Origin of the sequence: Bradyrhizobium sp. JR4.3, assembly GCF_040547695.1 — a bacterium.
In the GTDB taxonomy this organism is placed as follows: domain Bacteria; phylum Pseudomonadota; class Alphaproteobacteria; order Rhizobiales; family Xanthobacteraceae; genus Bradyrhizobium; species Bradyrhizobium canariense.
Genome location: NZ_JBEPQF010000001.1, coordinates 495,958 through 549,923 on the forward strand (window position 1 = coordinate 495,958; position 53,966 = coordinate 549,923).

Here is a 53,966-nt window from a genome sequence, read left to right on the forward strand (position 1 = left end):
GGGCGGTCAGCTTGGAGGCACGCTCGACGGTGTCGGAGATGGCATCGACATAGCGGCGGCGGCGCTCCTCCGGCAGCTCGCGGCGGCGCAGGAAATCGGTGGCCGAGCGGATGATGGTGAGCAGATTGTTGAAGTCATGCGCGACGCCGCCGGTGAGCTGGCCGATCGCCTCCATCTTCTGCGATTGCCGCAACGCTTCCTCACCGCGGCGGCGCTCGGTGATGTCGACAGCCTCGGGCACCGCGCCGGTGATGTTGCCGTGGCGGTCGAGCACCGGGCGCATGCCGAACTCGAAATCGCGCTCGCCGATGGGAAGGCGCAGGCGCATCTCCAGCCGCACGGCTTCGCCCTTGAGCACGGTGTCGAAGGCCTCGCGCACCAGTGCGCTCATGCCCTCCGTCGTGCTGAACCAGGGCGTCTGCCACAACGGCTTTCCGATCACGTCCGCAGGGCTCGCTTTGATGGCGTCGAGCACGGTCGTATTGGCGTAAAGCAGCTCGCCCCTGAGATTGACGAGGCCCTGATATTGGTTGCTGGTTTCCAGGATCGCGCGCAGCCGCGCCTCGTTGGATTCGAGCTCGGCGGTGCGCTCGACGATGCGTTCTTCCAGGGTCTCGTTGAGCTGCCGGAGCTCGATCTCGGCTTGCTTGGCCACCGTGATGTCGTGGGCAACGCCGATGAAGCCGATATGCCTGCCGGTCGGGTCCCAGCGCGGCTGCGATTCCGAACGCAGCCAGCGCCACTCGCCGGCGGAGTTCTTGTAGCGGGCTTCCAGCACGAACGGTTTGAGCGATGCTTCACCCTGGACGGATTGCTGCAGCACATGCGGCAGGTCGTCCGGATGCAGCACCTTGCGCCAGTCGAAGGAGATGGCCTGGTCGTAGGGCAGGCCGACGAAATCGACATAGGCCTGGTTGGCGAAGGACCGTGTGCGGTCGAGCTTGGTGACCCAGATCGGCACCGGCGCGCTGTCGGCGATCAGCCGGAAGCGCTCCTCGCTCTCGCGCAGGGTCTCGCGCACCAGCATCTGGTCGGTGACGTCGATATGGGCGCCCACGAGGCGGAGGGCACGGCCGTCACGATCGCGCTCGATCTTGGCGACGACTCGGATCCAGCGGGTCTCGCCGTCGCTGGGACGGATGATGCGGTATTCGGCGGTGTAGTCCTCGCTCGTGCCGGACAGCGCATCGATGAAGTGCTTTACCGCAGCGTCGCGGTCGTCGGGATGAACGCGATTGATCCAATCCTCGTGCGACTCGCCGGCAGCTTCCGGCGGCAGGCCGTGAAGCATCAGATATTCCGGCGAACGGCGGTTCTTGAAGCCTTCGCGGAAGTCGACTTCGAGACCGCCGACCTTGCCGATGCGCTGGATGCGCGCAAGCTCGGCTTCGCGTTCCTGGAGGGCGCGATAGGCATTGTCGCGCTCGCGTGCGACATCTTCCAGGTGCTGGCGCAGCCTTTCGGCGGCGAGGGTCTCGGGCAAAGGATCGTTCAAGGCGTTGGCCGTTGTGATGCGGGAGCGCACGTGGCCGACCGATATTCACACAGACGACGCGTGATGGCCATTGCTCAAAAGGAATATGGAAAGAAAGGCGTCGCCGAATGCAGTATGGTGGGCATCAACGAACGCCAAGTCTGGCTATTTGTTCCGAACCTTGGAACGATGAGCCCTCCGCGCGCGTATCCGCGAGGCGCCACAACTTTCATTCCCAAAAGCTCCCTTTCCGAAGAGGCTAAATCTTGAAGCTTTTTGTCTGCCAGGCCTGCGGCAACGTCCTCTATTTCGAGAACCGCGCCTGCGAACGCTGCGGCCATCGGGTCGCCTTCCTGCCGGAGAAGGAGACGATGTCGGCGATCGAGCCCGACGGAGAGGCCTGGAAGACGCTGGCGACCACGGGCGAAAGTCGCATGCTGTGCAGCAATGCCGAGCACGATTCGTGCAACTGGCTGACGGATGCAGGTGATACCACCAGCTATTGCCGCGCCTGCCGCCATAACGGCGTCGTGCCGGACCTGTCGGATCAGGCGCAACTCGCCGGCTGGCGTGAGCTGGAGATGGCGAAGCACCGGCTGTTCTATTCCCTGATCCGCTGGAAGCTGCCGCTCCAGACCCGGCAGGACAATCCCGAACATGGCCTGATCTTCAATTTCCTCGCCGACGATCCGCAGAGCGGGCAGAAGGTCCTGACCGGCCACGACAACGGCCTGATCACGATCGCGCTGACCGAGGCCGACGACATCGAGCGCGAGCGGCGCAGGCTGGAGATGGGCGAGCCCTACCGGACGCTGCTCGGGCATTTCCGCCACGAGGTCGGGCACTATTTCTGGGACGTGCTGGTGCGCGACGGCGGCAAGCTGGACGAATGCCGCGCCGTCTTCGGCGACGATTCCGCCGATTACGGCCAGTCCTTGCAGCGCCACTATGCCGAAGGCGCCCCGCCGGACTGGCAGCAGAACTACGTCTCGGCCTACGCGACCACGCATCCGTGGGAAGATTTCGCCGAGACCTGGGCGCACTATCTTCACATCGTCGACACCCTGGAGATGGCTAGCGAGTTCGGCATGGAGGTGCGGCCCAAGGTGGATCGCGACGGGGAGTTGACGACGCGCATCCGCTTCAACCCTTACGAAGCGAGGGACGTCGAGGCGATCGTCAACGCATGGCTGCCCTTCACCTTCGCCATGAACAGCGTCAACCGCGCCATGGGCATGCGCGACCTCTATCCGTTCATCCTCTCGCCGGTCGTCGTCGACAAGCTCGGCTTCATTCACGGCCTGGTCCGGAACGTGGGCAAGGCCGGGAAGCCGTAGGCCGTCCGGGAGCCTGCAAAGCCCGTTTCGGTCTTGCTTCGGTCTTGCGCTGGTACGCCAGAGGGGCCGGATTTTGACCGTTGCCTCCGGCCTATTTTGATGTACCACGGGAGCCACACGGCCCATCCCATAGGCTCCAACGGCCAGGGAAGGGTCCCGCCCAAGGTCGAGACTCAAGAAAAGCATGTTCAAACGCATTCTGATCGCCAATCGCGGCGAAATCGCCTGCCGGGTCATCAAGACCGCTCGCCGCATGGGAGTTCAGACGGTCGCGGTCTATTCTGAGGCCGACCGCGACGCTCTCCATGTCGAGATGGCCGACGAGGCCGTGCTGATCGGGCCGCCAGCTGCGGCCGAGAGTTATCTGGTGATCGAGAAGATCGTGGAGGCCTGCCGCAAGACGGGCGCCGAGGCGGTGCATCCCGGTTACGGCTTCCTGTCCGAGCGCGAGGCGTTTCCGCGCGCGCTGGAGGCGGCCGGCATCGTCTTCATCGGCCCTAACCCGGGCGCGATCGCGGCGATGGGCGACAAGATCGAATCCAAGAGGGCTGCCGCGAAGGCAAAAGTCTCGACCGTGCCCGGCTATCTCGGCGTCATCGAGGACGCCACGCACGCGGTCAAGATCGCCGACGAGATCGGCTATCCCGTGATGATCAAGGCCTCCGCCGGCGGCGGCGGCAAGGGCATGCGCATCGCGCATTCGACCTCCGAGGTCGCCGAGGGCTTCAACCTCGCCAAGGCCGAGGCCAAGGCCTCGTTCGGCGACGACCGGGTCTTCATCGAGAAGTTCATTGTCGATCCCCGCCATATCGAGATCCAGCTGCTCGGCGACAAGCACGGCAACGTGATCTATCTCGGCGAGCGCGAATGCTCGATCCAGCGCCGCAACCAGAAGGTCATCGAGGAAGCGCCGTCGCCGCTGCTCGACGAAGCCACCCGCCGCAAGATGGGCGAGCAGGCGGTCGCACTCGCTAAGGCGGTGAATTACGACTCCGCCGGCACCGTCGAATTCGTCGCGGGGCAGGACAAGAGCTTCTACTTCCTCGAGATGAACACGCGCCTCCAGGTCGAGCATCCCGTTACCGAGCTCGTCACCGGCGTCGACCTCGTCGAACAGATGCTCCGCGTCGCCGCCGGCGAGAAGCTCGCGATCACGCAGAAGGACGTCACGCTGACGGGCTGGGCAGTGGAGTCGCGTCTCTACGCCGAGGACCCGTTCCGCAACTTCCTGCCCTCGATCGGTCGTCTGGTGAAATACCGTCCGCCGGCGGAAGCGAGCCAGGACGGCATCACCGTGCGCAACGACACCGGCGTGCAGGAGGGCGGCGAGATCTCGATCCATTACGATCCGATGATCGCCAAGCTCGTCACCCACGCGCCGTCGCGCGCGGCCGCGATCGAGGCGCAGGCCACCGCGCTGGACTCGTTCTACGTGGACGGTATCCGTCACAACATCCCGTTCCTGTCGGCGCTGATGCATCATCCGCGCTGGCGCGAAGGCCGGCTCTCCACCGGCTTCATCGCCGAGGAATTCCCCAAGGGCTTTGCCGTGCGCGTGCCGGAAGGCGAGGTCGCACGGCGGCTTGCCGCGGTCGGCGCCGCCATCGATCACGTGCTCGGCGAGCGCAAGCGGCAGATCTCGGGTCAGATGGGCGGCCGCATCGTGCAGCGCGAGCGTCGCCGTGCGGTCTGGCTCGACCGTCAGGAGATCCTGCTGGAGATCGCGCGCGAGGGCGAGGCGGTCGCGGTGCGTTTCCTCGATGCCGACGGCAAGGCCGGCAATGCGCATCTGTTGCAATCGCCGTGGAAGCCGGGCGATCCGGTCTGGCAGGGCACCATCGACGGGCATGTGGTCGCAGTGCAGGTGCGTCCGATCGCGAACGGCATCCGCCTCGCGCATCAGGGCGTCGAGGTGCCGGTCTATGTCTGGACCGAAGCGGAAGCAGCCTCGGCGCGGCTGATGCCGGTGACCACGGCTGCCGACACCGGCAAGAAGCTGCTTTGTCCAATGCCCGGTCTCGTGGTCTCGATCGCGGTGACGGAAGGGCAGGAGGTCAAGGCCGGCGAGACGCTCGCGGTGGTCGAAGCCATGAAGATGCAGAACGTTCTGCGCGCCGAGCAGGACGGCACCGTAAAGAAGATCCACGCCAGCGCCGGCGCGACGCTCGCGGTGGATGCGCTGATTTTGGAGTTTGCGTAGGGTTTGGGGGGACTCTTGCGAGGGGTCCACTGACTTCGTCATTGCGAGCGCAGCGAAGCAATCCAGACTGCCTCCGCTGAAAGATTCTGGATTGCTTCGCTGCGCTCGCAATGACGGTGTATGTTGCGGCTGCGTCGCAACAGTTGAGAGGGCACCATGACCTTTCGTTCCCGCCGCGAAAAACTGCGCTCGATCCTGTCGGGCGGGACTTGCGTCCATCCCGGCTCGGTCTACGACGCCATCTCGATCCGCATCGCCGAGGATCTCGGTTTCCCGCTCGGCATGTTCGGCGGCTCGGTGGCTTCGCTCGCGGTGCTCGGCGACCCCGACATCACGCTGATCACGCTCACCGAGCTTGCCGAGCAGATGCGGCGGATGTCGCGTGCGGCAGCACTTCCGGTGCTGGTCGATGCCGATCACGGCTATGGCAACGCGCTCAACGTGCGCCGCACGGTGCAGGAGCTGGAAACGGCGGGCGCCGCCGGCCTCACCATCGAGGACACGCTGCTGCCGGCTGGCTTCGGCGAAGCGAAGACGCAGCTGATCTCGCTGGAGGAGGGCGTCGGCAAGATGAAGGCGGCACTCGACGGCCGCGGCGATCCTTCGCTCGTCATCATGGGGCGCACCGGTGCGGCCTCGGTCACCTCGATCGAGGATGCGATCCGCCGCGCCAGGGCCTATGAGGCCACCGGCGTCGACGCGCTGTTCTTCACCGGCATCAAGTCGCGCGCCGAGCTCGAGGCCATCGCATCTGCGACGCGCCTGCCGATCGTGCTCGGCGGCGCGCCGGAGGAGTTGAACGTGCTCGAATACCTTGCTGGCCGGCGCGTGCGCATCGCGCTTCAGGGCCACGCGCCGATCGCGGCCGCAACGCAGGCCGTCTACGAGACGCAGAAGGCGCTGCGCGACGGCACTGCGCCGAAGAATCTCAAAGGCCTTCCGTCGTCGGACTTGACCAGCCGCGTCACGCGCGAGGCCGAGGTCAAGGCGCGCAGCGCCGATGTCCTCGGACTGAAACGATGAGCCGGGCGATCCTCCAGGTCATGATCCGCGGCCGCGTGCAGGGCGTCGGCTACCGGGCCTGGCTCGAATATCAGGCGACGACGTGCGGCCTCGAAGGCTGGGTCCGCAACCGCCGTGACGGCAGCGTCGAAGCGCTGTTCGCGGGGCCGCCGAAGCACGTCGCCGATATGGTGGCGCTGTGCCGCCACGGCCCGCCGTCCTCGCGCGTCGACAGTGTCACCAGCGAGACGGCCGATGTCGATGAGCTGAACTTGCGCCGGGCAGGGGAGGCGTTTTCGGTGTTGCCGACGGTGTAGCTGAAGAATTACCGCGGCAGCTTGGCGATCGCTTCGCTCAATTCGTGGATCTCGTAGGGCTTGCGCAGGATCGGGAAATCGCCGCGCACGCCGGCGGCGACTTCGCTGTAGCCGGTGGCGAGCAGGATCGGCAGGCCGGGGCGGATCTGGCGGAGGTGATGGGCGAGGCTGAGTCCGTCCATCTTGCCGGGCATGACGATATCCGAGAACACGAAGTCGACGCCGTTCTTCTCTATCTCGCTCAAAGCGGCTTCGGCGTCCGCGACCCGGCGCACCTGATAGCCGAGCTGCTCCAGAAGACCGATGCTGACGGCGGCGACGTCCGGATTGTCCTCGACCAGCAGCACCGTGCCGCTGCCTTGGAACGCCGGTTCTCCCGCCGCCTCGCGCGACGGTTCGTCTTCTCCGCGCGGCAGGAGAATGGTGAAGGTCGTGCCCTTGCCGAGCGCGCTCGCGACCCGCACCGTGCCGCCGGCCTGATGGGCGAAGCCGTGCACCTGCGAGAGACCGAGGCCGGTGCCCTTTCCGATCGGCTTGGTTGTGAAGAACGGCTCGAAGATCTTGTCGAGAACGTCGGAGGGAATGCCGAGGCCGGTATCGCTGACGTCGATCGCGATGAATTGGCCCACGAGGGGGTCCTCGTCGAGCACGAGATTGCGCGCTGCGATCGTCACCGTGCCTCCGTCGGGCATCGCGTCGCGGGCATTGATGACGAGGTTGAGCAGCGCGGTCTCGAGCTCGGAAACGTCGGTCCTGATCGGCCAGACGTCGCCGCGGACGTCGAAGGCCAGGCGCACGGAGCTGCCGACGCCGGCATCGAGCACCTCGCGGATCGCCGCGATGCGGTCGGCGAAATCGATCGCCTGCGGATTGACGCTCTGCCGCCGTGCGAAGGTGAGGAGCTGGTTGGTCAGCGCCGCGCCGCGCCTGGTGGCGGTCTCGATCGCCGAGATCGCGCGCTGCAGCTTGGCTTCGTCGTCGGCCCCTCGCTTCAGCATGTGCAGGCTGCCGCTGATGATCATCAGGAGGTTGTTGAAGTCGTGGGCGACCCCGCCGGTGAGCTGGCCGAGCGCATCGAATTTCTGGGATTCGGCGAGCTGCTTCTGCATCGCCTCGAGCTTGAGCTGGGTGTTGCGGCGCTCGGTGATGTCGCGCGTGATCTTGGCGAAGCCGACCAGCTCGCCGGCCTCGTAGATCGGATCGATCACGACGCTCGCCCAGAAGAAGGTGCCGTCCTTGCGGACGCGCCAGCCTTCCTCCTCATAGCGGCCCTTTTCCCGCGCGATGCCGAGCGCACGGGCGGGCTTGCCGTTGGCGCGGTCGGTCTCGGTGTAGAAACGGGAAAAGTGCTGGCCCAGGATCTCCCCGGGCGAATAGCCCTTGATGCGCTCGCCGCCGATGTTCCAGCTGGTGATCCTCCCGGTGGGATCCAGCATGTAGAGCGCGTAGTCCGCAACTCCTTCAACTAAGAGCCGGAAACTGCGTTCGCTTTCGAACAAGTCCCTCTGCTGACTAGACTTCTCGACCATTCCCGGACCCTGCCTCAACGGGGGCAAACGCAGCACGTGGCGGATTGTTCCCGGAGTTTGGAACATTTTTAGGCAACATTGCGAGCCCGTATGCAGGACGCAAGCTAGCAGACGCTCGCAGCGTTAAAGGCGAGCTTGTAAACCGGTCTGGCGTCAGACCGCCGCCACGCTCCGAAACGTCGCCGCCACCGCGCGCAATGCCGCGAGCTTGGCGGGATCGCTGACCTTCGAATGGAGCATCACCTTCGAGCTGCCGAGTTTTGGCAGCTTGTTGGCGAGGCCGACATCGACCAATCCGGGAGGTGCGATCCGCCGCGCCAGCGGTGCGATTGCAAGTCCGGCAAGTGCGGCCGCGACTACCGCCGTGACGCCGCCGCCGACAAAACGCTCGCGCCAGGCGAGGCCGGCCTTGTCGAGCGCGCGCACGGCGATGGCGCGGACCCCGCAGGGCGGGGCGAGCGTCGCGAGCGGCAAAGGCTGCCCCTTTGGCACGGTGAAGCGTCGTGACGCGAACCAGCCGAATTCGTCCTCGGCCAGCTTCTCTCCGCCGCGCCGGCTGCCTTCCTGGCGCACGATCACCGCGTCCAGTTGGCCCGCATCATAGGCCTCCTGCATCTCGCGCGAGAAGCCGATGGTGACGGCGAGCGTGAGGTTCGACGACATCGCATGCAGGCGTTCGAGCAGGGGTACCAGCTCCGGCCCCGCAGCATGGTCGGAGATGCCGAGCGAGAGCGACTGCGCGACTGAGGCCTCGCCCGACAGCGCGCGGTCATGCGCCGCGATCAGCGCCCGGGCGCGATCGAGGAACGTCGCGCCGTCTGCCGTGAGCCGGACCGCGCGCGGCGAGCGCTCGACGAGACGTTTTCTCAACAGCGTCTCCAGCCGCTGCAGCTTGAGGCTGACGGCCGCCTGAGTCGTGCCAAGCGCTTCGGCGGTCCGCGTAAAACTCTGGAGGTCGGCGACCAGCAGGAAGGCCTGGATGGTGGCGATGTCGAGCGTTGCTGTCATTATGAAATCTTATCACTGGTATCAACAGAGATAAGATACCAAAATGTCGATGGCGGGTCTAGCTTCTCCCCAACGCCGCGCAACACCTGCGCGACATCCGAGGAGAACAACCATGCCGCTGATCACCGTGTCCTACACCACCTCCCGCCAGTCGCCCTCGCTGAAGGCCGACATCGCGAGCGCCGTATCCGAGCTCACCGCAAAAATCCTGCACAAGGATCCTGAGGTCACCGCCATCATCGTGAAGTCGGTGGAGGCGGGCGACTGGTTCGCCGGCGGCAAGTCGCTCGCGGAGCAAAAGCTCGCGAGCTACTGGATCGACATCCACGTCAGCGAAGGCACCAACACCAAGGACGAGAAGGCCGCCTATCTCGCCGCGATGTTCCAGCGCATGGCCGGGATCCTGGGCCCGCTGCATCACGAGACCTATCTGCATGTCGACGAGGTCAAGGGCGACGCCTATGGCTTTGGCGGCCTGACCCAGGAGCGGCGCTACATCGCCGGCAAGCTCGAGGTCTCGCCGGAGAAGGCATGAGGAGCGAGGCCGCGGGTGAACAACCGCACCCGCGGCCTCAACCGGCTGCCAGGGATCGTCAGCTCGCTATGCGAAACTGAACTTCGTCCTTGTTCAGGAAACAGGTCTTGTCGAACAGCTTCAAATCGAGTGGGTTCGGCAGCCTGACATCGTCCAGGTCAGGGCAGGATTTGAGCGAGGGATCATAGGAACGGTCGATCTGCGAGATGAAGACGACGATCGATCCCTTGTCGCGCGCGAATGATTTCAACGCGCGCACCTGAACGGTGAGGTCGGGATTTTCCCGCCGCTGATCGAGCAGTTGCAGATAGTCGATCACCACGACCGTGCCGCGCGGTGCTGCGGCCATCTGCTTGACGACGTAGTCGGCACTGATGACGTCGGAGCAATCGACCTCGAAGAGTTTTTCGAATTGCGCTGGATCCGCGCCGATCGCCCGAAAACGATCCAGAACGTCTTTCTCGGTGTATTCGAGCGAGAAGAACGCGGCGCAGTGGCCCGACCGCATCGCCTCCACGGCAAGCCCGAGGCTCATCAGGGTCTTGCCCTGGCCGGGGCGCGCGCCGACCAGCACCAGGTCACCCGGTTGGAATTGCGGGAAAAGCCTGTTGGCCGGCGTCGCTGCGGCAGCTTTCGCCGCGAGCATGCTCCAGGCGGAAAATCCTTCCGTCGCGGCGATACGGTCGAGCGCATCGTGCAGCGGAATGCCTTCCCCGCGGGACAGGCGCTTCGCTCTTCGCTTCAGATGATAGATGGGTGCAGACAGTCTCATCGCTAAACCTCCCATTGCGAGCTGAAACGCAACCCCTCCTTATGCCTGGCGCTCGAACAGTCGGTCCGATGATCAATTCGCCCGGTATGAAATGTACTTTCCCGGCGGAGGGGGGAGGCGTGGGCGACACCGGAATCGAGCGTAGCTGATTCCGGGTTTGCGGAGAATGAGAGAGACCAGAAGTTAGGCCGCCGCTTCCGGCACAAGCGCCCGGGTCGGCCCGAACAGCTCCTCGAAGGCCTGCCGGAGCGCGACGTCGACATCGGCCATCGTCACGAGCCGGCCGAGATCGACCAGCGAGGTGACGCCGTAGCGGGGGTCGGCGACGCCGCAGGGCACGATGCCGGCGAAATGCGACAGCTCCGGCTCGACATTGATCGCGATGCCATGAAACGAGACCCAGCGCTTCAGCCGGACGCCGATGGCCGCGATCTTGTCCTCGTGGTCAGGTCCCTTGTCGGGCCGCTTCACCCACACGCCGACCCGGTCCTCGCGCCGCTCGCCACGGATGTTGAAGGCGGCGAGTGTCCGCAGAATCAGCTCCTCCAGGCTCGCGACATAGGCCCGCACGTCCGGCCGGCGGCGCTTCAGGTCGAGCATGACATAGGCCACGCGCTGGCCCGGCCCATGATAGGTGAGTTGGCCGCCGCGGCCGGTGGCAAAGGTCGGGAATCGGGCATCGAGCAGGTCGGTGGCCTTGCCCGAGGTGCCGGAGGTGTAGAGCGGGGGGTGCTCCAGCAGCCAGACCAGCTCCGGGGCTTCACCGGCCGCGATCGCCGTGACGCGCGCCTCCATGTCAGCCACGGCCTCCGGATAGGGCACGGGCGCGTCCGAAATCCGCCACTCCACGGGCTCGCCGGAGGAGGCGGAAAACGACGTCAAATCGAGCTCTTGACGCTGGTTTTGGCGGGGGTTTCGAGGTGAATTAACCATTGGCTAACCATAACCAGGTGATGATCGCAGGCGCAAATTCCAAGTCCCTAGTCCTAGTCCCAAGTTGCGGTGGTCCTGAAGTGCCTACTCTCGACAAAGTCACCGTGGATCTCATGGTCGTCCTCGGGACGACCACCATGCCGATCCATCAGGTATTGCGTCTTTCCCGCGGCGCCATCATCGAGCTGGACGCAACCGAGGCCGACGAGGTCAAGGTTTTGGCCAATAATCTGCCGGTCGCCTCCGGCGTCGTGCTGGTCGACCGCAACCGCATCGCGGTCGAGGTCAAGCAGATGCTGCCACGTATCCCGGGGACGCGGTAGCGGCGCGGGCACGCAGTAGCGGCCCGAGCAGGCGGAAAAGGCCGATCCCGGCGCAAGGAGCCGGAACTTTCCTGCAAAGCTTGTGGAATTCAGGGCCTTTGGAGGCTTGTACCCCTCTGACGGATTTGTTAGATCGGCGCCGTTGATCCGGTTGGCCTTCAAGCCTCAAGCCGGCATCCCCAAAAGCGCTCGTGGCGGAATTGGTAGACGCGCTGCCTTGAGGTGGCAGTGAGTAAAATCGTGGGGGTTCGAGTCCCTCCGAGCGCACCAAGCAAACAGACACGCGAAGGATCTTTTCGCGATCTTCAGTGCCCGCCCGGTTCGCGCTGCGAAGCCTGGAATGGGGTCTCCAGAAGTCTCCGATTTTTGATCTCCCGGCCGAGGGTTCGCTCCGTCGGCGCGGTCCTCGTTCGCGACCCGTCATCACTGCGGCAAGGTCAGCAGGAGCCACGTGCCCGCGGCCACACAGGCGATGCCGGCAGCGCGCGCGATCCAGCGTCCGACCGGCGTGACTTTCTCCAAAAGTACAAGCAACGACAAAAGCGCGATCCAGAGTACGTTCATCACGCCGCCCACGAACAACAGCGCCATCAAAACCCAGCAGCAGCCGACACAATAACCTCCATGCCGAAAGCCAAGCAGCACGCATCCTCGCAGCTCGCTGCGAAAGCCGCCGTGGCGCATCAGGAATAGAAACGGCGACTGGCATTGGGCGAGACAGACGTCTTTGAGCCGCGTCCATTGATAGATGCCCGCCGCGATCAGCACGATGGCGCCAAGCACGTTGCTCGCGATCGCCATCCGGGAATTCAGCAGGGCGGCCCGCTCGATCGCCCATTGGAGCAAGGTGGCTGCCAGCGAAAAGCCGCACCAGGCGAAAAGATAACCGGCAGCAAACCAGCCGGTCGCGGCGAATGGCTTGCCTTGCGCTTTGCCCTGTCGGCCTACGCGGGCGTACATCAGGATCATCGGCGCGGCCGAGGGAGCCATCATTCCGACCATCATCACCGCCCACATCAGGAACACATAGGCGAACTCGATCGCTCGCCACGGCTCGTTGGCCGGCAACATGATTCCGGTCCCGGCCGGGATCATACGGAACTCGGTCATGTCCATACCGCCCATGTCCATGTCGTTGGCCAGCCAGAGCACATAGCTCCACGCCAGCGCGACAATGAGGACGATCGTGCCGACGACGATCCAGCGATCGCGCCGCAGCACGGCTTCCAGGGGGCTGTCCGTCATTTGCGATCGATGTTGTGCGATCGATGTCGCCGGCCGCCGATGCAGGCCGGTATCGGGAGTTACATCACACCTGGTTCGACCAGCGGATCGGCGCATAGAGGCCGTTTCTGCCGGAATTATCCCAGCGCATGCCATGATCGCTGAAGGTATTGCCGGCGGCGCCAACGGCCATCACCATTGCGTCGGGGCTGACCGGATGGCCGATGTTCGTCCACATCTCGCCGCTCGGATGCATGGTCGGTAGCGGATTGACCGACATGTGCAGGATGCCGGGGATTTCCGCGGACCGCGTCTTGCCGTCGATCCGGAACGTGATCGGGACCTTGCGCACCCCGAGGTTCTTGCTGATCAGCGGCGCGAACGCAGCCATGGGACCACCGGCGCCGCCGGTGAAGATTGCAGCCAAGGCCTCGGTCTGGTCATCGTTGGCGCGCTGATCGATATAGGCGGCGACCGACCAGTCTCCGTCCGCCATCACCCCAGGTGCGTGGAGGATGACGAGCACATTCAGCTCATCGAGCGCGATATCGCCATAGCGGCCGGTCTCGATGTGGAAGATCAGCGGTACGTTGCAGAAGCCCTCAGTCGGTCGCGCGGTCAACGGGGGCGCCGCCGACACCAGGCAGGGACAGACGATGCTGCAACTGCAATTCTCGAAATAGTCACCGGAAAGGTGCCATGGGACATCCGCCATTGCTGTCTCCCGCTTGGCCGAACCCGATAGATGCTTTCGAATGAGCTACGTAGAGTTGAAAATTACGCTTGGTTGGGAAGCGGCGCAAGCCGATTCCACCGACGCCGGGCTTCTCTGGATTGGTCTGCGTCGGCAAGCACTTCCTCCGGAGCGGATGACCGGGGAACGATGGCCGTCGGAATCGCATTGCAGTCGGTGAGCTCGCTGCGGAAATGCCGGCTCCCGGCGCGCGGCCATGTTCCTGATGGTGAAAGACGATGAGAGACAGCGCGTCGGAAGTGACCGACATCAGCGACGCCGTTCACTTGTGCATCGACATGCAGAACATTTTCGCTCCTGGCGGTCTCTGGGAGACGCCATGGATGGCGAGGGTCTTGCCGACGATCGCCTCGATCGTTTCGCGCCATCAGGCCAGAACGATCTTCACGCGATTCATCACGCCCGAGGACCCGGAAGATCGGCCCGGACAGTGGCAGCGCTATTTTCGTCGCTGGCGCGAAGCGACCCGCAAACATCTGCCGCCATCCGGTCTCGAACTCGTGCCGGCCCTGAGCCGCTTCGTTCCGCCGGCTGTCGTCATCGACAAGCCGGCCTATTCGGCATTCAGCAATCCCGGCCTCGCGAGTCTGCTGATCGAGAAGAATGTCGGCACGGTCGTCATCACCGGGGCGGAGACGGACGTCTGCGTGCTCTCGACGGTCTTGAGCGCCGTCGATCTCGGCTTTCGGGTCGTCATCATCGAGGATGCGCTGTGCAGCTCGTCCGACGTCGGCCATGATGCGCTCATGACGATGTACCGCACCCGCTTTCGCGGCCAGGTCGATCTGATGACCGCCGAGGAATTGGCGGAGTTCTGGCGGGAGTAGGGGACGATCCGCTCAATTGACATTGTCGCCGAGCATGTTGTGGAAGGCGGTGGCGACGGCGGCAATGCCGCTGGCGCCGTGCATCAGCGCGATCTCGCCCTGCTGCTCGTGGCGGATGGCGTGGGCCATCACACGCAGGCGCAGATCGCCGCCGCTATGCCACATCTGGTCGGCCATCTTGACTGCGCCTGCGTGATGCTTGCTCATCGTTTCGACGAACAGCGTGTCGAATCGGTCCGCCGGCGCGGCCTTGACCTGCCGCATCTCGGCCTGTGTCAGGAAGCCCGGCATGGCGGCACGTTCGTCCGAGCTGCAATCGGGCATCTCGGTGTCGAACCAGCTCAGCCACCACGTTTCGAAAATCCGGTTCTCGCCGGTCTGGCTTGCGACCATCAGCATCGCCAGCTTTCGCAGATGCGGGTCCTGTGCGCGCTCTGCGGCAATCCGCGCCAGCGCGATGCCCTGGGCGTGATGCGCGGTCATGTGACGGATGTAAGTCTGGTCGGCGTCCCTGTCGCGGCCCATCCACGGCGGCTCGTAACCATGGCTGCCGAACAACGCGGCCGCGCCGAGCAGTGCGATCAAAGCCAGCGCGCCGGTGATCCAGGCGTTGGTGAAGCGAACATCGCGCGCGGGTGCCGCGCCTCGTCTCCAGCGCAACCGGGCGAACAGGGGGTACATCACCGCCGAGGAGCTGTGGACGAGCAGGCCGATCCAGTAGGGCTGCTGCAGCGTGAACAGCGGCTGCCAGAACGGAAACAGCGGCACCAGCACGAACCATTCCATGCTTGACGAGAACACGGCCCAGGGCAGCGCGAGCAGCAGGATCGTGAGCGGCCGCAGGTCGGCGGTCCAGCGCCCGAGCACACCGAAGAACACCAGCGCCCAGGAGAAATCCGCCCATTGGTGGAAGGCGATCCCTGCAAGGATCGCGCTCCACGACGGCTCTGCGCTGATCGCCCAATCGCGTGCGGGGATGGCGGCCACCGTCAGCCAGTCGACGGCGGCATCGCGTCCGATGCGCGCGGCGAAGAGCTGGCTGACGATGGTCGAGAAGGTGCTGCTGATCAGGCCGAGTTCGGCAGCGGCGACCCAGCGCGAGCGTCGCCGTGAGGCGCCTTTATCACCGGTGCGAATTGAATTGGAAATGGTCGACGGCGCGGCGGCGTTCACGTCAGCTGATTGAGTTTCTTCAACGGATTGAGTTCGCTCGGCTTGCTCTGTTCGTCCCGGCCGCGCTCCGCTTGCTCCTTGCCTTCCTCATGGAGATCCTGATCGCCGACGATCTCGCCGACGGCCTGTTTCGCCTTGCCAGCGATCCGCTGACCGAGGCCCTTGGTCTTGCTCATGGTCTGCCTCCAGGCTCACGCCGCCACCCCGGCGCTTGAAAGGGGATGAGCGCCGGGGCCGCGGTTCGTCTATTCAGCCTCCGGCAGGGGGGCGTCGGAAGCGTTGAGTGAGACGCTCTGACGCGCTGATGGTTCCTCGGCCGTCATCGTGCGTCGAGTGCAATGATCACGCCTTCATTGCCGCGGAGCAGGATGGAGGCGTCCGGCAACGGCTCGGACGGCCGGTCGAGGTGCGTGGACATCAGCAGGCGGCCGCGACCTTGCCAGTGCCATTTCCGCGGCTCAGCGGCGATGTTGAGCGCGACCAGAATGTCGTTGCCGCCGTCCGTCCGCCTGTAGGCAAGAACGTCGTTCTGCGCGCGTAGCGGCTCGTAGCCGCCGTGACGCAGGCACGCGTGCTCGCGCCGCAGCGTCATCAGCGCGCGAAACAGCGCCAGGATCGAACGTGGGTCGCGCTGCTGCGCGGCCACGTTGGCCGCGCCGTCGGGCGGCTCGAGCGGCAGCCATGGATCGCCGGTTGTAAAGCCGCCGTTGCTGCTGTCATCCCATCGCATCGGCGCGCGTTCGGGATCGCGGCAAAGGCCATACCCCGGCACGAGCTTTTCGAAGGGATCGTGGACGCGGTCGGGCGGAATGGGAACGCGCTTGCGGCCGATCTCGTCGCCCATGAAGAAGAACGGCGTTCCCCGCAGTGTCATCAACAGCATCGCCAGCACGCGCATTTGCGCGTCGCCGATCGTGCTCGCGATTCGCTGCTTGTCGTGGCCACCGATCACCCAGACCGGCCATGCATGATCCGGGATAGCGTTGAAATACGCGTCGATCGTTGCTTGCAGGGACAGCGCGTCCCATTGCGAGTCCAGCAGCGCGAAATTGAGCGGTAGATGCAAGCGCGGTCGGTCGTTGCCGTAGAAGTGGCCGATGCGGTCGGTCTTGCCCTGGACTTCGCCGCACAACATTCGTCCCGGATACCCGTCGATCACCTCGCGGATGAATTCGATGCAATCCATCGTCTCCGGGCGATCGTCGGTAAAGACGGGCGTCTGGCGCTGCGGCGGCGGCTTGCCTTTCGCTCGCGGGTTATGCGGATTGTCGCGCAGCAGCGCGTCCTTGATCAGGACCGCGCTGGCGTCGACGCGGAAGCCGTCGACGCCGCGATCGAGCCAGAAGCGCATGACATCGGCGATCGCGGCGCGCAGCTGCGGGGTGCGCCAGTTCAGATCGGGCTGCTCGACCAGGAAGGAATGATAGTAATATTGCCGCCGCGCCTCGCACCATTCCCAACCGCTGCCGCCGAAGCGGCTCAGCCAATTGTTGGGCGGGCCGCCATTCTCGGCCGCGTCGGCCCAGATGTACCAATCGGCCTTCGCGCTGTTCCGTGAGCTGCTGCTCTCGACGAACCACGCGTGATCGTTCGCGGTATGGTTGGGCACGAGATCGAGAATCAGGCGGATCTCCGCCGCGTGCAGGGCCTTGAGCAGGCGGTCGAACGCCTCGAGGCTGCCGAACGCAGGGTCGATGGAGCAGTAGTCGGAGATGTCGTAGCCGAGGTCGCGGAACGGGCTCTTGGAGATCGGCGTCAGCCACACCGCATCGATGCCGAGCCATTTCAGATAGTCGATGCGTGACGTCAGGCCGGCGAGGTCGCCCTTGCCGTCACCGTCCGAGTCCTGGAACGAGATCAGTGCGATTTCGTAGATGACGGCGGTTTCCCACCACGCACCTTCGTTACGGGACGCCTCACTCATTGCCTTGCATCACTGTCTTACATCACCTCGTCGTGCGTCCTCAGGTCCGCCCCGCCGTGGCGTGCGCTGCGATCTGCTTGGCAGCGGTTCGAGCGCCCTCGATGCCCTTGGGATAGCCGCTGCGGTTCGGATACAGCTTGCGCCGCTCGTCGCGCGGCGGACGCCGCGGCTTGGTGTCTTGCGCGGCGCGGTAGTCGAGCATCGCGATGCCGCCGACCATCAGCAGCGCCAGCGCGATATTGCCCTTTTTGGGATTGTCCGCGGTCAGCCCCGAGAGCAGCGCGGCGGCATCGAGGCCGTCGCCGCCGACGCGGGCCCACAAGCCGGCGTTCTTGTCGACGGAGAGCGACATGATCCCGGCAAGGATCTCCCGCACGCCGAAGGCGCGGACCAGCGTCTCATGGCCTTCCATGCCCAGCGTCTCCGTGACGCGCCGCGGCGCGAAGAATTCGACGACGCCGAGGCCAATGCTGAACCAGCCGAGCGCACGCGCGAGCTGGTCTTCGGTCCGCTTCAGGCTCGGGCCGCCGGCGACGATCTTGGGGTCGCCCTTGGTGCGAACGATGTTGGAGAAATGAAACATGGATATTGCTCCTCAGGGCTTCAGCACGACCTTGACGCAGGAGTCGCGCTTGTCGCGAAACACCTGATACATCTCGGGGCCTTGGCTGAGCGGGACGGTGTGGGTAATGACGAAGGACGGATCGATCTGGCCTTCCTCGATGCGATGGAGCAAATCGTCGGTCCAGCGGTTGACGTGAGTCTGGCCGGTGCGCATGGTCAGGCCCTTGTTCATGAAGGCGCCCATCGGAAGCATGTCGGAGAATCCGCTGTACACGCCCGGCACCGAGATGATGCCGCCGGGCCGGCACACATAGATCATCTCGCGAAGAACATGCGGCCGGTCGCTCTCCACCATCACCATCTGCTTGGCGCGGTCGAGCAGCGTGTCGGGCAGGGAGGCCATCACATGCGACTCCATCCCGACGCAATCGATACACTTCTCAGGGCCTCTGCCGTCGGTGAGCTCCTCGAGCCGTTCCAGAACGCTCTCGTTTTCGAAGTTGATGGTGGTGGCGCCGCCGGCTTCGGCCATGCTGAGCCGCTCGGGCAGGCAGTCGATCGCGATCACCTGGTTGGCGCCGAGCAGGATGGCGCTGCGGATCGCCATCTGTCCCACGGGCCCGCAGCCCCAGATCGCGACCGTGTCGGTCGGCTCGATGTCGCATTGCACGGCTGCCTGCCAGCCGGTCGGGAAGATGTCGCTGAGAAACAGCAGCTGCTCGTCGGGAATGCCGGCGGGCACCTTGATATGGGTGGCATCGGCGAACGGCACGCGCAGATATTCGGCCTGACCGCCCGGATAGCCGCCGGTCAGATGCGTATAGCCGAACAGGCCGGCGCCCGAATGACCAAACGCCTTTTCCGCGAGATGACTCTTGCGATTGGTGGTTTCGCAGACCGAGAAATTGCCGCGCTTGCACTGGTCGCATTCGCCGCAAATGATGGTGAAGGGAACGACGACGCGGTCGCCCTTCTTCAGCTTGCCGTCGACGCCGGAGCCGACCTCGACCACTTCGCCCATGGTCTCGTGGCCCATGATGTCGCCGGGCAGCATGCCCGGAATGTAATTGTGAAAGAGGTGCAGGTCCGAGCCGCAGATGGCGCAGCTCGTGACTTTGATGATGGCATCACGCGGATCCTGAATCTCAGGATCGGTGACGGTGTCGCAGCGAATGTCTTCCTTGCCGTGCCAAACCAGCGCCTTCATCTCTGTCCTCCCGCGAGCTACGAGGCATCCAAGTCGAACAACGAACGATGGTTGCTATCGCACGTGGAAAATCTTCGCACCGCACAGTCTTCGGCGGGAGGTTTGCTTCGGCGGGAGGTTTGGCCTGGATAGGAACGAGAGGCGGTTGCAGCCATTGGAGCGTCATCAACGTCATCGCGAGAATACGAGAAGGATACGCTCATGCCCGCCAATCAACTTGCCGTCGTCACCGGCGCCTCCACCGGCATCGGCCTGGAACTCGCAAGATGCTGTGCCCAGGCAGGTTTCAACCTTGTCATCGCGGCGGATGAGCCCGAGATCGAGAGGGTGGCCGTCGATCTCCGCAGGCTCGGCGCCAGCGTCGAGCCAGTCGAGGCCGATCTCGCTACCACCGACGGCGTCGACAAGCTCTGCGCCGCGGTCGGCGACCGGCCGATCGACGCGCTGCTGGCCAATGCCGGCGTCGGCCTCGGCAAGGCATTCCTCGATCAGGATTTTGCCAGGATCAAGCACGTCGTCGACACCAACATCACCGGCACGCTGTATCTGATCCATCGCGCCGGCAACGAGATGCTCCGCCGCAATTCGGGCCGTATCCTGATCACCGGCTCGGTTGCCGGATTCACGCCGGGCAGTTTTCAGGCGGTCTACAACGCCAGCAAGGCGTTTCTCGATTCATTCTCTTTCGCGCTCCGCGAGGAGCTGCGCGACAGCGGCGTCACCGTTACCTGTCTGATGCCGGGCGCCACCGAAACGGAGTTCTTCCGCCGCGCCGACATGATGGACACCAAGGTCGGCACCGAGCAGAAGGATAGTGCCTACGACGTCGCGAAGGCCGGCTTCGACGCCATGTTGCGCGGCGATTCCGACATCGTGACGGGAATGAAGAACAAGATCCAGACCACAATCGCCAACGTCACGCCGAACGAGATGTTGGCCAAGCAACATCGCAAGATGGCGGAGCCGGGCACGGCGAAGTCGTAGAACGAGGCTCTCGCAATCTCTGCTGGGCGGTGCGGCCGATCCCGCAGACAGACACAAAGGAGCACGCCGATTCACATAGCCTAATGCGCAAAGCTCCCCGAGCCCTCAGACTGGTTCGGCTGGAAAAAGGGGGCTGCGATGCCGATGGATCGCGTCGAACAGGCCTTTGTCGCAACGGCAATCACGGGTTTTCTGGTGATGATGGCGGCGATCGTCTGGATGATGATGGGCTGATACCGGGGAGGGCTGCTGTTTGCGGATCGCATTGCCCTATGCTGCGGTGCTTTTGTGCCTGGCGGTGACCGCTTGGCTCGCTTTCGCGCATCTGTTCTGATCGCCGTCCGGCTCAACCGTTCGGATCGGAGATGAGCGCCGCCAGCCGCTGCGCCATCGCAGGCAGATCGATCGGTTTCTCCAGGATGGGCACGTCGTGGAATTCCGGACTGATCGTGACCTTGTCGTATCCGGTCGTAAAAATGAAAGGTATGTTCCGGGCCTTCAGTTCGCGCGCCACAGGAAAGATCATTTCACTGCGGATGTTCACGTCGAGCACAGCGGCATCCAGGATGCCGCCGTCACGCAGGATACTGAGCGCGTCATCGAGATCACCGACCGGCCCCGCGACCTCTGCACCGAGCGCCTGACATGCCTTGCCGATGTCATCGGCGAGAAAATATTCGTCCTCGACAATGAAGATGCGCCGCCCGCTGAGCGGCGACTGTGGACCTGACGATCCAGCCGAAATCGCCATGGTACCTTCCATCCCTTGCCTTCCATAGGAACATTGGGCGGTGACCCGCCTTGGTATAACGATACAACCGAAAGTGGGTTCCATGAGCAACCGCGACATCATCGTCATAGGTGGCTCGGCCGGCGCGACCGCGCCGCTGAAGCAGATCCTCGGCCGTCTCCCGCCCGATCTGCCCGCGGCGGTGTTCATCGTGCTGCACATCCCGGCGCAGGGCATCGGCATTCTCTCGACGGTCGCCAGCAGCGCCGGCCCGCTCCCGGTCCGGCAGGCCGAAAACGGCATGAAGATCGAGCCCGGCCAGGTTTATCTGGCCGCACCGGACCATCATCTGCTGCTGTCCGAGGATCACGTGTTCCTCGGGCGCGGTCCGCGCGAGAACATGGTCCGGCCGGCCATCGACGCCCTGTTCCGCTCGGCCGCCATCAACTACGGCCCGCGCGTCATCGGTGTGCTCCTCAGCGGCCTGTTGTCCGACGGTGCGGCCGGTCTCAACGCCATCAAGCGTTGCGGCGGAATCTCGGTGGTTCAGGACCCCTCGGACGCCATCGCCGATGAAATGCCAAGAAGCGCCCTGGAGGCGACCATCATCGATCTTTGCGTCCCTGGCGCCGGCATGGGCGACGTTCTGTCCGATCTCGCCAGGGAGGTTGCGGGTGCCGCGCTGCCGATCCCGCCCGAGATCCGGCTCGAGGTCGAGATCGCGGCGGGCGAACGGATCGGCAGTGACAAGCTCCTCTCGGTGGCTGATCCGGTTGCACTGACCTGTCCGGCCTGCGGAGGCGTGCTGTCCGAGATCAAGGAATCGCACCCGATGCGCTTCCGTTGCCAGGTCGGTCACGCCTTCGCCGCCGACATCCTCGCAAAAGAGCAGGAGGGGCAAGTGGATGAAGCCCTGCGGGTCGCACTGCGCATCATTGAGGAGCGGGCTGAGTTGGTGCAGCGCATGGCCTCGGACGGACGGCGCAACGGCCGGCCTGCGGTTGCCGAGATGTACCAGGCGCGGGCTGCCGAATATCGCGAATATGCCGACATGATCCGGAGGGTCGTGCTAAAGTCGCTCGATCCTCCGGTTCGCAAGCGGGAGGCCTGAGGAGGTCGCCATGACCATTTCCCTCGCCGAATGGACCGAGCAGCTCGATACCGAGCGCCGCCATCTGATCAAAGCCGATCGGGATATCGAGGAGGGTTCGCAGCGCATCCGCGATCAGGAGGATCGGATCCGTGAACTCAGTGCCGGTGGCCACGACGCCGGCCAGGCGGAGCGGTTGGTCGAGGTGCTGAAGCAGACCCTGACGGAATGGCTCCGCCACCGCATCCTGATCGAGCAGCGGATTAGCTATCTCCGGCAGCAAGTCGGTCCGGAGTGATCCAGGGGGCGTTGGCAGGCCGCCTAAGCTCCATGCCGAACACCCAATGCTCGCCGTACGGAACGCAGCGTGACGTTTCCGCCTTGCGCCTGTTGGGATAATATCAATTCTGCTATTTCCGGCGAGCGGGCGTCCTCTGGTTCCCGTCACTGAATGAGGCTATCGAGACCATGCATGAAATCGGCGACCAGCCGGTCGAAAGAGAGCGCCAGACCAGGTCTCCGCTGATCATCGGGGTGGGCGCCGCGCCGACAGCTTTGGATAGTGTCGAGCGGTTCTTTTCCAGGCTGACCGTAAGCGCCGACCAGGCCGTCGTGCTCGCGTTCCAGCATCATGAGGCCCTCGACGAGCCGCGGCTGCGCCAGATCGTGCGAAATTCCCACGGTGGCAAGATTTCCGACGTCGGTAACGGCCAGACCATCGAGGGTGGCACGATTTATCTGTGCCCGCCGGCGATGATCACGACGATCCAGGACGGTCGCTTCGCGGTCCGCGAGGCCGAGCAGGCGCCCGGAGAACGGGCTACGATCGACAGCTTCCTGGTGTCGCTGGCGGAAGAACGTGCCGAGCAATCGATCGGCGTGATCCTGTCCGGCATCGGCGGCGATGGCACGCTGGGTACCGCGACACTGAAGGATCACGGTGGCCTTGCCATCGCCGAAAAAGGCGCGAGCGACGAGGCGGATCATCTGAAGGACGCCGACACGCCGGCCGCGATCGCCGACTACGTGCTGACCGCGGAAGACATCGCTGAGCACATCCAGGTCTATGCCCGTCATCTGCGGCGGCTGGAGGAGAAGCAGGGATTCGACGAGGTGCTCGCCGCTGCGGCGACCTCGCTGTCGCGCATCGCCGACATCCTGCGCAGCAAGACCGGTAATGATTTCCACGGCTACAAGCAGAACACCTTCCTGCGTCGCGTGCAGCGGCGGATGCAGGTGGTCCAGATCGCCGAAATTTCGGCTTATGTCGATTTCCTGCGCAACGACCAGGACGAGGCGCAGCACCTCTTCAACGACCTCTTGATCGGCGTCACCGAATTTTTCCGCGACAAGCGCGAATTCGATGTGCTGGAGAGCCAGATCGTCCCGAGGCTCTTCGAAGGCAAGGATGCCGGCCAGCAGGTTCGGGTCTGGGTGCTCGGCTGCGCCACCGGAGAGGAGGCCTATTCGATCGGTATCCTCCTGCGCGAGCACATGGCCAAAATGGACTCCGCGCCGCAGGTTCAGATCTTCGCGACCGACATCGACGGACGGGCGTTGGCGGCCGCGCGCGTCGGCCGCTATCGCACCAAGATCGAGGCGGACATGACCAGCGAGCGCCTGGCGCGCTGGTTTGTGCGCGAAGGCGATACCTATTGCGTGGTCAAGGAGCTGCGCGAAATGTGCATCTTCTCGCAGCACAATGTCATCAAGGACGCGCCGTTCTCGAAGCTCGATCTCGTCTCCTGCCGCAACCTGCTGATCTATCTTAATGCCGAATTGCAGAACCGGGTGATTCCGCTATTCCACTTCGCGCTTCTGGCGGATCGTTTCCTGTTCCTCGGCAATTCCGAGAACGTGACGCGGCATCCAAAACTGTTCGTACCGGTCGACCGCCGCGCCCGCATCTTCAAGAAGCTCGAGACCGGAACGCGGCTGCCGCCGGAATTTCCGATCACGACCGCCGCGGAGAAGGCAAACCTCGAGATAGCGCCAGCGCGCTCCTTCCGCCCCGACATTGGGCTGGAGCGTCGCGCGCAGCGGATCGCGGAGCGCTATGCGCCCGCCTATGTCATTGCCGACAGCAACTTTCAGGTCCTGCACTTCTCCGGGCGCACCGGACGCTACATCGAGCCGACGGCAGGCGCCGCCACGCTCGATCTGCTCCAACTCGTCCACCGCGATCTTCGCCTGGACCTGCGCGCGGTGCTCAGCCGCGCGTCGGACACGAACGAGCCGGCCCATGCTGAGCAGGTGCAGCTCGGCGCCAACGGCCAGCACATTCCCGTCGACATCACGGTGGAGCCGATCCAAGAGGGCGGCAGTGGCGATCGCAATTTCGTCGTCCTGTTCAAGGACGGCCCGGTGCGCGCCATCGATGCCGACGAAGGCAAGCCCAATGCGTTGGTGCAGACCGAGCATGTCGAGCGTATCGAGGGCGAGTTGCGGGCGACGCGGGAGCGCCTTCAGGCAACCATCGAAGAGCTCGAAAGCACCAACGAGGAGCTGAAGTCCTCGAACGAGGAATACCAGTCGCTCAATGAAGAGCTTCAGTCCGCAAACGAAGAACTGGAAACCTCACGCGAGGAACTGCAGTCGGTCAACGAGGAATTGACCACCGTCAACGGCGAGCTGGCTCACCGCGTCCAGGAATTGACGCGCGCCACCAGCGACCTCGAGAATTTCCTGGAGAGCACGCAGATCGCGACCGTATTCCTCGACAACGATTTGCGCGTGATGAACTTCACGCCGGCGATTACGCAGGTTCTGCATCTCGTCGAAACCGACACGGGTCGCCCCATCGCGCACATCAAGGCCCGTATCCCGATCGAGGAGCTCTATGACGACATTCGCGGCGTGCTGCGGACGCTTGCCATCGCCGAGCGCGAGCTGAGGGATCCGGACAGCGGCACGCGCTACATCGTGCGCATCCTGCCCTATCGCAGCATCGACAACTTCATCGCGGGGGTCGTGATCACCTTCGTCGACATCACCGCCATTACCCGCGCCGAGGAGCGGCAGCGCCTGCTGCTGGCCGAGCTCCAGCATCGGGTCCGCAACACGCTGGGCGTGGTCCGCTCGATCGCCCGTCGCACGGCCGACAGCAGTTCGACGGTCGAGGAGTTTGCGTCCCATCTCGATGGCCGGCTCAACGCATTCGCCCGAACCCAGGCGTTGGTGACCCGCGATCCCGAGGGCGGCGTTGACCTCGAATACCTCGCGGTCGAGGAGCTGCTAGCCTATAATGCCAGGGAAGGTGAGCAGGTACGGGTCAGCGGCCCCACGGTGCGTTTTCAGTCGAAGGCCGCGGAAACCTTTGCCCTTGCCATTCACGAATTGGCGACCAACGCGCTCAAATACGGCGCCCTGAGCCGGCCGACTGGTCGCATCGAGATTTCCTGGCGCCTCGAGCAGGGCACCGACCCGGCGGAGCTGGTGTTCGAGTGGCGGGAGCGCGGTGGGCCGCCAGTTGCGCCGCCGCCGCACAAAGGATTTGGGGCCGAGCTTCTGGAGCGCACACTCGCGTTCGAGTTCAAGGGGCAGACCAGGTTGGCATTCAATCCGAGGGGACTGGAATGCACGATCACCATGCCCCTCAGCAAGCGGGCGTTTCATACACCGGCGGTGGCCAACTGATGCCCTTGTCGACGCTAGATCGCAGCCAGGTGGACCCGGTCATTCGCCGGCTAAACGTGCTGAGGCCGTTGTCGATGGAGGCCCGCACCTCGCTCGAATACGCAATGCTGGAGGGAATCCAGCGTGCAGGGGCGGGCGAGGATCTGATCTCGGAGGGCGATCCGGTCGACAGCGTGCGCCTCGTGCTGTCGGGCTGGCTCTGCCGCTACAAGACGCTGGAGGACGGCCGGCGCCAGATCGTCAATTTTCTCTTTCCCGGCGAAAGTTGCGACGCGCACGCGTTCCTGTTGTCGGTGATGGATCATTCCATCGCGGCGATGACGCCGGTCGTCTACACCGAAATCAAGCGCGCGCGGTTCGAAGGTCTCGTGGCGGCCGACCGCGCGCTGGCGGAAGCATTCTGGTGCGAGACGCTCGTCAACAACGCGATCCAGCGCGAATGGGCCATCAATCTCGGCCGCCGGGTGGCCTTTGAACGCGTGGCCCATCTGTTCTGCGAGATCATCGAGCGGCTGCGTCCTGTCGGCATGGTCGAAGGCAATTCCTGCGTGATGCCGGTGACGCAAATGGATCTTGCGGACGCCACCGGCCTGTCGGTGGTCCATCTCAACCGCACGGTTCAGGAGTTGCGCGCCTCCGGCCTGATCGTGCTGCGCGATCGCACGCTGACCATCACCGATCTCGATGCGCTCAAGGACGCGGCACTGTTCTCGCCGAGCTATTTGCAACTCTATCGACGGGCCTAAGCGTCTTCTCGGCTGTTCCGAGATACTTGATCCAGGTTAGCGTTCGCGGATGTTTTTTGAGCGGATGGCTGGTTTTGAGTAATTGACGTAACTTACGTGAAGGCGGTTTCGTCCCGAATCTTCTATCGTCGTTCGATGAATGACGTCCTGCTTGCCCGCGCTGAGCGCGCGATCGAAGCGAGCCGCGCCCTCCGGGCGCAGCGCAGAGCGGTCGCGGATCAGCTTGATGACGCCACGCGCGAGGTGCGCCGGGTGGTGATGGAAAGCGCGATGCTGCGCTCGGAGCTCAAGGCCCTCCGCGACAACCGGGAACAGCAGGATCTCAGACACCGCGTGCCGTCGGAATAGGAGCCGACGACATCAAACGCTAGCATGCGCCGGGATGGGTGCCTCGCTCAGCGCCGCTTCGCTGCTTTGGATCGCCTGTTGTAAGGCGAGCGGTTGACGGGCTTGAGCGAAATGCCTTCGCGCTGCGCCTTGCTGCGAATGGCCGCGACCGGGTGATGCTTCGCCGTTTCGTTTCGCATCGGCAAAATCCCGCACCGTTAACTTATTGAAATGCCGGAACCTGCGGTTGCGGCCGAAGCTGTGAACGCTGCCGGGCTGGGCCGCCCCGACCGGCACGAAACTCTGGCCCCGGCGCCGACCTCCCGCCGGGGCCAATTCCTCCCAATTCCTTCCATCTGAAGGGCTTTGTGAAAGTACAATGACCGCGAAACGCAACCGCAGGAAACAGACCCAATCGCTCCAGGAGCGGTTGGTGGCATTCGCCGAAGCCGCTCGCGAGCGCGCGCGCAGCCTGCCGCCCGGCAAGGAGCGTGACATGCTGCTTCGGCGCGCCAAGCAGAACGAGGTGACCTCCAACCTGACGGACTGGCTGAGCGAACCCGTATACCCGAGACGGGGAGGGTGACGATGCGGAGCATCAAGCACTACCGCGCGTTCCAGATCGATCCGGACGGGCATGTGTTTGGATGCATCAACCTGGTCTGCGACAATGATGAGCAGGCCAAGCGCGAGGCCGCCTCGCTCGTGCTGGTGCACCGCATCGAACTGTGGCGGCTGGACCAGCGCATCGCGCAGTTCGATGTGCCGCCGGAAGTTGTCCGTCAGTAGGGCGACGAGAGGAGAGCGAGAAGGAACCGCGCGCTGCGCCCCGGGTTGGTCGGACTGTACCGACCTCGCGAGGAGCCAGCATGACGGAAGCCGACATTCGCAAGGGGATGCCGCCCGTCAAGCTCTCGCGCGAGGCCTTCGAGCGCCGCTACCGGAGCCGGTTCGTCGATCCCGCCTTTGCACCGCTCCAGCGCGAGCTCGACGCCATCGTCGGCGCGGCCTGGGATGCCTACAGCAATTCACGCAAGGCCCCGCTGACGCGAAAGGCGGGCGCAGGATTCTCCGATCCCGATTACGACATCGCCGTCGACTGGCTCGATGCGCGCGCGAAGATCCTGGCGGCGCAGCGACGCCATGACGACGCGGACGAGACGCCGCGCATCCTCATCATCAACGGCTCGGCCCGTAGCGAGCACACCTGTCCCGGCGAGATGTCCAAGACCTGGCGTCTGGTCGAGCTCGCCAAGCCGGTCTTTGCCGAGCTTGGGCTTGCCGTCGACATCCTCGATCTGTCGCGCCTGGCTTCGGAGTTCGGCAAGACGATCCATCCCTGCAAATCCTGCGTCGGAACCGCGATGCCGCTCTGCCACTGGCCGTGCAGCTGCTATCCGAACTATTCGCTGGGGCAGACCGACGACTGGATGAACGATATCTATCCGCTCTGGATCGCGGCCCACGGCATCCTGATCGTGACGCCGGTGAACTGGTATCACGTGCCCGCCGGGCTCAAGGCGATGATGGATCGCATGGTCTGCGCCGACGGCGGCAATCCCGATCCGACCTCGACCCACGGCAAGAAGGCGGACGAAGCCAAGGCGCTGGAGCTGAAGGGCTGGTCTTATCCGCGCCATCTCGCCGGCCGTCATTTTGGCCTCGTCGTTCACGGCGATGCGGTCGGTGCCGAGGGCGTGCGCCGGGCCTTGTCGGATTGGTTGACCGATATGCAGCTGATCTCGGCGGGCCGCTTCGCCGAGCTCGATGGCTATGTTGGCTACATGGAGCCATACGCCACCTCGCACCGCGACCTCGATGACGACAGGGCATTCCAGACGGAGGTGAAGAACGTCGCGCGCGCGCTCGGCAATGCGGTCCGGCTGGCGCGGAGCGGACAGCTTCGCGCGCCCGGTGCGGGCCTGTCGGATCCAAACCCCAAATGAAGCCAAACTCCAGATGACTCGGAATGATCAGTCCTATGATTGCCTGATCGTCGGCGGCGGCCCCGCCGGGCTGATGGCCGCGATCTATCTCGCGCGATTTCGGCGCCGCGTCTGTGTCGTGGACGCAGGCGCGAGCCGGGCGGCGCTGATCCCGCGCAGTCACAATGTGCCGGGGTTCGTCCACGGCCTCTCCGGTACCGACCTGCTTGCGCGCATGTCCGCGCAACTGGGCGAGCTCGCGGTCACGCGGGTGGCCGCCGAAGTCACCGCCTTGCGGCGAGACGACGAGGGTTTTCAGGCGATCTGGAACGGCGGCGCGGATACGGCTGCTACCGTCATCCTTGCCAGCGGCATCGTCGACGCCCATCCGCCGTTCGACGAATGGCGCGCGGCGGTCGCAGACGGGCTGTTGCGCTACTGCCCCGTCTGCGACGCCTACGAGGCGATCGGCCGTCGCATCGGCATCGTCGGTCCGCTGCACCGTGCCGGCGGCAAGGCGCTCTTCATGCGCGGCTACTCACGCGACGTGACTCTGCTGGCAACGGGCGAGGATGACGGGAAGGCCGCGGCACCGGAGCTGAATGAATCGGGTGTCGAGATCGTCGTCGCGCCCGGCCTGCGCCTGAGGCGGAGAGACCACGGCGTCGAAGCCGTCTTCGCCAACGGCCGGACGGCGCAATTCGAGATGGTCTACCCGGTGATGGGTGCGGAGGTGCGCTCGCATCTCGCGATGAATCTGGGGGCCCAACATACCGGGGAGGGTTACCTGAAAGTCGACGATCATCAGCGCAGCTCGGTCGACGGCCTCTACGGCATCGGCGACGTCGTCACCGACCTGCACCAGATCTCGGTCGCGTTCGGCCACGCCGCGGTCGCCGCCTGCACGATCCACCACAGCCTGCCGCGGCGGCTGGCATGAGGAGCGGGGTATCGGACATTGGCAACAGAATCATCCTCGAAGACCGCGGTCTATGCGGCGCTCTTCGGCAATGTCCTGGTCGCGGTCACGAAGATCGGCGCCGCCGCGTGGACGGGAAGTTCGGCCATGACGAGCGAAGCGGTGCATTCGCTCGTCGACACGACCAACGAGATCCTGCTGCTCTACGGCTATCGGCGCGCGAGCCGTTCGCCCGACGAATCCCATCCGCTCGGCTATGGGCGCGAGCTGTATTTCTGGAGCTTCATCGTTGCGCTGCTGATCTTCGCGCTGGGCGCCGGTGTCTCGCTGTATCAGGGCATTCTGCATGTCGCCGCACCCGAGCCGATCGAAAGTCCGATCGTCAGCTTCGTGGTGCTTGGGCTGTCGTTCCTGTTTGAAGGCGGCTCCTGGCTGGTTGCCCTGCGGCGCTTCAGCTCCGACGGCCAGCGGTTCGGATATTATCAGGCCTTCGTTCGCAGCAAGGATCCTCCGGCATTCATGGTGCTGCTCGAGGACAGCGCGGCGCTGGTCGGCATCGCCATTGCTGCGGCGGCCACTGCGGCCGCCGTAGTGCTGAGCGAGCCGGTCTGGGATGGGATCGGTTCGATCCTGATCGGGATATTGCTGGCGATCGTGTCGATCGGTCTCGCGCGCGAGAGCAAGAGCCTGCTGATCGGCGAGCCCGCCGATCCGGAGCTTGCGCGATCGGTCCTCGACATCGCAAGGCGTTCGCCCGGCGTGCTCAGGGCCAACGGCCTTCTGACGGTGCAGCTGTCGCCGGTCGAGGTCGTTGCGGCCCTCAGCATCGAATTTGCGGATGACAAGCGCGCCGACGACATCGAGCGATGCGTCGTTTCGATCGAGACCGAGATACGCAAACGCCATCCAAGCGTGGCGGCGCTGTTCATCAAGCCGCAGACCGATGCCCGCTACCGGGCGGTGCGCGCGAGGCGCTACGGGTAGCTGCGCGAGGTTCCCCCGACGTCACAATCGGCACGACGGCAGGAACGATCACAACATCCCCCTGGTTGACCGGTGCAGGGGGCGAGCATTGGAGAAACCGGATGGCTCAATCCGAAGACATGACGCGCTGCATCGCGCTCTGCATGAGCTGCTACCAGACCTGCCTCGGCACCGCGATGAACCATTGCCTCCAGACCGGCGGCAAGCACGTCGAGCCCAAGCATTTCCGCCTGATGATGGCGTGCGCCGAAATGTGCCGGACAGCGGCGCATTTCATGCTGATCAACACGCCGCATCACCGGCACACATGCGGCGAATGCGCGGAAATTTGCAGCGAATGCGCCGAGGATTGCGAGCGGGTCGGCGGCATGGACGAGTGCGTCGCCATGTGCCGCTCCTGCGCGCAATCCTGTCGTGCGATGGCGGCCTGAGGACGAAGCCCATGCTGGAAGAGAAACTCACGGAAGCCATCGTCGCGGAGCTGCAGCGGCAGGCGGCCAACCGGCCGCAATTGCTGAAGGTCGAACGCGCGGACGATGCGAAAGCCTCGGAGGAGCTGATCGTCAACGGCAAGATCGACTTGGCCGCGCTGGTCATGGTGATCGCGGGATCGGTCGCCGGCGGGCCTTAAGTCCGGCCGTCAACGCGCCCTCAGCCATATTCCTCGCCGATGCCGTATTCCCGGTAGATCTCCAGCGGATCGAGGTCGGGAAACAGCCGGCATTTGGCCTGGGCGAGATGCAGGCTCACCGCCGCCGGCTCCTTGCCGTTCGAGAGCATCTTGCGGATGTCGTCCATATGCGCGCTCGGCTGGTGCTTGGTGTCGAGCTGCTCCAGCGCGACCAGCGCGGTCGCCAGCGCCTCGGTCAGAACCCAGTCGTCGTGGCCGGTGATTCCCTTCTTCGGCATCGGCAGACCCCATATGTGGCGGCGCCAGTCTATCGGGACTTCCGCCAAATCTCCATGGAGCCGTTGCAGCCAGCAGGCGCGGAAGGGGCCGGCGGCCGTGCTCCGGCTTGCATTATGGCCGGGCGTGGCTAAAAGGCGGCATTGCCGGGGCAATAGTATCTTTGGTGAAACAAAGTTGGCGTAGACCGGCCTGCATGGCATTCGGGCCGGCTATTCCGGTCTGGCCCCCTGATCCCCGCATTCGCAACACGGTCCGGTTGCACCACCCTTCAAGGCTTGAGCCCGCATGGTCTTTCTAAGCTTCGTCTACCGCTTCGTGACCAACTTCGCATTCATGGCGATGGTCTATTTCAGCCTGAATTTAATGGAGAAATACCAGAACCGGGCGATCATCGCGATTCTGGTGCTGATCTATACCGGCATGCGCGCAGCTTCGACGCTGCGGGCCTTCTACTTCTACCAGAAGATCGAGCGGCTGGAGGCTGAGACCAAGCGGCTGCAGGGCCCGATCAATGACGGCGCGGGCGGAACGAACGCGCGCAGGCAGGTCGTGGTTGACGTCGCCCGGCTGCGGCGCGACGGCGAGGTCAAGTCCTATATGGACCTGTTCTTCCTGGCGCTGATCGTGTTGCTCTGCGTCGCCAACATCATGCGACAGTAGGCTCTACTGCGCGCGCTTCTTCAGGCTCGCCACACGGGTCGGGCGCGGCGCAGTGCTCTTTGGCGCGGCGCTCTTGGGCGAAATGCTCTTGGGGGCAGTGCCCTCGGTCTCTGCGGCATGCTTCGGTGCGCCATGAGCAGCGCGCGCGGTGCGGGCAGCGCGCGCCTTGCCGGCTTTGCCCTTGGCCGCACGGGGCGTCTCGGCCGCCATTGCCAGGCGTGTCGCGACGCGCCGCGACAACGTCGTCGACAGCAGCACCTCGACAGAGCCCTCGGGGATTGCAAAGAGATCGCGGGCGGGCACGGGCAGGGTGGCCGCGACATTGGCGAGCGCCATGGTCTTGCGCGGCAGCAGCGGTTGATGCGCGGTCTGCGCGTTGAGGTCGGCCAGCGAGGGCGCCGGAAGCGTCTTGGTCTGCGCGAACACGAAATTCGGCACGGCGGGCCAGCGCGCGATCGGTGTGGTCTCGGTCGGCGGATGCAGCAGCCATTCCACCGGCGTGGTCGGCGTCGCCGGCTGCTCGGCGGTCGCGGGCACCACGTGCACGATGCGATAGCCGCGCGCCTTGAGGTCGCGGATGATCTTCGGCAGGGCCGCCACCGTGCGGGCCTGGATGTCGTGCAGCAGCAGGATGCCCTTGCCCTTGGCCTCGAGCCGCTGGATCGCGAGCTGATAGACGCGATCGGAGGACACATGGCGCCAGTCGTCGGCCGGGAAATCGGCGCTCCAGACCTGGATCCCGCGCGAGATCAGAAGGTTCTCGACGCCGTCGGCGCGCATCAGGCCGGGAATGCGGAAGAACGGCGCGAGCTTGGACGGATCGGTCATTGCGGCCGATGTCCACTCGATGCCGCCATTGATCTGCGCCTCGGCCTTGTCGAGCGGCATCCGGTCCATTGTGAGCGGGTGCGTCATGCTGTGGGTGCCGACGGTGTGACCCGCGGCGACCAGCTTGCGCACGCCGTCCGGGTTCGCCTTGGCCTGTTCGCCGATGATGAAGAAGGTCGCCTTGATGCACTCGTCGGCGAGGATCTGCAGCACCTGGTTGGAATATTTCGGCAACGGACCGTCGTCGAAGGTCAGGACGACTTCATGATCCTTCAGCGGCAGCGTCTCGCGGTACTGCATGGTGCCGATGCGGGGATGCTCGTGCGGATCGACCACGAGGGTGCGGGACGTGCCGAGTGCGTCCGGACGGCCGGGGCAGTCGGCCGCAATGGCCGGCGAGCCGATGGTCAGGACACCCAAAAATCCGCCTAGGAATCCGCCAAGGCAAAGGACGATCCACGATCGCGTCCGAGCAACAACGCTACTTCCGATCATGAACCCGGTCTGCCCTCTTACGCGATTGCCGCCATAGTAGGTCGGAGACATCTGCAAACGGTTCAGGCGCAAGGAACCGCTACCCAGGACTCTGCCGCGACAAGTCCCCTCGATACTTGCATGGCGTAGCATGAACAGACTGTTAATAGGGCCAAAATCACCCCATTTTGCGCCGGCGTGACATTCCGGCATCAACGGGCGTCGGCGCTCTTCTGTGATGTGCCCGCCGGCACGATGTGAACCACCCGATACCCGTTCTCCCTCAGATACCGCAGGAAGGCCGGCATGATCGCGGCCGTGCGCGCCTTGGGATCGTGGAACAGGATGATACCCTTGCCGGCGGCGGCTAGGCGCTCGGTGACGAGCTTCAATTCCTGCTCCGGCGTCATCTCGTTCCAGTCGCTGGCCCACAGGTCAGTCCCGAACACCACGATGCCGCGGGACTGGAGCAGGTCGAGCTCGGCTTGCGTGGCTTCGAAATAGGGGAAGCGGAAGAACGGGGTCGCGGGCGTCGTTGTCGAGGTGCCGTGCAGAGCCAGCTCGACGGCGGCAATGCCGCGATCGATCTCGCTCTTCGCCTTGTCGAACGGGATCCGCGCCATGAACGGATGCGAGAAAGTGTGGTGACCGATGCTATGGCCCTCGCGGGCGATGCGCTTGACCATGTCGGGGTGTTCGGAGGCGTGCAGGCCGATCAGGAAGAAAGTCGCGCGCACGCATTCCTGCGCCAGTGCCGCCAATACCTTCGACGTCGTCGGCGGATGCGGTCCGTCGTCGAAGGTCAGCACGACCTCGTGATCGGCGAGCGGCAACGTCTGCGGAAAGCTCTTCAAGCCCACGCGCAGCGTGGTCTTGGCGTCGACGCTCAGAATGCGGGAGGTGCCGAGCGCGTCCTTGCGCGGGCACTCGGCGGCTTCAGTCGAGGCGGTGCCGGCGAGGGCGGCGAGCGCTGCGCCTGCCGACATCGAGGTCCACCTCAATCGAAGCATCTTTGTCATTGCGCTCAGAGTTGCCTTGTGGGTATTGCCTGAACCGTCAGCTCAGACCACTCGTTTCAACCTGTCGAACGGCGAGGCGCGCCATGGATGAACATCTGGACGGTGCCGCGTCTGCTGCGGAATCGGTACTCGACCACGTGCCGATGCGCAATGAAGACGGCGAGATTCGTCACGAATTCGTCGCGGAAATTGCCCATGCGATCGAGGCCGGCGACAGCGCCGCGCTGCGCGCCTGCGTTGCCGAACTGCACGAGGCCGATCTCGGCGATCTCATCGGGGCTCTCGAGCCTGACGATCGGGTCCGCCTGGTCGAACTGACGGGGCGCGATTTCGACTTCTCCGCGCTGAACGAGCTCGACGAGGGCGTGCGCGAGGAGATCCTCGAGGAACTGCCGCCGCAGACGGTCGCGGAAGGTGTGCTCGAGCTCGAATCCGACGACGCGGTCGAGCTGCTGGAAACGCTCGATCAGGCCGATCAGGAGGAGATCCTCGAGAAGCTGCCGCTCAAGGAGCGCGTCGTGCTCGAGCGCAGCCTGCTTTATCCGGAAAACTCCGCCGGCCGCCGGATGCAGACCGAGTTCATCGCCGTGCCCCAGGATTTTACCGTGGGGCAGGCGATCGACTACATGCGCGAGACGCCGGATTTGCCTGACCGCTTCTACGAGATCTACGTCGTCGACAAGGAGCAGCATTGGCAGGGCGCGGTCTCGCTCGACGTGCTGCTGCGCGCCCGCCGCCCGGTGGCGCTTGCCGAGCTGACCGACGAGGATCGCCGCCGCGTCTCCGTCCTGGAGGACCAGGAGGAGGTGGCGCGCATGTTCGGCAAGTACAATCTCGTCGCAGCCCCGGTGCTCGACACCCAGGACCGCCTCGTCGGCGTCATCACCGTCGACGACGTCGTCGACGTCATCGAGGAAGAGGCGGACGAGGACCTCAAGGCGCTCGGCGGCGTCAACAGCGACGAAGAGCTGTCCGACACCGTGTTCACCATTGCACGCGCACGGTTCAACTGGCTGCTGGTCAATCTCGCCACCGCCTTCTTGGCGTCCTCCGTGCTCGGCCTGTTCGAGGGGCAGCTCGAGAAGATGGTAGCGCTCGCCGTGCTGGCGCCGATCGTCGCGAGCCAGGGCGGCAATGCCGCGACCCAGACCATGACGGTCGCGGTGCGGGCGCTGGCGACGCGCGAGCTCGGCTCCTCCAATGCCTGGCGCGTGGTGGTGCGCGAGGGCCTGGTCGGCCTCGTCAACGGTCTCGCCTTTGCCGTGATCACGGGAATCGCGGCGGTGGCCTGGTTCAGGATCCCGGGCCTCGGCATGGTCATCGGGCTCGCCATCATCGTGAACCTCTTCGCCGGCGCGCTCGGAGGCATCCTGATCCCGATGGCGCTCGAACGTGTGCGAGCCGATCCGGCGGTGGCGTCAGGCACGTTCGTGACAACGGTCACCGACGTCGTCGGCTTCTTCTCCTTCCTCGGCATCGCGACCTTATGGTTCGGGCTGAGGTAGGAGCTGTTGAAATCCGTAGCCTGGATGGAGCGAAGCGTAATCCAGGGCCGCTGCGTCGGCTCGAGAGATGCCCCGGATCGCGCTGCGCTCCATCCGGGCTACTGGCCATCATCTTTAATCCGAACTTAAGCGAGCTGCCGCATCATCGTTCCCGCTTGGGGGAATGAGCATGCGTGTGCGGCTGAAGGCGGACGGACGGATCGTCGAGTTGCGGGATGGGCAGGAGTTTCCGGTCCAGCCGTTTCCGGTCCAGCCGTTTCCAATCCAGCCCTTTCCGATCCAGCCCTTGCCAATCCAGCCTGCGGCCAGCGCAGCGCCGGCCGAAGCCAGCTCGCTCGCCGTGCGCGATTTGCGTCGCCGCGCCTGCCTGACCCAGATGGAGTTCGCGGCTAAACTCGGCGTTCCCGTCGAGACCATCCGCAACTGGGAGCAGGGCAAGCGCGCCCCGCGGGGACCCGCCCGCGCGCTGCTCGCCGTGATCGCGCATGCGCCCGAGACCGTGTTCCAGGCGCTCGCCAAAGCCTGAGCTGAAGGCCTGTCGTCGAGGCTTGTCGTCGAGGCTTGGCGTCAAGGTCTGGCGCGAACCTCCCGTTAGCATTGCGCGCAAGATCCGGCCCGGCGGTCGGTGCCGCCCGTTGGCAGCGTTGCCAGCCGGGTTCATAATGACGCCTGGATCATGATTTGGGGCGACCGCGACAGAGAGGATTCCTCATGCTGTTCGTCGAGACCAATGGCGCAAGAATACCGGCCATCGGGCTGGGAACCTGGGAGCTGAGCGGGCGCATGTGCGCGCGTGTGGTCGAGCAGGCACTGCGGCTCGGCTATCGCCACATCGATACCGCACAGGTCTACGACAATGAGCGCGAGGTCGGCGACGGCTTGCGCGCCTCCGGCGTGCGCCGCGACGACATCTTCCTGACGACGAAGGTCTGGACCAACCATTTCGCGCCTCACGATCTCGAACGCTCGGTCAAGGAGAGTCTGGTGCGCATGCGGCTTCCCTCCGTCGATCTCTTGCTGTTGCACTGGCCCAATTCGCACGTGCCGCTGGAGGAGACGCTGAGCGCGCTGTCGCATGCCAAGCGCATGGGCCTGACCCGCCACATCGGCGTCTCCAATTTCACCGTCGCGCTGATCGAACAGGCGGTGGCGTTGTCGCCGGAGCCGCTGGCCTGCAACCAGGTCGAATACCACCCTTATCTCGACCAGGCGAAGGTGAGGGCGGCCTGCGATCGGCACGGGCTCGCGCTGGTCGCCTACAGCCCGATCGCCAGGGGGCGGATCAAGACCGACCAGACGCTCGCCGAGATCGGGCGTCTGCATCACAAGACGCCGGCGCAGGTCTGCCTGCGCTGGCTGGTGCAACAGAATGTCGCTGCGATCCCGCGCACCTCGCGCGTCGAACGCCTGTCGGAAAACATCGAGATCTTCGATTTCGAGCTTTCGGATGACGAGATGGCCCAGATCGCTGCGCTGGCCAGTCCCAGGGGCCGCCTGACCGATTTCGGCTTCGCGCCAAAATGGGATTGAGAGGGGGCTGCCGTATGCTAGGACCAGCTTGGCAACCTGAAGTCAGGCGATGGAACTGCGGAAGATCATACGGACGGACATTGCAGCGTCGGCGATCGCCCATCTGACGCTGGTCGCGCTGATCATCGTGATCAGCGAAGTCCATCCGTTTCACGCCAACCCGCCCGAATCGGTTTCCGTCAGCATCGTGACGCCGGAGCAGGTGAAGCAGGAGGAGGCCAAGGCCGAGGAGAAGGCCGAAGAAAAACTCAAGGCGAAGCCGCCGGAGCCGATCCCTGACCTGAAACTACCGAAACTGGATTTCACCGACAAGGACAAGGCGGCAACCGCGCCAAAGCCCGAGGCGAAGCAGCAGGCCGCGGCACAATCCTCGAAGCAGCAAGCCTCAAAGCAGCAGGCCTCGCCTGAACCGCCGCAGCAGAAACAGCCGCAGCCACAGCCTTCACAGACGCCGCAGCAGCAGCGCGAGGCGAATGCGCAGACGCAACCGCAGCCTCAACAGCCACAGCCTCAGCCATCGCAGTCGCCGCCGCCTCAGGCGACTCCGCAGCCACCTCAGCCCCCGGCGCCACAGCTCCTGCCACAAGCGATGCAGCAGCCAGAGGCCGCGCCGCCCCCGGCCTATCAGGCGCCGGAGCCCGACGTCACCGTCAAGTACGGCGTCATGCTGGGCCTGCCGCCGGAATTGCCGACGGAGCTGTCGAAAGACGCCCCCAAGGACGATGGCGGCGATGCCAAGGATTCAATCGCGGCCAAGCTGCCGGCCGAAATCATCGCCGAGCTGCGTCGTCACTTGCGAAGCTGCGCCAAGCTGCCGGCTGGGGTCGCGCCGACCGACACCGTCAACATCAAGCTGCGCACCGTGCTCGCGACCGACGGCACGCTGGCGCGCGAGCCGATCCTGATCGAAGCGCCGCCATCCGCAAAGGGCGTGGCGCTCGTGAAGTCCGCCATGAGCGCGCTTCAGGCCTGCCAGCCCTACAAGATGCTGCCGGCCGACAAATACGGGGAATGGAAGGTGATGGACCTGCCGTTCAGCCCGCGGGATTTCGGCGGATAGCAGGTAGTCAAGTAGCCTGGATGGAGCCAACGGGTCGGCGCGAAGCGCCGCCCGATGACAGGCTCCGCGCAATCCAGGGCCGCTCGCGCTGCGTTTCGCACCTTCCCGGATTACGCTGCGCTCCATCCGGGCTACGCGACCGCGCCTGTGTCGCTCCTCTGTCAATCCGCTCACGCAAATATATTCCGCTTTACCGAAATTCGGTTTTGGCGTATGTGTCGCGCATCCCGGCTCATCCTTGAGGGGCGATCTCGTTGTCGTCTTGATTGCGAGCCGGGCTTGCGGTGGACGCGGCAGCGTCGGCATGAGAGGTGCGGGCAGGGCGGGTAGTCCCTGTGAGCCCGTGGCCACGTGCGGACGAGCGGCGCTGTGAAGTTCGTCTCGTCGGTATTTCGATGGCTACGTGCACGAGGCCGTCGAACCCTGCGGCGAAATGGCGAATGCGCGTACGGCAAAACCGTGTGGTCCTGGCCGTCGTTGCTACGGTCAAGCTTTCGCGGAGATGTGTGCGAGCCCAACCGGGCAGACAGCATCATCCAATTCGCGAGGCGAGGGAGGCCAGAAGGAAAGTTCGGCTCCCGGGAGAGCACGGCATAAGCCGTCCAACCATCGCGCAGGGAAGGCCGAGTGATTGGCACCACCTGTATGCTGCTGTGCGGTTTTTCTGCGTGTGCTTTTCGCGCAGCGGACCGCGGGTGCGAGGTCAGCACCCGGCCTTCCCTGCGCCCTCTTGGCTTTGAGGGTGGAGCGACGAAGCAAAGCTCGGGCGAAACGCGCCGCGAGGATGCAAAGGTGTGGCTACAATTCAAGATGCGAGCTGGAAGAGTGGCGCTACCGCCTCATACTCCGTCATTGCGAGCGCAGCGAAGCAATCCAGAGTCTTACCGCCGAGGGATTCTGGATTGCTTCGCTGCGCTCGCAATGACGATGTGGAGAGAACGTGCGCCACACTCCGCTCTCGTGCCCCGGACTCAGCGCAGCAGCGCGTGCGGGACACGCGCGAGTCAACGACCGCGCTTCATCTCATCACCATCCACCAACTCCGGCGCCATCGCCTCCCACGCGCTCGAGGCGAATTGCCGCCGCCAGGTCACGATCACCACGGCTGCCGTGGTGACGAACAACACCCAGGGGCTGACGAACCAGCCGAGATAGCCGAGTGCGAAGAAGAAGGCGCGCTGGCCGCGGTTGAAATGGCGGCCGGCGGATTCGAACAGGCGCGAGGTACGGATCACATGAGCTTCGGCCTCCGGCGTGTCACGCTGCGAGGCCGCCGGCATGCCGCCGAACAGGATCGCGACATAGTTGAACAGGCGGTACGACCAAGCGAATTTGAAGAAGGCATAGACGCAGATCAGGACAAGGCCGACGCATTTCAGCTCCCACATGGCGGGCGAGGTGCTGAGATCGATCGGCAGCTTGCTCAAGATCGTGATCGCGTCGTTGGTCGCGTGCAGCAGCGCCAGCGCGCCGCCGAGCGCGATCAGGCTGGTGGAGGCAAAGAAGGCGGTGCCGTTCTGCAGCGAGGCCATGATCTGCATGTCGACCATGCGCGCGTCGCGGTCGAGCAGCCGGCGCACCCACACCTCGCGGTAGCGGTTCATGCGCGCCGACAGGCTGTCGCGGCCGTAGGCCGAATGCTCCAGCGTCAGGGCGTAGACCAGCCATTCGATGATGAAGAAGCCGACGGCTGTGATGTCGACCCAATGCCTGCTCATGTCAGTCTCCTGGAGAGGATCGCAACGCTTGCCACGCATGGCGAGGTGCAGCAACGATTGATTGGCGGCAGGCGATGGCGTTAAAAGCGGCTCGCTTCAAGGCGTATCGGGAAGGACTGATGACATGGCTGCGCTGAAACTCGCAATCGGCAACAAGAATTACTCGTCATGGTCGATGCGGCCCTGGCTCGCGCTCCGCGCCAACGACATCCCGTTCGTGGAGACTCTTATCCCGCTCTACACCGACAATCCCGCGGACAAGGAGCAGATCATCTCGTTCAGCCGCGCCGGAAAGGTCCCGGTGCTGGTCGACGGCGACATCACGGTGTGGGATTCACTCAGCATCATCGAATATATCGCCGAGCGCTATCCGGAAGTGAAGCTGTGGCCGGCCGCCGCCGCCGCCCGCGCCCATGCCCGTTCGGTGTGCGCCGAGATGCATTCCGGCTTCATGGCCCTTCGCAACGAATGCGGCATGAACCTGCACCGCCCGGTGCGCCCCGTGACGCTGTCGGCCGACGCCGAGGCCAATATCGCGCGCGTGCAGGAGATCTGGCGCGAATGCCGGGCCCGGTATGGCGCCAACGGACCGTTCCTGTTCGGGCGCTTCGGCGCAGCGGATGCGATGTATGCCCCGGTCGTGCACCGCTTCCGCACCTACGCAATCGAGGTCACGCCGGAGACCAAGGCCTACATGGACACGATGCTGGCGCTGCCGGCGTTCCAGGAATGGACCCGGGACGCGCTCGCCGAAACGCTTGTCATCGAAAAGTTCGAGAACTTGTAGTCGCGAATGTGATTGAGCGCGGCTTGACGGCACGGCACATGGCGGCGCTCAATCGCGGCGGAGCTTGCGGGCAAGGAGAGGGGACATCATGGGAATCCTGGACTCGCTGGAGAACAATCCGGCGCTGCGGAGCGCGCTCGGCCAGCTCGGGGCAGCCGTGTTGCCGACTGTGCTGAGCGAGGTGCTCGGCAGCAACAATCAGGGCGGCCTCGGCGCGATCGTCGCAAAGCTCCAGCAGGCCGGGTTCGGAGACCAGGTCAAATCCTGGCTCGGCAACGGCCAGAACCTGCCGATCTCGGCCGACCAGCTCCGCACCGTGCTCGGCAGCGATACCGTCCGCCAATTGGCTGCGCGCTACAACATCCCGGTGGACCAGCTGGGCCAGATTCTGGCCCTGGAACTGCCCAAAGCCGTGGATCACGCAAGCCCCGACGGCCATTTGCCCCATAGCGCCTGAGGAACCGGTTCCAGCGGTATCACCGGCTGGCGGCATCACTCTGAAATAACTGCAAAATTTGCACGTTTGCCATGTCGCATACTGCTGGCCAAAAAAGCCCGCCGCATGCTATATAGCGGCCGGGTTTCCGGCCGGCCGACGCAGTGGGACCACGGGCGTGGCAGGCGTTGTTTGAGTGATGGAGAGGGTGTTGAAGCACAAATTCCCTATTGGATCGCGCGTGTTGTTCACGGCCAGCAATGTCGCACGCCCTGCTGCCAGCGGCTCGTATGAGATCATCCGCTTGCTGCCGACGGATGGTGACGACTGCCAGTACCGGATCAAGAGCTCGACCGAGGCTTTTGAACGCGTCGCCAAGGAAAGCCAGCTCGCGCTGTCCTGAGGACCGACGCTACCCGCGCATTGGCGCGTCCCCGGGAATTTGTATTCTGCCGCCGTCAAAAGGCCCGCTTCACCTTCAAAAGGTGGGCCGGGGCAGTTGCCGACTCTCGGTACTCGCTTTGACCATTCGCTCTCTGCTCGCGTGAGGGGACGTCGCGCATGAACTGGGCATGGGCCTCGTCGCTCGACCAAATCTGGCGCTCGCCGGCCTTCCCAATGTGGATGATGCTGGCGGCTGCCGGCTTCTTCGGACTGATCCTCCTGGTCACGCTGCAGCGCGCCGAGCGGTCGGTCGCCAACGGCGCGCTGACCGTTGTTACGCTGCTCGCCATCACCATCGCGATGGCTGCTGTTGTGCGCGTCGATGGACCGGCAGGGCAGACCACCCCGACCGAGGCGCGCGCGCAGGCCGCGATGACCGCGAGCCTGCCGGCGTTGTCCTGTCTCGACGATCTCGCCGGCGATGCCGTGGCCATCGGCTGCGAGAAGGCGCTGTTCGGCGCGCCGGACGTGGCCGCTGCGGCCGTCTCCACGACCGCGGCCAGGATCGACCGGCTGATGGCGCTCGGCGATGCCGCGACCGCCGAGAAGAGCCTGACGCCTGACATCAAGGTGCTGCGCAAATCGCTGGAACGTGATCGCTATGGCTTGGTCGCGCAGGTGCTGGTCGTGCGCGACGGTTGCACGCAGTTCGACTGTGCGGCCTTCCGCTCGCTGACCGACCAGCAGCAGGTCGCCGCCAACATGGATTCCCATCTCTACGACACGCTGGTCGCGCGCTACGCCCCGACCTGGAATGCGCCTGCAGCAGCGCAATCGTTGCCCGCCACTGCCGCCCTTGCCGGACTGCCGCCGTCGATGCCGACGGGCAAGCCGACCAGTGCGGAGTTCCCGAGTGCCTCGTCGACGCCGCCGGTCAGCATCATGAATCCGGAGCCGCCGACGCGTCAGGCGGCGCCCACCGCGAACGCGGCGGCTCCGCGCCCCCCGGCAGCGGCCTCGGCACAGGCCGCAGCTCCCGCCGCGAAGAAGCCGCCTGCGCCGAAGGCTGCGCGGGCACCAGCGGCAGCACCGGTTCCGCTCACGCCGCCGGCCGCGGCTCCCCCGGCTGCGGATAACGAGTAGATCGGCATTCCAAATGCGGGGCTGCCCGGCTAATGCTGGGGCATGCCACTACATCTGATCAAGCTCGCCGTCGGCTGCGAATCCGTCAAGGAATTGAAGGAGTGGACCGCCGAACGGATACAGACCGCCAAGAAGAAGGGTCTGCCGCAACATCACATCCACATCACCCGCATGGTGCCCAAGCGCGACGCCGAGATCCTGTCGGGGGGCTCGCTCTATTGGGTGATCAAGGGCGAGGTCGCCGCGCGCGAAAAGATCATCGGCATCGAGCCGTTCCGCGACAAGGACGGCATCGGACGCTGCCGGATCGTGATGCAGCCGAAGGTGATTCCGGTGTCGCCGCGGCCGATGCGCCCGTTCCAGGGCTGGCGCTACCTTGCCGACGATTCCGTGCCGCCCGATCTCGGCAAGTCCGCCGCCGGCTCGATCGCGGCGATGCCGGAGCCGATGCGGCGCGAGCTGCGCGATCTCGGGCTGCTCTAAACCGCGATATTGTCGATCAGCCGGGTCGTGCCGAGCTTGGCCGCGACCAGGATGCGCAACGGCCCGTCCTTGCGCGAGGCGACAGGCGCCAAAGTCGCTGCATGGCGGACCTCGAAATAGTCGAGCTCAAAGCCGGCCGCGGTGATCATCGCGGCTCCGCGCGCCATTGCGGCCGCGACCGCTTCGCCGGCGCGGATGCGCCCGGCGCTCTCCTTCATCGCGCGGTACAGCGTCGTTGCGGTCTGCCGCTCCCGTGGCGACAAATAGACGTTGCGCGAGGACATCGCGAGCCCGTCGCGCTCGCGCACGGTGCGGGAACCGATCACCTTGACGCCGAGGTCGAGGTCGCGGGCCATCTGCGCCACCACCCGCAACTGCTGAAAATCCTTCTCGCCGAAGATCGCGACATCCGGCCGGCACTGGGTGAACAACTTGCCGACGACGGTGGCGACGCCGCCGAAGAAATGCGGGCGGAAGCGGTCCTCGAGGCCGGCCAGCGCCGGTCCCTCCGGTACGATGCGGGTGGCAAAGCCCTCCGGATACATGGCCTCGGCGCCGGGGTGCCAGACGATGTCGACGTCCTCGGCGGCGAGCTTGGCGATGTCGGATTTCCAGGTGCGCGGGTAGGCGCCAAAGTCCTCGGTCGGGGCGAACTGGGTCGGATTGACGAAGATCGACACCACGACGCGGCTCGCGCGCCGCTTGGCCAGGCGCACCAGCGACACATGACCGTCATGGAGCGCTCCCATGGTCGGGACCAGCGCGATCGTGGCCTTTCGCTTGCGAAGATTGTCGACGGCGCGTCGCAAGGTGGGGACCGTGCGGGCAATCAAGGGGCTGCGTGACATCAGAACTCGACGGGGTTTGGAATCGGCGGGCGCGTCCCGGCGCCCGGCAGGCTAACCTTAACAAGCGGCGACCATGGACGCCACGCATCCGGATGCGGCACAGCATCCCGCGCAAAGCCGCGCAAGAGGTCGCGACATTGTGGGCTGGATCACAGACGCGAAGCGGCGCGGCGATTCATGACGAAGGACGGCGCGCCGCGATTTGTATTGCCTGTCACGCATTTCACTTGACCGCAGACGCGGCCAACTCGAAGATATTCGTTAGGGGTGTTGAGGATCGCGATGCTTGTGCAAGCTAGCCAAGGCCAGTCCGGCTCGGCGCATGTGGTCGTGCTCGGCAACGAGAAGGGCGGCTCCGGCAAGTCGACCACCGCCCTGCACATCGCAGTCGCGCTTTTGAAAGCCGGCCAGCGCGTCGCCACCATCGACCTCGACTGCCGTCAGCAGAGCTTTACTCACTACATCAACAACCGTTCCGCCTGGGCGCGCCGCACCAAGCTCGACCTCGAACTGCCGCTGCATCGCTGCATCAAGCTCGGCGAGACCATGCAGGTCGCCGCGAATGAGAATTCGGAGTTCCTTCAGTTCATGGAGGCGGTCTCGGCGGTCGAGAGCAGTTTCGACTTCATCGTCATCGATACGCCCGGCACCGACAGCTATTTGATGCGGCTTGCGCACTCGATGGCCGACACGCTGGTGACCCCGATCAACGACAGCTTCCTCGATTTCGATGTGCTCGGCACCGTCGATCCCGCCAATTACGCGGTGACAGGCGAAAGCCACTACGCCGAGATGGTGCGGGATGTCAGGCGCAAGCGCCGCCAGCTCGACGGCGCGACCACCGACTGGATCGTGGTGCGCAACCGGCTGTCGATGCTCGGCTCCCGCAACAAGCAGCTCGTTGCCGAGGGGTTGAAGGATTTATCGCTACGGCTCGGCTTCCGCTACGTCGACGGCTTCGCCGAACGCGTCGTCTATCGCGAGTTCTTCCCGCGCGGCCTGACCGCGCTGGACGAGATCGACGAGGCGACGCTGGGCATGCGGCCCAATCTCGGCCATCTCACCGCACGGGAGGAGGTGACGAGCCTGCTCCGCCAGCTCAAGCTTCCGCTCGACGAGCGCGGACGCCGCCGCGCGGCCAACCGCGCTGAGTGGTTCAATCAGGTCGACAAGCCGCTCGAGGTCCACGACATCCTCGGCGCCTAGGCGTCGGTATATAGCTACTTCCAGTCGATCAAGCGGCCGGTTCCCACGGGAACCGAGCCCGCACTCAACCGTTTTCACCCCGCGTTTACTGCAAAATTGAACCCGATCGAGACAGGTTGCGTCGGAAGGTGACGTGCACCCTGACGTAGCCGTATGAGAACCGGGTGCCCAAGAAACGTGTGCGCCGCACAATGAAAGGGCTGATGGTTCACAATATTTAGCCTTCCTGTCACGCGGCTGTGACATATATTAGGGAATAGGCGACCAGGGGCCGAAGAGCTCCGGAAGAACACGATTTTCAACAGGGATTCAGGCCGCAAGAGCCTGAGGCTGAGGACGAAAATGAAGCGTGGAATTGCCGTTCTGGTTTCGGTCAGTGCCCTCTGTGGCGTCGCCTATTTCACGGCGAGCAAGTGGGCAATCAGGCACGAGACCATCACCTTCTACGATGCCTCGCGCGACAACCGTGCGGTGCCCGTCGATATCGCGATCCGTCGTGACAAGGAAATGCAGGCCAATGCCGGCATGATCACGATGCCGGTCGCCGTGATCAACCACGGCAACACCGTCAAGAACACCGAGTACGGCTTCCTCGCCAACATTTTCGCCGCGCGCGGCTACCTCGTCGTCAGCCCGCAGCATGATTTGCCGACCGATCCACCGATGGTGACCAAACCCGGCGAGATCTATGTCGGCCGGCTGCCGCAGATCCTGCGCGGCGTCGCCAACATCCATCTCGCCATGCAGGAGATGAAGAAGGTTCAGCCCAACGCCGACTACGAAAAGGTGACGATGGTCGGCCACTCCATGGGCGGCGACATCACGATGTATTTCGCCAAGCAGTATCCGGATGAGGTCAAGAAGGTCGTCACGCTCGACAATCTTCGCGTGCCCTTCGTCACCGCCGGCAAGTTCAAGATCCTGTCGTTCCGCTCCACCGATCCGCAGTTCAAGGCCGATGCGGGCGTGATCCCGACCGACGAGGAATGCGAGAAGGCCGGCATCCAGGTCGTGAAGACCGAATTCCAGCACAACGACATGCGCGACACCGGTCCGGACGCGGCCAAGAACTCGATCCAGGGCATGCTCGACAAGTTCCTGAGCGCGACCGACAGCGAAGTGGCGCCGGTCGATACGCAATCGTCCCCGCCCAAGATTCTCGAGCCCGGGCCGGTCGCTTTGATGGCGCCTGCCAAGAGCTGACGCCTTCCTCGTCGTCGATAGCGATTTTCAAAGCCTCCGCCGGCTGCCGCCTGCGGGGGCTTTGCACATTGACCTAGCTGCGTGCGCTGACCACATTAGCCGCTCACGAAAGGTCAAGGAATGTCCGGCGAACCCATCAAACCGCGCGGCCGCAATGCCGTCTCGGCACAACCAGATGGCGCTGTGCCGCAGGCGGGGACCTCGACCTCGGAGGACATCGCCGCCTTCGTCGCAAACGCGCGCGCGCTGTCACCGCATGCGCCCGGTGCGAAAGGGCGGCTGATCTTCGCGCTGGATGCGACGATGAGCCGGCAGCCGACCTGGGACATGGCCTGCGCGCTTCAGGCCGACATGTTCCGTGAGACCGCCGCGCTCGGCAGTCTCGACATCCGGCTCGTCTACTATCGCGGCTTCAACGAGTGCCGCGCCACGGGATGGATCTCCGACAGCGCCAGGCTTGCGACGCTGATGGGCAAGATCGATTGCCGTGGCGGCGACACCCAGATCGGCAAGGTGCTGAGCGAGTCGCGGCGCGAGGCGGTCGCATCCGGCGTGCGCGCCGTTGTCTTCGTTGGCGACGCCATGGAGGAGAACGTCGACGAGCTCTGCGCCAAGGCAGGCGAGCTCGGCATGCTCAAGGTGCCTGTGTTCGTATTTCAGGAAGGCCATGACTCAGTGGCCGAGCAGGCCTTTCGCGAGATCGCGCGTCTGACAGGTGGTGCCTGGTGCCGGTTCGATCCGGGCGCGGCGGCGCAGTTGCGCGAGCTGTTGCGCGCAGCCGCCGCCTACGCGGCCGGCGGACGCGAGGCGCTGTTGCAATTGGCGAAGACCGCAAGTGGCGCGGCCAGGCTGATCGGCCAGATGAAGTAGCGCTGGCGCGCGGTCGGCGGGGGCGCAAGGACACGATGGTTTTTGGGGGTAGGGCGACTATATTCCGGCCATGACCCTGATTGCCGGCGCTATCGCTGTTATTACCCTTTATCTGCTGCTCCAGATGTTCCGTTCGGCCAACCCAGCGGTGCTGGCACGCGCGATCAGGTTCGGTGGCGGCGTGGTCGCGCTGGCTGTCGCAGCGTTCACTGGCTTGAAGGGCGAGCTGGTGGTGGCGATCCCGCTCGGGATATTCGGTGCCGGGCTCCTGGGTTGGACACCGATGGCAAACGCCGGCTTCGGCAATATCGGCGGGCTGTTCGGCGGGGGCGCGACGCGCCCGGCCGGTCAGGCCTCGCGCGTGCGCTCGCAATTCCTGGATATGCGGCTCGATCACGATTCCGGCCAGCTCGGAGGCCGGATCGTCGCCGGGCCTCACGCCGGGCGCGATCTCGATGAGTTCGATCTCGCGGCCCTGCTGGCAATGGTCCCGGCGTTCGACGCCGAGAGCGTGGCCCTACTTGAAAGCTATCTGGACCGCCGGTTTCCCGCTTGGCGTCAGAACGCGCAGGGCGACGCGGCAGGGGGGCAGCGCCGCACGGTGGCGAGCGGCAAAATGACGACGGAGGAGGCCTATCAGATCCTTGGCCTGCAGCCGGGGGCGGGGCGTGATGACATCAGCCGGGCTCACAAGTCCCTGATGAAGAAACTGCATCCCGACCAGGGGGGCTCGACGTATCTCGCTGCCCGTGTAAACGAGGCCAAGGATACTCTGCTTCGCACGCATAACGGCTAACTCCGGCACCACGCTACAAACGCTCGTCCCGTGTGAGCTCTGCTTGCTCTGTTTGCCGTCGCCCCGATGCCCGCCATTGTCGGCGTGGTCGATCCCTTGCGTAAAGTTTTAACCGTAAATCCTTGACGAGAGGTTGTCGTGGAACAGCCTCGTCGGCCACCGCGTCCCGAAAATGAAAATGCCCGCGCAAGGCGCGGGCATTTTCATTGGAGCGGTGCGAAAGATTAGTTGCGGACGGTCATGCAGGAGATATCGGCGCGCTTCAGGGTGCGGCAGACGGCTTCGGCCTGGTCGCGGTCGAGCCCGGCGAAGCGGGCGCGGTAGAGCTTGCGATTGTCTTTCGCGACGACCGGCTCGGTGAACGGGTCGGCCTTGCTGAGCAGGCCACGGGCCGAGCTGCGCGCCGCGTCGATGCGCTGCTGGGCTTCGTTCTCGCTCTCGAGCGCGCCGACCTGGACGATCCAGCCGCTGTGGGTGACGACCGGCTTCGTGGTGGCGCTCATGATCGGCTGCAGCGCCGGGTCGGCTGACGCGAGCTTCGCAGCAGCCGGGGCGGGTGCGGCGGCGGTTGCGGCCGGTAAGACGCCGAGGACGCCGTTGCCGGTGCCGAAGCCCGCTGGCTGCCGCGGTAGCTCGGTACGGGCGATCTCGGCCCTCGGAGCTTCCGGTTGGCTGGCGACCTCGGGCTTGTTGATGAGGTCTGCCCGGGCCACGACGGCGCCGGAGGTTTCGGCGACATCGGAACGGGACGCGATCGTGCTCGTGACCTGCGGTGCGATCTGAGCCGGGGCGGCGGAGGCGACCTTCACGGCGCCGGCCTTGACCTGGACGGTCTTGACCCGGACCGGCTTCATCGGCTCGGACGAGCCGGGGATGATCGAGAGCGGCTGGCTCGAGATCACGCCATTCGTGAGCGGCGCAGGCTCGATCCTGGATTCTGTCGGCCGAACTTCAGGCCTGTTGGCTTCAGATCTGGGCTGAGCCGGCGGCACCGCGGCAGTCGCAGCCGCAAGCGTCGACAGGCGCGCGGCGAGACGCGACGGGGCTGCTTCGGGGGCAGCCGCAGCCTGGACCTGCGGAGCGGAGCGGGTCGGGGTATCCGACGCATCGGCGACTTCGGCAGCGGCATCGGAACCGTTGCGCTCGGTGACCGCGGCGACGGTGTGGGTGGTCGCGGCCTTATCGAGGTTCTCCGCGAGCAGGTTGCGCATGATGGCGTCGCGCGAGCCGCCGCTGCGGCCGCCCAGCACCACGCCGATCAGGTGGCGGTTGCCGCGGCGCATCGAGGTCACGAGATTGAAGCCGGAGGCGCGAGTATAGCCGGTCTTGATGCCGTCCACGCCCTCGACATTCCCGAGCAGATGATTGTGGTTCCGGATCGACTGTCCGCGCCAGTTGAAGGTCGAGGTCGCGAAATAGCGATAGTAGCGCGGAAAGCGCTCCTGGATGGCGCGGCCGAGCGTGGCCTGGTCGCGCGCGGTCGTGACCTGCTCGTCGTTGGGAAGGCCGTTGGCGTTGCGGTAAACCGTCCTGGACATGCCGAGCGAACGCGCCTTGCGCGTCATCATCTGGGCGAAGTCGTCCTCGTCGCCGCCAATCGCTTCCGCGATCACAACGGCTGCGTCGTTGGCGGAGCGGGTGACGAGACCCTTGATCGCGTCCTCGACGCGGATGGTCTGGCCGGCACGCAGGTTCAGCTTGGTCGGATCCTGATCGGCGGCGTGCTGTGAGACCGGCATCTCGGTGTCGAGCTTCATCTTCCCGGACTCGAGACGCTCGAACAGCAGATAGAGCGTCATGATCTTGGTCAGCGAGGCCGGATGGCGGATCCCGTCGGGGCTCGTTGCCTGAAGCACGGAGCCGGAATTGCCGTCGACGATGATCGATGCGAATTTCGGGCTGGAACTCTCGGACACATCGCGCTGCACGCGGTGTTGCGCATAGTGACGCCGGTGGCGCCGCGCCTCGGCAGCATCTGTGGTGAAGATGACCGCACTGGTAACCGCAAGAAGCCCAAAAACGCCAACCCGCGCCAAGCGCGAGGAAGACAAGTTTTTACGAAGCATGAAACCCCGTCCCCGTTTCTGACTTGATCACCGGCTCGTGAGGCGAAATTGTGCCCATGGGACCCTGGATCATTACCTGCTCAGGCTGTCCTCCGCAGGTGTTGGCCGCGGGTGACGTTGGGCCTGAGCCGCTGTTCTGGCTAAGGTGATGTTCTCCAACGGCTTTTGGCCGCTTGTGGAAGTAGAACACGTCCAGGGAATCAAGGTAGGGCGCTGCGGTTTCCAAAAGCTTAAGGAACCATTGCGGGAAACCCCGGGAATCGCGGCGAATTTTGTACGTAATTTGTGCGACGCACAAAATTCTTGACTTTTTTGTGCGTTGCACTAATTGTGAGCAGAGTCAGGGAGCCGGGGCTTCCCGACGAGAGCTAGGGAAAAGGATTCCGAATGTTCAAGGTTGAAGACTTTCAAGGCTACGGGAAAGAGCACTTCGAGCAGTACGTCGCCTCCGCGACCTCGATGCAGCACGGCCTTCAGGCGATCGCCAGCGCCTACGGCGACTACACCAAGAAGTCGTTCGAAGACACCAAGTCCTTCGTCGAGAAGCTTTCCGGCGTGAAGTCGCTGGACAAGGCCGTCGAAGCGCAGACCGAATTCGCCCGTTCCGCCTACGAGTCCTTCGTCGCGGAATCGCAGAAGATCGCAGGCCTTTACAGCGACCTCGCCAAGCAGGCGTTCAAGCCGGTCGAGACCATTGTGTCGAAGTTCACTCCGGCCGCCAGCTAACGTTTCCTGACGTCCTGGAATCAAAAGCCCGGCTGCAACAGCCGGGCTTTTTTTGTGTCGCGGCGTGTCGATCTCAGCGCGCCACGCGCAGCTTGGACAGCGACGTGCCGATGTCCTTGAACACCGAGACGGTCTGATCTGCCTTCGTCACCAGATAGAACTTGTCGGTGCCGCTCGCGCAATATTGCAGTACGCTGGACGTCGGATCGCTCCCGGTGTTCACTTGCACCGTATAGATCGTGATGTTCGCCGCCTTGGCGTTGTCGCACAGTTTCTTCTGCCGCGCGTCGATTTGCCAAGCGTTGCCGTACCAGCGGTTCTGCGTGTTGAGACCGTCGGAGAGCAGCACGATCGCGTCCTTGTAGGTGTAGTTGGCGTCTTTGGCCGGCGCGTTCATGGGATCGCCGGTCGACAGCGTCATCCAGCCCCAGGCGAGGCCAATGCCCTGGTTGGTGTTACCGGTGGGCTTCATGGCGTCGATCCGGCTCTTGAGTGAACTCCAGTCGTAGCTCAGCGGCATGATTGGCTGCAGATAGGACGAACTGCCGGTGTCGCAGTAGGAGTACTGTTCAGCCGGGAACTGCGTTCCCGCGTTGCCGCCCGTGGGCGTCGTGTTCTTGGTGTCGTAGTCCTGGTCGCGGTCGACCACGCATCCCGTCCATGTGTTGTGGTTGGCGGACCTGGTACCGCGGGCCGCGTCCCAATCGGTGAAATCGACCCAGTACTTGCTGTAGTTGCTGGCACCGACGTTGACGTCCTTGGCAAACGGAACAATCGAGATGTAGACGTCGCCATCGGTCTTAGCGAGCGGGCTGAGCTGGTCGACGAGGCTCTTCGCGGCGGTCTGCATCGCCGCCATCTTGCCGTCGTCCGCCATCGACCCCGTGTTGTCGAGCACCAAGGCCACGCGCATGCGCACCAGACCCCAGGCGCTGGTGGAATCGGCGCCGACGTCGAGTGTCGGGAAACCTGCGACCTTCATGAAGGTGGTCGTGTAGGTGCCGGTGCCGGTGACCTGGATGGTGGAGCCCATGCTGGTGCTTGCGGTGTAAGTGGCCGCGATGCTGACCGACGGCAGGGCGTTGGTGGCGGTGAACAGGGCGTTGAAATAAGCCTGCGCTTTGGTGCTGATCTGCGACGCTGTGATGGTGCCGGACGACAGATCCTTGGAGACCATCAGCGAGGTCGAATCGAGGGCCGCCTGCATTGCGGAACGAGCCTGGGCCGCGCGACTGTAATCGATTGCAGCTCCGACGAAGCCTAGAACCGGGAGCAGCGCGATAGCGAAGATCACGGCGATATTGCCTTGTTCGGCCGCTGCAAACCGGGAGAGGTGTCGACCAACAATACGGCTGACAAGGGGCAGGCGAGACATGACGATTCCCGGAAATCTGTGACTTTGCCCGTTTTCGCGCCACGCCATTGAAGGCAGGGTAAATGGATCCGTAGAAAACCGGAGATAACCCGCGCGAAGCCGCCGCAGCCGCGTTACCGGCCGGGTTCCTGGTCAACATCTTCTAAACGGGCGGGGCGGAAGCTTTTGTCAAATCAGTCCGGATTGATTAACCTTGGTGAGGATCGCCCGGACCGGGAATCGGGACCGCCATGGCCGCATCGGCCGAGCTGTCGCACGCTTGCGGCGAGCCGGGGGCAGGCCCATATTCTTCGGTGAAGCCGATCCGGCTTGGACCGGACCGGCTGGAAGCGGCGACCCAACAAGGCGGTGCGCCTGTGCGAAGCTCCGAAGGCCGGGGCTGCGCGGCGAACCGCCATACGCTTCTGTGGGGAATTTGAACGCCTGAGCCATGCCGCAACTGTCTTCCAGACCAGATCCGTCCGCGGCCGCCGCCGCCCACGCCCACGCTCCGCTGATGAGCAACGACGAGAACCGTTCGGGCGGTCCCTCCGCGCCAAACACGTCCGTCATCACCAAGGTCAAGCCGAAGACGAAGCGGCCGAACCTGTACCGTGTGCTGATCCTGAACGACGACTACACGCCGATGGAATTCGTCGTTCATGTGCTGGAGAAATTCTTCCAGAAGGACGCCGAGGCCGCAACCAAGATCATGCTGCACGTACATCATCACGGGATCGGGGAGTGTGGCGTGTTCACCTACGAGATCGCCGAGACCAAGGTGACGCAGGTGATGGATTTCGCTCGCAAGCACCAGCATCCGCTGCAATGCGTGATGGAAAAGAAGTAAGACACGGCGCGTTTGAAGGCGGTTCTTGTGCATGTCGCAGTGTGATTGCCGCGTGATGTCTGCGCGCGATGTTCGTTGCAGACGGCAAAACTACGGAATTTCGGACCGGTGCCGATCGTGCCCAAACCGGAACGGGTTTTGCATCGAAAAATACCGCAGCTGTGCAGCCGCCTGAGTCGCGGAACCGGTCTTTCGCCGCGATCTTGTATAACTATATGTGACAAAGGTTGTTGTTGCCTGACCGGGCGATGGCGATCATGATGGTGGGGGCCATAGAGGACGCGAATGCCGACTTTTTCCCAAAGCCTTGAACAATCCCTGCATCGTGCACTGGCGATCGCAAACGAGCGTCATCACCAATACGCGACGCTCGAGCATCTTTTGCTCTCCCTGATCGACGACTCCGATGCAGCCGCCGTCATGCGCGCCTGTAGCGTCGACCTCGACAAGCTCCGTACGAGCCTCGTCAATTATCTTGAGACCGAATTCGAGAACCTGGTGACGGACGGCGCCGACGACGCCAAGCCGACCGCAGGTTTCCAGCGCGTGATCCAGCGCGCGGTGATCCACGTTCAGTCGTCCGGTCGCGAAGAGGTGACCGGCGCCAACGTGCTGATCGCGATCTTTGCCGAGCGCGAGAGTCATGCCGCGTATTTCCTGCAAGAG

At 64.5% G+C, this 53,966-nt stretch carries 59 protein-coding genes and 1 tRNA gene (2 of these 60 only partly in view); 39 read left to right on the top strand and 21 right to left on the bottom strand.

Annotated elements, in window-relative coordinates:
• Window positions 1-1,525: the 5' portion of a PAS domain-containing hybrid sensor histidine kinase/response regulator gene (locus ABIB91_RS02595; RefSeq protein WP_354158490.1), read on the bottom strand. 953 nt of this gene lie to the left of the window's left edge; the window shows 1,525 of its 2,478 coding nt (coding positions 1-1,525); the start codon lies at window positions 1,523-1,525; the stop codon falls past the left edge of the window.
• Here ABIB91_RS02595 and ABIB91_RS02600 point away from each other — a divergent pair, their 5' ends adjacent.
• The 5 genes from ABIB91_RS02600 (at window position 1,526) to ABIB91_RS02620 (ending at window position 6,330) form a co-directional block, all read left to right on the top strand.
• Entirely contained in the window at window positions 1,526-1,744 is a 219-nt protein-coding gene (locus ABIB91_RS02600) for a hypothetical protein (RefSeq protein ID WP_219684002.1), read from the top strand. It abuts the gene before it with no gap.
• On the top strand, window positions 1,741-2,811 hold the full coding sequence (locus ABIB91_RS02605; RefSeq protein WP_354158487.1) for a zinc-binding metallopeptidase family protein: 1,071 nt from the start codon (window positions 1,741-1,743) through the stop codon (window positions 2,809-2,811). The genes ABIB91_RS02600 and ABIB91_RS02605 overlap by 4 nt, the downstream gene beginning before the upstream one ends.
• Before the next feature lie 184 nt (window positions 2,812-2,995).
• Window positions 2,996-5,011 (top strand): acetyl-CoA carboxylase biotin carboxylase subunit, encoded by a 2,016-nt coding sequence (locus ABIB91_RS02610; RefSeq protein WP_354158485.1) that lies wholly within the window; start codon window positions 2,996-2,998, stop codon window positions 5,009-5,011.
• Between the two features lie 156 nt (window positions 5,012-5,167).
• On the top strand, window positions 5,168-6,034 hold the full coding sequence (locus ABIB91_RS02615; protein ID WP_354158483.1) for an isocitrate lyase/PEP mutase family protein: 867 nt from the start codon (window positions 5,168-5,170) through the stop codon (window positions 6,032-6,034).
• Window positions 6,031-6,330: an acylphosphatase gene (locus ABIB91_RS02620; protein WP_007603158.1), complete on the top strand. Its 300-nt coding sequence runs from the start codon at window positions 6,031-6,033 to the stop codon at window positions 6,328-6,330. The genes ABIB91_RS02615 and ABIB91_RS02620 overlap by 4 nt, the downstream gene beginning before the upstream one ends.
• Window positions 6,331-6,338: 8 nt before the next feature.
• Here ABIB91_RS02620 and ABIB91_RS02625 read toward each other — a convergent pair whose 3' ends face one another.
• Together ABIB91_RS02625 and ABIB91_RS02630 are read right to left on the bottom strand one after the other, a co-directional pair.
• Entirely contained in the window at window positions 6,339-7,859 is a 1,521-nt protein-coding gene (locus ABIB91_RS02625; protein WP_354158481.1) for a PAS domain-containing hybrid sensor histidine kinase/response regulator family protein, read from the bottom strand.
• A 153-nt stretch (window positions 7,860-8,012) separates the two neighbouring features.
• On the bottom strand, window positions 8,013-8,867 hold the full coding sequence (locus tag ABIB91_RS02630) for a LysR family transcriptional regulator (protein ID WP_354158479.1): 855 nt from the start codon (window positions 8,865-8,867) through the stop codon (window positions 8,013-8,015).
• Between the two features lie 112 nt (window positions 8,868-8,979).
• Here ABIB91_RS02630 and ABIB91_RS02635 point away from each other — a divergent pair, with 112 nt between their 5' ends.
• The gene (locus ABIB91_RS02635; protein WP_007603164.1) at window positions 8,980-9,402 is read left to right on the top strand and encodes a tautomerase family protein; all 423 of its coding nucleotides are present in this window, start codon (window positions 8,980-8,982) and stop codon (window positions 9,400-9,402) included.
• A gap of 58 nt (window positions 9,403-9,460) precedes the next feature.
• Here ABIB91_RS02635 and ABIB91_RS02640 read toward each other — a convergent pair whose 3' ends face one another.
• Both ABIB91_RS02640 and lipB read right to left on the bottom strand, forming a co-directional pair.
• Window positions 9,461-10,174, bottom strand: coding sequence for a DNA helicase (locus tag ABIB91_RS02640; protein ID WP_354158477.1), 714 nt, complete (start codon window positions 10,172-10,174; stop codon window positions 9,461-9,463).
• Between the two features lie 183 nt (window positions 10,175-10,357).
• On the bottom strand, window positions 10,358-11,107 hold the full coding sequence (gene lipB / locus ABIB91_RS02645; RefSeq protein ID WP_354158475.1) for a lipoyl(octanoyl) transferase LipB: 750 nt from the start codon (window positions 11,105-11,107) through the stop codon (window positions 10,358-10,360).
• A gap of 80 nt (window positions 11,108-11,187) precedes the next feature.
• Between lipB and ABIB91_RS02650 the strand changes: the two genes are divergently transcribed.
• Both ABIB91_RS02650 and ABIB91_RS02655 read left to right on the top strand, forming a co-directional pair.
• Entirely contained in the window at window positions 11,188-11,430 is a 243-nt protein-coding gene (locus ABIB91_RS02650; RefSeq protein WP_007603171.1) for a FliM/FliN family flagellar motor switch protein, read from the top strand.
• A 185-nt stretch (window positions 11,431-11,615) separates the two neighbouring features.
• A tRNA-Leu gene (locus tag ABIB91_RS02655) sits at window positions 11,616-11,700 on the top strand.
• A 153-nt stretch (window positions 11,701-11,853) separates the two neighbouring features.
• Here ABIB91_RS02655 and ABIB91_RS02660 read toward each other — a convergent pair.
• Together ABIB91_RS02660 and ABIB91_RS02665 are read right to left on the bottom strand one after the other, a co-directional pair.
• Complete coding sequence (locus tag ABIB91_RS02660; protein ID WP_354159280.1) at window positions 11,854-12,675, bottom strand: DUF2182 domain-containing protein; 822 nt, start codon at window positions 12,673-12,675, stop codon at window positions 11,854-11,856.
• Between the two features lie 64 nt (window positions 12,676-12,739).
• Complete coding sequence (locus ABIB91_RS02665) at window positions 12,740-13,369, bottom strand: DUF1326 domain-containing protein (protein ID WP_007603175.1); 630 nt, start codon at window positions 13,367-13,369, stop codon at window positions 12,740-12,742.
• A gap of 257 nt (window positions 13,370-13,626) precedes the next feature.
• Here ABIB91_RS02665 and ABIB91_RS02670 point away from each other — a divergent pair, with 257 nt between their 5' ends.
• A complete protein-coding gene (locus ABIB91_RS02670; protein WP_354158472.1) occupies window positions 13,627-14,235 on the top strand; it encodes a cysteine hydrolase family protein in 609 nt (202 codons plus the stop codon).
• A 12-nt stretch (window positions 14,236-14,247) separates the two neighbouring features.
• Here the strand turns inward: ABIB91_RS02670 and ABIB91_RS02675 are convergent, their stop codons facing one another.
• From ABIB91_RS02675 to ABIB91_RS02695, 5 genes are all read right to left on the bottom strand, one after another.
• On the bottom strand, window positions 14,248-15,408 hold the full coding sequence (locus ABIB91_RS02675) for a DUF305 domain-containing protein (RefSeq protein WP_354158470.1): 1,161 nt from the start codon (window positions 15,406-15,408) through the stop codon (window positions 14,248-14,250).
• Window positions 15,405-15,584, bottom strand: coding sequence for a CsbD family protein (locus ABIB91_RS02680; RefSeq protein ID WP_007603181.1), 180 nt, complete (start codon window positions 15,582-15,584; stop codon window positions 15,405-15,407). Before ABIB91_RS02680 ends, ABIB91_RS02675 begins: the two co-directional genes overlap by 4 nt.
• A gap of 143 nt (window positions 15,585-15,727) precedes the next feature.
• Complete coding sequence (locus tag ABIB91_RS02685) at window positions 15,728-17,332, bottom strand: alpha-amylase family glycosyl hydrolase (RefSeq protein WP_354158468.1); 1,605 nt, start codon at window positions 17,330-17,332, stop codon at window positions 15,728-15,730.
• Window positions 17,333-17,372: 40 nt separating this feature from the next.
• Complete coding sequence (locus ABIB91_RS02690; RefSeq protein ID WP_354158466.1) at window positions 17,373-17,915, bottom strand: hypothetical protein; 543 nt, start codon at window positions 17,913-17,915, stop codon at window positions 17,373-17,375.
• 12 nt (window positions 17,916-17,927) lie between these two features.
• A complete protein-coding gene (locus ABIB91_RS02695) occupies window positions 17,928-19,103 on the bottom strand; it encodes a zinc-dependent alcohol dehydrogenase (RefSeq protein ID WP_219683989.1) in 1,176 nt (391 codons plus the stop codon).
• A gap of 201 nt (window positions 19,104-19,304) precedes the next feature.
• Between ABIB91_RS02695 and ABIB91_RS02700 the strand changes: the two genes are divergently transcribed.
• Window positions 19,305-20,087, top strand: a complete 783-nt coding sequence (locus ABIB91_RS02700; protein WP_354158464.1) for an SDR family NAD(P)-dependent oxidoreductase — start codon at window positions 19,305-19,307, stop codon at window positions 20,085-20,087.
• Window positions 20,088-20,433: 346 nt separating this feature from the next.
• On the opposite strand, the gene ABIB91_RS02705 is transcribed toward ABIB91_RS02700, so the two are convergent.
• A complete protein-coding gene (locus ABIB91_RS02705) occupies window positions 20,434-20,838 on the bottom strand; it encodes a response regulator (protein WP_354159278.1) in 405 nt (134 codons plus the stop codon).
• Between the two features lie 82 nt (window positions 20,839-20,920).
• Here ABIB91_RS02705 and ABIB91_RS02710 point away from each other — a divergent pair, with 82 nt between their 5' ends.
• The 5 genes from ABIB91_RS02710 to ABIB91_RS02730 all read left to right on the top strand — a co-directional run bounded on the left by ABIB91_RS02710 (window position 20,921) and on the right by ABIB91_RS02730 (window position 26,637).
• On the top strand, window positions 20,921-21,928 hold the full coding sequence (locus tag ABIB91_RS02710; protein WP_354158462.1) for a chemotaxis protein CheB: 1,008 nt from the start codon (window positions 20,921-20,923) through the stop codon (window positions 21,926-21,928).
• A 10-nt stretch (window positions 21,929-21,938) separates the two neighbouring features.
• Window positions 21,939-22,205, top strand: a complete 267-nt coding sequence (locus ABIB91_RS02715) for a hypothetical protein (RefSeq protein WP_219685671.1) — start codon at window positions 21,939-21,941, stop codon at window positions 22,203-22,205.
• Between the two features lie 170 nt (window positions 22,206-22,375).
• Window positions 22,376-25,543, top strand: a complete 3,168-nt coding sequence (locus ABIB91_RS02720; RefSeq protein WP_354158459.1) for a CheR family methyltransferase — start codon at window positions 22,376-22,378, stop codon at window positions 25,541-25,543.
• Window positions 25,543-26,289, top strand: coding sequence for a Crp/Fnr family transcriptional regulator (locus ABIB91_RS02725; RefSeq protein ID WP_007603201.1), 747 nt, complete (start codon window positions 25,543-25,545; stop codon window positions 26,287-26,289). Before ABIB91_RS02720 ends, ABIB91_RS02725 begins: the two co-directional genes overlap by 1 nt.
• Window positions 26,290-26,385: 96 nt before the next feature.
• A complete protein-coding gene (locus ABIB91_RS02730) occupies window positions 26,386-26,637 on the top strand; it encodes a hypothetical protein (RefSeq protein ID WP_245286057.1) in 252 nt (83 codons plus the stop codon).
• A 47-nt stretch (window positions 26,638-26,684) separates the two neighbouring features.
• Here the strand turns inward: ABIB91_RS02730 and ABIB91_RS02735 are convergent, their stop codons facing one another.
• Window positions 26,685-26,816: a hypothetical protein gene (locus tag ABIB91_RS02735; RefSeq protein ID WP_354158457.1), complete on the bottom strand. Its 132-nt coding sequence runs from the start codon at window positions 26,814-26,816 to the stop codon at window positions 26,685-26,687.
• Window positions 26,817-26,995: 179 nt separating this feature from the next.
• Here ABIB91_RS02735 and ABIB91_RS02740 point away from each other — a divergent pair, with 179 nt between their 5' ends.
• The 7 genes from ABIB91_RS02740 (at window position 26,996) to ABIB91_RS02770 (ending at window position 31,075) form a co-directional block, all read left to right on the top strand.
• Window positions 26,996-27,202, top strand: coding sequence for a hypothetical protein (locus tag ABIB91_RS02740; protein ID WP_007603205.1), 207 nt, complete (start codon window positions 26,996-26,998; stop codon window positions 27,200-27,202).
• A gap of 2 nt (window positions 27,203-27,204) precedes the next feature.
• Window positions 27,205-27,405 (top strand): hypothetical protein, encoded by a 201-nt coding sequence (locus ABIB91_RS02745; RefSeq protein WP_007603207.1) that lies wholly within the window; start codon window positions 27,205-27,207, stop codon window positions 27,403-27,405.
• 80 nt (window positions 27,406-27,485) lie between these two features.
• On the top strand, window positions 27,486-28,562 hold the full coding sequence (locus ABIB91_RS02750) for a flavodoxin family protein (protein ID WP_354158454.1): 1,077 nt from the start codon (window positions 27,486-27,488) through the stop codon (window positions 28,560-28,562).
• 13 nt (window positions 28,563-28,575) lie between these two features.
• A complete protein-coding gene (locus ABIB91_RS02755) occupies window positions 28,576-29,481 on the top strand; it encodes an NAD(P)/FAD-dependent oxidoreductase (protein WP_354158452.1) in 906 nt (301 codons plus the stop codon).
• 18 nt (window positions 29,482-29,499) lie between these two features.
• Complete coding sequence (locus tag ABIB91_RS02760) at window positions 29,500-30,444, top strand: cation diffusion facilitator family transporter (protein ID WP_354158450.1); 945 nt, start codon at window positions 29,500-29,502, stop codon at window positions 30,442-30,444.
• 101 nt (window positions 30,445-30,545) lie between these two features.
• Window positions 30,546-30,875, top strand: a complete 330-nt coding sequence (locus tag ABIB91_RS02765; protein ID WP_007603212.1) for a four-helix bundle copper-binding protein — start codon at window positions 30,546-30,548, stop codon at window positions 30,873-30,875.
• An 11-nt stretch (window positions 30,876-30,886) separates the two neighbouring features.
• A complete protein-coding gene (locus ABIB91_RS02770) occupies window positions 30,887-31,075 on the top strand; it encodes a hypothetical protein (RefSeq protein ID WP_219685666.1) in 189 nt (62 codons plus the stop codon).
• 20 nt (window positions 31,076-31,095) lie between these two features.
• Here the strand turns inward: ABIB91_RS02770 and ABIB91_RS02775 are convergent, their stop codons facing one another.
• Complete coding sequence (locus ABIB91_RS02775) at window positions 31,096-31,353, bottom strand: hypothetical protein (protein WP_007603214.1); 258 nt, start codon at window positions 31,351-31,353, stop codon at window positions 31,096-31,098.
• A gap of 286 nt (window positions 31,354-31,639) precedes the next feature.
• On the opposite strand from ABIB91_RS02775, the gene ABIB91_RS02780 reads away from it, so the two are divergent.
• Window positions 31,640-32,014: a hypothetical protein gene (locus ABIB91_RS02780; RefSeq protein ID WP_007603215.1), complete on the top strand. Its 375-nt coding sequence runs from the start codon at window positions 31,640-31,642 to the stop codon at window positions 32,012-32,014.
• A 3-nt stretch (window positions 32,015-32,017) separates the two neighbouring features.
• Here the strand turns inward: ABIB91_RS02780 and ABIB91_RS02785 are convergent, their stop codons facing one another.
• Complete coding sequence (locus ABIB91_RS02785) at window positions 32,018-33,337, bottom strand: polysaccharide deacetylase family protein (RefSeq protein ID WP_354159276.1); 1,320 nt, start codon at window positions 33,335-33,337, stop codon at window positions 32,018-32,020.
• Between the two features lie 191 nt (window positions 33,338-33,528).
• Window positions 33,529-34,302: a polysaccharide deacetylase family protein gene (locus tag ABIB91_RS02790; protein WP_354158447.1), complete on the bottom strand. Its 774-nt coding sequence runs from the start codon at window positions 34,300-34,302 to the stop codon at window positions 33,529-33,531.
• A gap of 116 nt (window positions 34,303-34,418) precedes the next feature.
• Here ABIB91_RS02790 and mgtE point away from each other — a divergent pair, with 116 nt between their 5' ends.
• The 4 genes from mgtE (at window position 34,419) to tolA (ending at window position 38,430) form a co-directional block, all read left to right on the top strand.
• The gene (gene mgtE, locus ABIB91_RS02795) at window positions 34,419-35,840 is read left to right on the top strand and encodes a magnesium transporter (protein WP_007603218.1); all 1,422 of its coding nucleotides are present in this window, start codon (window positions 34,419-34,421) and stop codon (window positions 35,838-35,840) included.
• A gap of 163 nt (window positions 35,841-36,003) precedes the next feature.
• Window positions 36,004-36,366, top strand: a complete 363-nt coding sequence (locus ABIB91_RS02800) for a helix-turn-helix domain-containing protein (RefSeq protein ID WP_354158445.1) — start codon at window positions 36,004-36,006, stop codon at window positions 36,364-36,366.
• Window positions 36,367-36,551: 185 nt separating this feature from the next.
• A complete protein-coding gene (locus ABIB91_RS02805) occupies window positions 36,552-37,370 on the top strand; it encodes an aldo/keto reductase (protein WP_354158443.1) in 819 nt (272 codons plus the stop codon).
• 49 nt (window positions 37,371-37,419) lie between these two features.
• Window positions 37,420-38,430 (top strand): cell envelope integrity protein TolA, encoded by a 1,011-nt coding sequence (tolA, locus tag ABIB91_RS02810; protein WP_007603222.1) that lies wholly within the window; start codon window positions 37,420-37,422, stop codon window positions 38,428-38,430.
• A 1,004-nt stretch (window positions 38,431-39,434) separates the two neighbouring features.
• On the opposite strand, the gene ABIB91_RS02815 is transcribed toward tolA, so the two are convergent.
• The gene (locus ABIB91_RS02815) at window positions 39,435-40,148 is read right to left on the bottom strand and encodes a DUF599 domain-containing protein (RefSeq protein ID WP_219684903.1); all 714 of its coding nucleotides are present in this window, start codon (window positions 40,146-40,148) and stop codon (window positions 39,435-39,437) included.
• A 124-nt stretch (window positions 40,149-40,272) separates the two neighbouring features.
• Here ABIB91_RS02815 and ABIB91_RS02820 point away from each other — a divergent pair, with 124 nt between their 5' ends.
• From ABIB91_RS02820 to ABIB91_RS02840, 5 genes are all read left to right on the top strand, one after another.
• Complete coding sequence (locus tag ABIB91_RS02820; protein ID WP_354158441.1) at window positions 40,273-40,935, top strand: glutathione S-transferase family protein; 663 nt, start codon at window positions 40,273-40,275, stop codon at window positions 40,933-40,935.
• Between the two features lie 88 nt (window positions 40,936-41,023).
• The gene (locus tag ABIB91_RS02825; protein ID WP_354158439.1) at window positions 41,024-41,392 is read left to right on the top strand and encodes a YidB family protein; all 369 of its coding nucleotides are present in this window, start codon (window positions 41,024-41,026) and stop codon (window positions 41,390-41,392) included.
• A 178-nt stretch (window positions 41,393-41,570) separates the two neighbouring features.
• Window positions 41,571-41,774, top strand: a complete 204-nt coding sequence (locus ABIB91_RS02830; RefSeq protein ID WP_007603227.1) for a hypothetical protein — start codon at window positions 41,571-41,573, stop codon at window positions 41,772-41,774.
• Between the two features lie 158 nt (window positions 41,775-41,932).
• Window positions 41,933-42,898: a hypothetical protein gene (locus ABIB91_RS02835; protein WP_007603228.1), complete on the top strand. Its 966-nt coding sequence runs from the start codon at window positions 41,933-41,935 to the stop codon at window positions 42,896-42,898.
• A 42-nt stretch (window positions 42,899-42,940) separates the two neighbouring features.
• Window positions 42,941-43,381 (top strand): DUF1489 family protein, encoded by a 441-nt coding sequence (locus tag ABIB91_RS02840; RefSeq protein WP_085395609.1) that lies wholly within the window; start codon window positions 42,941-42,943, stop codon window positions 43,379-43,381.
• Here ABIB91_RS02840 and panC read toward each other — a convergent pair.
• Entirely contained in the window at window positions 43,378-44,229 is an 852-nt protein-coding gene (gene panC / locus ABIB91_RS02845; protein WP_354158436.1) for a pantoate--beta-alanine ligase, read from the bottom strand. The two genes, ABIB91_RS02840 and panC, sit on opposite strands and share 4 nt — an antisense overlap.
• A gap of 282 nt (window positions 44,230-44,511) precedes the next feature.
• Here panC and ABIB91_RS02850 point away from each other — a divergent pair, with 282 nt between their 5' ends.
• From ABIB91_RS02850 to ABIB91_RS02865, 4 genes are all read left to right on the top strand, one after another.
• Window positions 44,512-45,435: a division plane positioning ATPase MipZ gene (locus tag ABIB91_RS02850; RefSeq protein ID WP_354158434.1), complete on the top strand. Its 924-nt coding sequence runs from the start codon at window positions 44,512-44,514 to the stop codon at window positions 45,433-45,435.
• A 342-nt stretch (window positions 45,436-45,777) separates the two neighbouring features.
• Window positions 45,778-46,638, top strand: a complete 861-nt coding sequence (locus ABIB91_RS02855) for an alpha/beta fold hydrolase (RefSeq protein ID WP_007603233.1) — start codon at window positions 45,778-45,780, stop codon at window positions 46,636-46,638.
• Window positions 46,639-46,758: 120 nt separating this feature from the next.
• On the top strand, window positions 46,759-47,508 hold the full coding sequence (locus ABIB91_RS02860) for a vWA domain-containing protein (protein WP_354158431.1): 750 nt from the start codon (window positions 46,759-46,761) through the stop codon (window positions 47,506-47,508).
• A gap of 70 nt (window positions 47,509-47,578) precedes the next feature.
• Window positions 47,579-48,304, top strand: coding sequence for a DnaJ domain-containing protein (locus ABIB91_RS02865; protein ID WP_354158429.1), 726 nt, complete (start codon window positions 47,579-47,581; stop codon window positions 48,302-48,304).
• A 224-nt stretch (window positions 48,305-48,528) separates the two neighbouring features.
• Here ABIB91_RS02865 and ABIB91_RS02870 read toward each other — a convergent pair whose 3' ends face one another.
• Window positions 48,529-50,370 (bottom strand): serine hydrolase, encoded by a 1,842-nt coding sequence (locus tag ABIB91_RS02870; protein ID WP_354158427.1) that lies wholly within the window; start codon window positions 50,368-50,370, stop codon window positions 48,529-48,531.
• A 387-nt stretch (window positions 50,371-50,757) separates the two neighbouring features.
• Between ABIB91_RS02870 and ABIB91_RS02875 the strand changes: the two genes are divergently transcribed.
• Window positions 50,758-51,096, top strand: a complete 339-nt coding sequence (locus ABIB91_RS02875; RefSeq protein ID WP_007603238.1) for a phasin family protein — start codon at window positions 50,758-50,760, stop codon at window positions 51,094-51,096.
• A 73-nt stretch (window positions 51,097-51,169) separates the two neighbouring features.
• On the opposite strand, the gene ABIB91_RS02880 is transcribed toward ABIB91_RS02875, so the two are convergent.
• Window positions 51,170-52,471 (bottom strand): vWA domain-containing protein, encoded by a 1,302-nt coding sequence (locus ABIB91_RS02880; protein ID WP_007603239.1) that lies wholly within the window; start codon window positions 52,469-52,471, stop codon window positions 51,170-51,172.
• A gap of 496 nt (window positions 52,472-52,967) precedes the next feature.
• On the opposite strand from ABIB91_RS02880, the gene clpS reads away from it, so the two are divergent.
• Entirely contained in the window at window positions 52,968-53,300 is a 333-nt protein-coding gene (gene clpS, locus ABIB91_RS02885) for an ATP-dependent Clp protease adapter ClpS (protein WP_018455182.1), read from the top strand.
• 285 nt (window positions 53,301-53,585) lie between these two features.
• Window positions 53,586-53,966 carry the beginning of an ATP-dependent Clp protease ATP-binding subunit ClpA gene (gene clpA / locus ABIB91_RS02890; protein WP_007603241.1) on the top strand. It continues 2,025 nt past the right edge of the window, so only the first 381 of its 2,406 coding nucleotides appear in the window; its start codon is at window positions 53,586-53,588; the stop codon falls past the right edge of the window.

Excerpts from the sequence above, each read along its gene's own strand:
- ABIB91_RS02875 (WP_007603238.1), top strand. The coding sequence starts at position 50,758 with ATGTTCAAGGTTGAAGACTTTCAAGGCTACGGGAAAGAGCACTTCGAG.
- ABIB91_RS02740 (WP_007603205.1), top strand. The coding sequence starts at position 26,996 with ATGACCGCGAAACGCAACCGCAGGAAACAGACCCAATCGCTCCAGGAG.
- ABIB91_RS02775 (WP_007603214.1), bottom strand. The coding sequence starts at position 31,353 with ATGCCGAAGAAGGGAATCACCGGCCACGACGACTGGGTTCTGACCGAG.
- ABIB91_RS02745 (WP_007603207.1), top strand. The coding sequence starts at position 27,205 with ATGCGGAGCATCAAGCACTACCGCGCGTTCCAGATCGATCCGGACGGG.
- ABIB91_RS02855 (WP_007603233.1), top strand. The coding sequence starts at position 45,778 with ATGAAGCGTGGAATTGCCGTTCTGGTTTCGGTCAGTGCCCTCTGTGGC.
- ABIB91_RS02690 (WP_354158466.1), bottom strand. The coding sequence starts at position 17,915 with ATGTTTCATTTCTCCAACATCGTTCGCACCAAGGGCGACCCCAAGATC.
- ABIB91_RS02715 (WP_219685671.1), top strand. The coding sequence starts at position 21,939 with ATGACCATTTCCCTCGCCGAATGGACCGAGCAGCTCGATACCGAGCGC.
- ABIB91_RS02805 (WP_354158443.1), top strand. The coding sequence starts at position 36,552 with ATGCTGTTCGTCGAGACCAATGGCGCAAGAATACCGGCCATCGGGCTG.
- ABIB91_RS02860 (WP_354158431.1), top strand. The coding sequence starts at position 46,759 with ATGTCCGGCGAACCCATCAAACCGCGCGGCCGCAATGCCGTCTCGGCA.
- ABIB91_RS02825 (WP_354158439.1), top strand. The coding sequence starts at position 41,024 with ATGGGAATCCTGGACTCGCTGGAGAACAATCCGGCGCTGCGGAGCGCG.
- ABIB91_RS02670 (WP_354158472.1), top strand. The coding sequence starts at position 13,627 with ATGAGAGACAGCGCGTCGGAAGTGACCGACATCAGCGACGCCGTTCAC.
- ABIB91_RS02680 (WP_007603181.1), bottom strand. The coding sequence starts at position 15,584 with ATGAGCAAGACCAAGGGCCTCGGTCAGCGGATCGCTGGCAAGGCGAAA.
- ABIB91_RS02710 (WP_354158462.1), top strand. The coding sequence starts at position 20,921 with ATGAGCAACCGCGACATCATCGTCATAGGTGGCTCGGCCGGCGCGACC.
- ABIB91_RS02630 (WP_354158479.1), bottom strand. The coding sequence starts at position 8,867 with ATGACAGCAACGCTCGACATCGCCACCATCCAGGCCTTCCTGCTGGTC.
- ABIB91_RS02660 (WP_354159280.1), bottom strand. The coding sequence starts at position 12,675 with ATGACGGACAGCCCCCTGGAAGCCGTGCTGCGGCGCGATCGCTGGATC.
- ABIB91_RS02615 (WP_354158483.1), top strand. The coding sequence starts at position 5,168 with ATGACCTTTCGTTCCCGCCGCGAAAAACTGCGCTCGATCCTGTCGGGC.
- ABIB91_RS02880 (WP_007603239.1), bottom strand. The coding sequence starts at position 52,471 with ATGTCTCGCCTGCCCCTTGTCAGCCGTATTGTTGGTCGACACCTCTCC.
- ABIB91_RS02635 (WP_007603164.1), top strand. The coding sequence starts at position 8,980 with ATGCCGCTGATCACCGTGTCCTACACCACCTCCCGCCAGTCGCCCTCG.
- ABIB91_RS02870 (WP_354158427.1), bottom strand. The coding sequence starts at position 50,370 with ATGCTTCGTAAAAACTTGTCTTCCTCGCGCTTGGCGCGGGTTGGCGTT.
- ABIB91_RS02735 (WP_354158457.1), bottom strand. The coding sequence starts at position 26,816 with ATGCGAAACGAAACGGCGAAGCATCACCCGGTCGCGGCCATTCGCAGC.
- ABIB91_RS02720 (WP_354158459.1), top strand. The coding sequence starts at position 22,376 with ATGCATGAAATCGGCGACCAGCCGGTCGAAAGAGAGCGCCAGACCAGG.
- ABIB91_RS02815 (WP_219684903.1), bottom strand. The coding sequence starts at position 40,148 with ATGAGCAGGCATTGGGTCGACATCACAGCCGTCGGCTTCTTCATCATC.
- ABIB91_RS02610 (WP_354158485.1), top strand. The coding sequence starts at position 2,996 with ATGTTCAAACGCATTCTGATCGCCAATCGCGGCGAAATCGCCTGCCGG.
- ABIB91_RS02725 (WP_007603201.1), top strand. The coding sequence starts at position 25,543 with ATGCCCTTGTCGACGCTAGATCGCAGCCAGGTGGACCCGGTCATTCGC.
- ABIB91_RS02665 (WP_007603175.1), bottom strand. The coding sequence starts at position 13,369 with ATGGCGGATGTCCCATGGCACCTTTCCGGTGACTATTTCGAGAATTGC.
- ABIB91_RS02850 (WP_354158434.1), top strand. The coding sequence starts at position 44,512 with ATGCTTGTGCAAGCTAGCCAAGGCCAGTCCGGCTCGGCGCATGTGGTC.
- ABIB91_RS02705 (WP_354159278.1), bottom strand. The coding sequence starts at position 20,838 with ATGGCGATTTCGGCTGGATCGTCAGGTCCACAGTCGCCGCTCAGCGGG.
- tolA (WP_007603222.1), top strand. The coding sequence starts at position 37,420 with ATGGAACTGCGGAAGATCATACGGACGGACATTGCAGCGTCGGCGATC.
- ABIB91_RS02700 (WP_354158464.1), top strand. The coding sequence starts at position 19,305 with ATGCCCGCCAATCAACTTGCCGTCGTCACCGGCGCCTCCACCGGCATC.
- mgtE (WP_007603218.1), top strand. The coding sequence starts at position 34,419 with ATGGATGAACATCTGGACGGTGCCGCGTCTGCTGCGGAATCGGTACTC.
- ABIB91_RS02770 (WP_219685666.1), top strand. The coding sequence starts at position 30,887 with ATGCTGGAAGAGAAACTCACGGAAGCCATCGTCGCGGAGCTGCAGCGG.
- ABIB91_RS02800 (WP_354158445.1), top strand. The coding sequence starts at position 36,004 with ATGAGCATGCGTGTGCGGCTGAAGGCGGACGGACGGATCGTCGAGTTG.
- ABIB91_RS02685 (WP_354158468.1), bottom strand. The coding sequence starts at position 17,332 with ATGAGTGAGGCGTCCCGTAACGAAGGTGCGTGGTGGGAAACCGCCGTC.
- ABIB91_RS02865 (WP_354158429.1), top strand. The coding sequence starts at position 47,579 with ATGACCCTGATTGCCGGCGCTATCGCTGTTATTACCCTTTATCTGCTG.
- ABIB91_RS02640 (WP_354158477.1), bottom strand. The coding sequence starts at position 10,174 with ATGAGACTGTCTGCACCCATCTATCATCTGAAGCGAAGAGCGAAGCGC.
- ABIB91_RS02695 (WP_219683989.1), bottom strand. The coding sequence starts at position 19,103 with ATGAAGGCGCTGGTTTGGCACGGCAAGGAAGACATTCGCTGCGACACC.
- ABIB91_RS02835 (WP_007603228.1), top strand. The coding sequence starts at position 41,933 with ATGAACTGGGCATGGGCCTCGTCGCTCGACCAAATCTGGCGCTCGCCG.
- ABIB91_RS02625 (WP_354158481.1), bottom strand. The coding sequence starts at position 7,859 with ATGGTCGAGAAGTCTAGTCAGCAGAGGGACTTGTTCGAAAGCGAACGC.
- lipB (WP_354158475.1), bottom strand. The coding sequence starts at position 11,107 with ATGGTTAATTCACCTCGAAACCCCCGCCAAAACCAGCGTCAAGAGCTC.
- ABIB91_RS02750 (WP_354158454.1), top strand. The coding sequence starts at position 27,486 with ATGACGGAAGCCGACATTCGCAAGGGGATGCCGCCCGTCAAGCTCTCG.
- clpS (WP_018455182.1), top strand. The coding sequence starts at position 52,968 with ATGAGCAACGACGAGAACCGTTCGGGCGGTCCCTCCGCGCCAAACACG.
- ABIB91_RS02840 (WP_085395609.1), top strand. The coding sequence starts at position 42,941 with ATGCCACTACATCTGATCAAGCTCGCCGTCGGCTGCGAATCCGTCAAG.
- ABIB91_RS02785 (WP_354159276.1), bottom strand. The coding sequence starts at position 33,337 with ATGATCGGAAGTAGCGTTGTTGCTCGGACGCGATCGTGGATCGTCCTT.
- ABIB91_RS02820 (WP_354158441.1), top strand. The coding sequence starts at position 40,273 with ATGGCTGCGCTGAAACTCGCAATCGGCAACAAGAATTACTCGTCATGG.
- ABIB91_RS02755 (WP_354158452.1), top strand. The coding sequence starts at position 28,576 with ATGACTCGGAATGATCAGTCCTATGATTGCCTGATCGTCGGCGGCGGC.
- ABIB91_RS02765 (WP_007603212.1), top strand. The coding sequence starts at position 30,546 with ATGGCTCAATCCGAAGACATGACGCGCTGCATCGCGCTCTGCATGAGC.
- ABIB91_RS02830 (WP_007603227.1), top strand. The coding sequence starts at position 41,571 with ATGGAGAGGGTGTTGAAGCACAAATTCCCTATTGGATCGCGCGTGTTG.
- ABIB91_RS02620 (WP_007603158.1), top strand. The coding sequence starts at position 6,031 with ATGAGCCGGGCGATCCTCCAGGTCATGATCCGCGGCCGCGTGCAGGGC.
- ABIB91_RS02790 (WP_354158447.1), bottom strand. The coding sequence starts at position 34,302 with ATGTCGGCAGGCGCAGCGCTCGCCGCCCTCGCCGGCACCGCCTCGACT.
- ABIB91_RS02780 (WP_007603215.1), top strand. The coding sequence starts at position 31,640 with ATGGTCTTTCTAAGCTTCGTCTACCGCTTCGTGACCAACTTCGCATTC.
- panC (WP_354158436.1), bottom strand. The coding sequence starts at position 44,229 with ATGTCACGCAGCCCCTTGATTGCCCGCACGGTCCCCACCTTGCGACGC.